At 28.4% G+C, this 57671-nt stretch carries 51 protein-coding genes, 1 other RNA gene and 1 pseudogene (2 of these 53 only partly in view); 30 read left to right on the top strand and 23 right to left on the bottom strand.

Going from position 1 to position 57671, the window contains the following annotated elements; all coding sequences use genetic code 11:
- From A2J15_RS07665 to A2J15_RS04780, 13 genes are all read left to right on the top strand, one after another.
- Positions 1-604: the end of a hypothetical protein gene (locus A2J15_RS07665; RefSeq protein ID WP_193699176.1), read on the top strand. The gene continues 659 nt to the left of window position 1, outside the view; 604 of the gene's 1263 nt are visible here — the last part of the coding sequence; its start codon lies beyond the left edge, outside the window; the stop codon is at positions 602-604.
- Positions 605-735: 131 nt separating this feature from the next.
- Positions 736-2541, top strand: coding sequence for a DUF2972 domain-containing protein (locus tag A2J15_RS04835; RefSeq protein WP_116980497.1), 1806 nt, complete (start codon positions 736-738; stop codon positions 2539-2541).
- An 89-nt stretch (positions 2542-2630) separates the two neighbouring features.
- Positions 2631-3404: a class I SAM-dependent methyltransferase gene (locus A2J15_RS04830; RefSeq protein ID WP_066776875.1), complete on the top strand. Its 774-nt coding sequence runs from the start codon at positions 2631-2633 to the stop codon at positions 3402-3404.
- A 63-nt stretch (positions 3405-3467) separates the two neighbouring features.
- Entirely contained in the window at positions 3468-4229 is a 762-nt protein-coding gene (locus tag A2J15_RS04825; RefSeq protein ID WP_066776878.1) for a class I SAM-dependent methyltransferase, read from the top strand.
- Between the two features lie 28 nt (positions 4230-4257).
- On the top strand, positions 4258-4785 hold the full coding sequence (locus tag A2J15_RS04820; RefSeq protein ID WP_066776881.1) for an adenylyl-sulfate kinase: 528 nt from the start codon (positions 4258-4260) through the stop codon (positions 4783-4785).
- A 2-nt stretch (positions 4786-4787) separates the two neighbouring features.
- Positions 4788-6104 (top strand): phosphoenolpyruvate mutase, encoded by a 1317-nt coding sequence (aepX, locus tag A2J15_RS04815; protein WP_116980496.1) that lies wholly within the window; start codon positions 4788-4790, stop codon positions 6102-6104.
- On the top strand, positions 6104-7300 hold the full coding sequence (aepY, locus tag A2J15_RS04810; RefSeq protein ID WP_066776884.1) for a phosphonopyruvate decarboxylase: 1197 nt from the start codon (positions 6104-6106) through the stop codon (positions 7298-7300). Before aepX ends, aepY begins: the two co-directional genes overlap by 1 nt.
- Entirely contained in the window at positions 7293-8345 is a 1053-nt protein-coding gene (locus tag A2J15_RS04805) for a phosphonoacetaldehyde reductase (protein WP_083074275.1), read from the top strand. Before aepY ends, A2J15_RS04805 begins: the two co-directional genes overlap by 8 nt.
- A 9-nt stretch (positions 8346-8354) precedes the next feature.
- Positions 8355-10427, top strand: coding sequence for a capsular polysaccharide biosynthesis protein (locus tag A2J15_RS04800; RefSeq protein WP_066776890.1), 2073 nt, complete (start codon positions 8355-8357; stop codon positions 10425-10427).
- Positions 10424-11608, top strand: a complete 1185-nt coding sequence (gene kpsS, locus A2J15_RS04795) for a capsule polysaccharide modification protein KpsS (RefSeq protein WP_066776893.1) — start codon at positions 10424-10426, stop codon at positions 11606-11608. Before A2J15_RS04800 ends, kpsS begins: the two co-directional genes overlap by 4 nt.
- A 66-nt stretch (positions 11609-11674) precedes the next feature.
- Positions 11675-12793 carry a DUF829 domain-containing protein gene (locus A2J15_RS04790; RefSeq protein ID WP_066776896.1) on the top strand — a complete coding sequence of 373 codons (1119 nt, stop codon included), beginning with the start codon at positions 11675-11677 and terminating at the stop codon, positions 12791-12793.
- A complete protein-coding gene (locus A2J15_RS04785; RefSeq protein WP_066776899.1) occupies positions 12790-14160 on the top strand; it encodes a cytochrome P450 in 1371 nt (456 codons plus the stop codon). The genes A2J15_RS04790 and A2J15_RS04785 overlap by 4 nt, the downstream gene beginning before the upstream one ends.
- Positions 14157-14558, top strand: a complete 402-nt coding sequence (locus tag A2J15_RS04780) for a hypothetical protein (RefSeq protein ID WP_066776902.1) — start codon at positions 14157-14159, stop codon at positions 14556-14558. Before A2J15_RS04785 ends, A2J15_RS04780 begins: the two co-directional genes overlap by 4 nt.
- Position 14559: 1 nt before the next feature.
- Here A2J15_RS04780 and acpS read toward each other — a convergent pair whose 3' ends face one another.
- Together acpS and fliL are read right to left on the bottom strand one after the other, a co-directional pair.
- A complete protein-coding gene (acpS, locus tag A2J15_RS04775; protein ID WP_066776904.1) occupies positions 14560-14907 on the bottom strand; it encodes a holo-ACP synthase in 348 nt (115 codons plus the stop codon).
- Entirely contained in the window at positions 14907-15440 is a 534-nt protein-coding gene (gene fliL, locus A2J15_RS04770) for a flagellar basal body-associated protein FliL (RefSeq protein ID WP_066776907.1), read from the bottom strand. Before fliL ends, acpS begins: the two co-directional genes overlap by 1 nt.
- 122 nt (positions 15441-15562) lie before the next feature.
- Here fliL and A2J15_RS04765 point away from each other — a divergent pair, with 122 nt between their 5' ends.
- Entirely contained in the window at positions 15563-16936 is a 1374-nt protein-coding gene (locus A2J15_RS04765) for a phosphomannomutase/phosphoglucomutase (protein WP_066776910.1), read from the top strand.
- A gap of 86 nt (positions 16937-17022) precedes the next feature.
- Here the strand turns inward: A2J15_RS04765 and rsfS are convergent, their stop codons facing one another.
- On the bottom strand, positions 17023-17349 hold the full coding sequence (gene rsfS / locus A2J15_RS04760; RefSeq protein WP_066776913.1) for a ribosome silencing factor: 327 nt from the start codon (positions 17347-17349) through the stop codon (positions 17023-17025).
- 29 nt (positions 17350-17378) lie between these two features.
- On the bottom strand, positions 17379-17924 hold the full coding sequence (gene nadD / locus A2J15_RS04755; RefSeq protein ID WP_066776915.1) for a nicotinate (nicotinamide) nucleotide adenylyltransferase: 546 nt from the start codon (positions 17922-17924) through the stop codon (positions 17379-17381).
- A gap of 61 nt (positions 17925-17985) precedes the next feature.
- Between nadD and gap the strand changes: the two genes are divergently transcribed.
- The 5 genes and pseudogenes from gap (at position 17986) to A2J15_RS04730 (ending at position 23183) form a co-directional block, all read left to right on the top strand.
- Complete coding sequence (gene gap, locus A2J15_RS04750) at positions 17986-18984, top strand: type I glyceraldehyde-3-phosphate dehydrogenase (RefSeq protein WP_066776917.1); 999 nt, start codon at positions 17986-17988, stop codon at positions 18982-18984.
- 2 nt (positions 18985-18986) lie between these two features.
- Complete coding sequence (locus A2J15_RS04745) at positions 18987-20189, top strand: phosphoglycerate kinase (RefSeq protein WP_066776919.1); 1203 nt, start codon at positions 18987-18989, stop codon at positions 20187-20189.
- Complete coding sequence (locus A2J15_RS04740; RefSeq protein ID WP_066776921.1) at positions 20186-20857, top strand: triose-phosphate isomerase; 672 nt, start codon at positions 20186-20188, stop codon at positions 20855-20857. Before A2J15_RS04745 ends, A2J15_RS04740 begins: the two co-directional genes overlap by 4 nt.
- 3 nt (positions 20858-20860) lie before the next feature.
- Complete coding sequence (gene fabI / locus A2J15_RS04735) at positions 20861-21685, top strand: enoyl-ACP reductase FabI (RefSeq protein WP_066776924.1); 825 nt, start codon at positions 20861-20863, stop codon at positions 21683-21685.
- Positions 21686-21688: 3 nt separating this feature from the next.
- A pseudogene (locus A2J15_RS04730) lies at positions 21689-23183 on the top strand (hydrogenase small subunit).
- Here A2J15_RS04730 and feoB read toward each other — a convergent pair.
- The 5 genes from feoB to A2J15_RS04705 all read right to left on the bottom strand — a co-directional run bounded on the left by feoB (position 23180) and on the right by A2J15_RS04705 (position 28721).
- Positions 23180-25012: a ferrous iron transport protein B gene (gene feoB, locus A2J15_RS04725; protein WP_066776926.1), complete on the bottom strand. Its 1833-nt coding sequence runs from the start codon at positions 25010-25012 to the stop codon at positions 23180-23182. The pseudogene A2J15_RS04730 and the gene feoB overlap by 4 nt on opposite strands.
- Positions 25009-25233 carry a FeoA family protein gene (locus A2J15_RS04720; RefSeq protein ID WP_066776933.1) on the bottom strand — a complete coding sequence of 75 codons (225 nt, stop codon included), beginning with the start codon at positions 25231-25233 and terminating at the stop codon, positions 25009-25011. The genes feoB and A2J15_RS04720 overlap by 4 nt, the downstream gene beginning before the upstream one ends.
- A 203-nt stretch (positions 25234-25436) precedes the next feature.
- Complete coding sequence (gene purB / locus A2J15_RS04715; RefSeq protein ID WP_066776936.1) at positions 25437-26804, bottom strand: adenylosuccinate lyase; 1368 nt, start codon at positions 26802-26804, stop codon at positions 25437-25439.
- Positions 26805-26831: 27 nt separating this feature from the next.
- Entirely contained in the window at positions 26832-27995 is a 1164-nt protein-coding gene (locus A2J15_RS04710; RefSeq protein ID WP_066776939.1) for a trans-sulfuration enzyme family protein, read from the bottom strand.
- A gap of 363 nt (positions 27996-28358) precedes the next feature.
- The gene (locus tag A2J15_RS04705) at positions 28359-28721 is read right to left on the bottom strand and encodes a Rid family detoxifying hydrolase (protein ID WP_066776950.1); all 363 of its coding nucleotides are present in this window, start codon (positions 28719-28721) and stop codon (positions 28359-28361) included.
- A gap of 162 nt (positions 28722-28883) precedes the next feature.
- Between A2J15_RS04705 and A2J15_RS04700 the strand changes: the two genes are divergently transcribed.
- Complete coding sequence (locus A2J15_RS04700; protein ID WP_066776953.1) at positions 28884-29543, top strand: helix-turn-helix transcriptional regulator; 660 nt, start codon at positions 28884-28886, stop codon at positions 29541-29543.
- Position 29544: 1 nt separating this feature from the next.
- Here the strand turns inward: A2J15_RS04700 and A2J15_RS04695 are convergent, their stop codons facing one another.
- Both A2J15_RS04695 and A2J15_RS04690 read right to left on the bottom strand, forming a co-directional pair.
- Entirely contained in the window at positions 29545-30015 is a 471-nt protein-coding gene (locus A2J15_RS04695; RefSeq protein WP_066776956.1) for a Cj1386 family hemin-binding protein, read from the bottom strand.
- 60 nt (positions 30016-30075) lie between these two features.
- A complete protein-coding gene (locus A2J15_RS04690) occupies positions 30076-31497 on the bottom strand; it encodes a catalase (protein WP_066776959.1) in 1422 nt (473 codons plus the stop codon).
- Positions 31498-31682: 185 nt separating this feature from the next.
- On the opposite strand from A2J15_RS04690, the gene A2J15_RS04685 reads away from it, so the two are divergent.
- Together A2J15_RS04685 and fldA are read left to right on the top strand one after the other, a co-directional pair.
- The gene (locus tag A2J15_RS04685) at positions 31683-31997 is read left to right on the top strand and encodes a DUF2325 domain-containing protein (protein ID WP_066776962.1); all 315 of its coding nucleotides are present in this window, start codon (positions 31683-31685) and stop codon (positions 31995-31997) included.
- A gap of 441 nt (positions 31998-32438) precedes the next feature.
- Positions 32439-32930 (top strand): flavodoxin FldA, encoded by a 492-nt coding sequence (gene fldA, locus A2J15_RS04680; RefSeq protein ID WP_066776971.1) that lies wholly within the window; start codon positions 32439-32441, stop codon positions 32928-32930.
- A 132-nt stretch (positions 32931-33062) separates the two neighbouring features.
- Here the strand turns inward: fldA and A2J15_RS04675 are convergent, their stop codons facing one another.
- Genes A2J15_RS04675 through selA form a run of 3 tightly spaced genes read right to left on the bottom strand, consistent with a single transcriptional unit; the run spans position 33063 to position 36947 of the window.
- A complete protein-coding gene (locus tag A2J15_RS04675; RefSeq protein WP_066776975.1) occupies positions 33063-33773 on the bottom strand; it encodes a bifunctional thiol oxidoreductase in 711 nt (236 codons plus the stop codon).
- Between the two features lie 49 nt (positions 33774-33822).
- A complete protein-coding gene (selB, locus tag A2J15_RS04670) occupies positions 33823-35628 on the bottom strand; it encodes a selenocysteine-specific translation elongation factor (RefSeq protein WP_066776978.1) in 1806 nt (601 codons plus the stop codon).
- Positions 35625-36947: an L-seryl-tRNA(Sec) selenium transferase gene (gene selA / locus A2J15_RS04665; RefSeq protein WP_066776981.1), complete on the bottom strand. Its 1323-nt coding sequence runs from the start codon at positions 36945-36947 to the stop codon at positions 35625-35627. The genes selB and selA overlap by 4 nt, the downstream gene beginning before the upstream one ends.
- A 70-nt stretch (positions 36948-37017) precedes the next feature.
- Between selA and A2J15_RS04660 the strand changes: the two genes are divergently transcribed.
- Positions 37018-38688: a 4Fe-4S dicluster domain-containing protein gene (locus tag A2J15_RS04660; protein ID WP_066776985.1), complete on the top strand. Its 1671-nt coding sequence runs from the start codon at positions 37018-37020 to the stop codon at positions 38686-38688.
- Here A2J15_RS04660 and A2J15_RS04655 read toward each other — a convergent pair.
- Complete coding sequence (locus A2J15_RS04655) at positions 38685-39992, bottom strand: MFS transporter (RefSeq protein ID WP_066776988.1); 1308 nt, start codon at positions 39990-39992, stop codon at positions 38685-38687. The two genes, A2J15_RS04660 and A2J15_RS04655, sit on opposite strands and share 4 nt — an antisense overlap.
- Before the next feature lie 164 nt (positions 39993-40156).
- Between A2J15_RS04655 and rdgB the strand changes: the two genes are divergently transcribed.
- Positions 40157-40768: an RdgB/HAM1 family non-canonical purine NTP pyrophosphatase gene (gene rdgB, locus A2J15_RS04650; protein WP_066776991.1), complete on the top strand. Its 612-nt coding sequence runs from the start codon at positions 40157-40159 to the stop codon at positions 40766-40768.
- 6 nt (positions 40769-40774) lie between these two features.
- Here rdgB and A2J15_RS04645 read toward each other — a convergent pair whose 3' ends face one another.
- Genes A2J15_RS04645 through mqnE form a run of 6 tightly spaced genes read right to left on the bottom strand, consistent with a single transcriptional unit; the run spans position 40775 to position 47392 of the window.
- Positions 40775-43213 (bottom strand): efflux RND transporter permease subunit, encoded by a 2439-nt coding sequence (locus A2J15_RS04645; protein ID WP_066776994.1) that lies wholly within the window; start codon positions 43211-43213, stop codon positions 40775-40777.
- Positions 43213-43782, bottom strand: a complete 570-nt coding sequence (locus tag A2J15_RS04640) for a Tgt2/MlaC family protein (RefSeq protein WP_066776998.1) — start codon at positions 43780-43782, stop codon at positions 43213-43215. Before A2J15_RS04640 ends, A2J15_RS04645 begins: the two co-directional genes overlap by 1 nt.
- A 9-nt stretch (positions 43783-43791) precedes the next feature.
- On the bottom strand, positions 43792-44490 hold the full coding sequence (locus tag A2J15_RS04635) for an MlaA family lipoprotein (protein ID WP_066777001.1): 699 nt from the start codon (positions 44488-44490) through the stop codon (positions 43792-43794).
- 39 nt (positions 44491-44529) lie between these two features.
- Positions 44530-44973 carry a phosphoribosyltransferase gene (locus A2J15_RS04630; RefSeq protein WP_066777004.1) on the bottom strand — a complete coding sequence of 148 codons (444 nt, stop codon included), beginning with the start codon at positions 44971-44973 and terminating at the stop codon, positions 44530-44532.
- A 23-nt stretch (positions 44974-44996) separates the two neighbouring features.
- The gene (locus tag A2J15_RS04625; RefSeq protein ID WP_066777008.1) at positions 44997-46316 is read right to left on the bottom strand and encodes an NCS2 family permease; all 1320 of its coding nucleotides are present in this window, start codon (positions 46314-46316) and stop codon (positions 44997-44999) included.
- Positions 46317-46327: 11 nt separating this feature from the next.
- The gene (gene mqnE, locus A2J15_RS04620) at positions 46328-47392 is read right to left on the bottom strand and encodes an aminofutalosine synthase MqnE (RefSeq protein WP_066777011.1); all 1065 of its coding nucleotides are present in this window, start codon (positions 47390-47392) and stop codon (positions 46328-46330) included.
- 139 nt (positions 47393-47531) lie between these two features.
- Here mqnE and A2J15_RS04615 point away from each other — a divergent pair, with 139 nt between their 5' ends.
- The 3 genes from A2J15_RS04615 to fumC all read left to right on the top strand — a co-directional run bounded on the left by A2J15_RS04615 (position 47532) and on the right by fumC (position 53160).
- A complete protein-coding gene (locus A2J15_RS04615) occupies positions 47532-49880 on the top strand; it encodes an ACT domain-containing protein (RefSeq protein ID WP_066777014.1) in 2349 nt (782 codons plus the stop codon).
- 3 nt (positions 49881-49883) lie between these two features.
- Positions 49884-51680 (top strand): glutamine--fructose-6-phosphate transaminase (isomerizing), encoded by a 1797-nt coding sequence (gene glmS / locus A2J15_RS04610; protein ID WP_066777018.1) that lies wholly within the window; start codon positions 49884-49886, stop codon positions 51678-51680.
- An 88-nt stretch (positions 51681-51768) separates the two neighbouring features.
- Complete coding sequence (gene fumC / locus A2J15_RS04605; protein WP_066777022.1) at positions 51769-53160, top strand: class II fumarate hydratase; 1392 nt, start codon at positions 51769-51771, stop codon at positions 53158-53160.
- Between the two features lie 24 nt (positions 53161-53184).
- Here the strand turns inward: fumC and A2J15_RS04600 are convergent, their stop codons facing one another.
- Both A2J15_RS04600 and ruvB read right to left on the bottom strand, forming a co-directional pair.
- The gene (locus A2J15_RS04600; protein WP_066777028.1) at positions 53185-54228 is read right to left on the bottom strand and encodes an AI-2E family transporter; all 1044 of its coding nucleotides are present in this window, start codon (positions 54226-54228) and stop codon (positions 53185-53187) included.
- A gap of 3 nt (positions 54229-54231) precedes the next feature.
- The gene (gene ruvB, locus A2J15_RS04595; protein ID WP_066777029.1) at positions 54232-55236 is read right to left on the bottom strand and encodes a Holliday junction branch migration DNA helicase RuvB; all 1005 of its coding nucleotides are present in this window, start codon (positions 55234-55236) and stop codon (positions 54232-54234) included.
- A 93-nt stretch (positions 55237-55329) separates the two neighbouring features.
- On the opposite strand from ruvB, the gene A2J15_RS04590 reads away from it, so the two are divergent.
- The 3 genes from A2J15_RS04590 to A2J15_RS04580 all read left to right on the top strand — a co-directional run.
- Positions 55330-55740 (top strand): histidine phosphotransferase, encoded by a 411-nt coding sequence (locus tag A2J15_RS04590; RefSeq protein ID WP_066777030.1) that lies wholly within the window; start codon positions 55330-55332, stop codon positions 55738-55740.
- Positions 55741-56098, top strand: a transfer-messenger RNA (tmRNA) gene (gene ssrA, locus A2J15_RS04585).
- Positions 56099-56471: 373 nt separating this feature from the next.
- A protein-coding gene (locus tag A2J15_RS04580; RefSeq protein ID WP_116980495.1) for a beta strand repeat-containing protein crosses the window boundary here: on the top strand, positions 56472-57671 show its start. It continues 1206 nt past the right edge of the window; the window shows 1200 of its 2406 coding nt (coding positions 1-1200); its start codon is at positions 56472-56474; its stop codon lies beyond the right edge, outside the window.

Here is a 57671-nt window from a genome sequence, read left to right as displayed (position 1 = left end):
TTTTAAAATATGGAGAGAAAAATATATTGATTATAGAGCTAATGAATTGACTTATATTAGAAAAGATGTTCTAATAAAAAAAGATGATGAAATATTAAAATTAAAATTACGTAATGAAGATTTGGAAAATAATTGGACTAAAAAAACAACTTTGGAATTAGCTAATTTAGAACAAGATTTAATTATTAAAAAATTACAAAGTAAAAAACTTGCTAAATCTTTAGGAATAAAAATAAATATGGATTACTCTAGAGTTATTTTCATTCAAACCAATTCAGCTATACAAAGAATTCAAAATCATCTTGCTTATAAATTGGGTCAAGTTATAATAGATAATTCAAAAAGTCTATGGGGTTATATAAGAATGTTTTATGTTTTATCCTATATAAAAGATAAACATAAAAAAGAACAAGTAGGTTATCAAAATTCAATAAAAGATAACCCTAATTTAATTTTACCTCCTTTAGAAACTTATCCTGATTATAATGAAGCTTTAAAATTAAAAAATAGTTTTACTTATAAATTAGGTCAAGCTCTTATACAAGCTAATAAAAATTGGTACAGGGGGGGGGTATATCAAGTTTTTTCTTCAAGATGTGCCTAAATTAAAAAAGGAAGTAAGGCAATCAACAAAATAATTTTTATTTAAAAATTTAAGATTGATTATATAACAATACTATATAATAATAACTTAATTTTTAATATTTAAATAATAAAATTTTCAAGGAAATCTTAATGTATAATCGCAATTCGGCTATACAAAGAATAAAAAATCATCTTGCTTATAAATTAGGTCAAGCGATGATTGATTTTAATACTAATGGGGGGGGGTACATAACATTATGTAAAAAACTTTATCTTATAAAAAAACAACATAAAAAAGAACAAAAAATTTATCAAGAAACTATACAAGTATTTCCTCAACTTCAATATCCTGCTTTAGAAACATGTAATGATTACGAACAAGCTTTAAAATATAAATTTCACTTATCTTATATGCTAGGCGAGGTTTTAATCAAAGCTTATCAAACTTGGTATAAAGGGGGTGGATTTAAGTTAAAAAATGATATTAAAAGAGTTAATAAAGAATTTCAAATTTTTAAAGAAATATTTAAAGAATTTCATCAAATCAATGTTAGTATGCTTCAAGGATTAATAAAAAATAAACAATTACTTCTTAAAGAATTTCAAAGAATAAAAAATATATTAAAAATTCATCAAGATTATAAAGCTATACTTGATAATATTTTTCATAATTTTATTTATTTTATACAAAATTTTGATCTTATAGAAGAATGGTTATTATCAGATGATTTTTATGAAAAATATAAAAAAGAAAATCATCCTTATCCTTCTTTACTTGATCCTAAAAAACTTAATGATAAAAATGAAAAAATTAATTATCACACTATACCAGCTGAGCTTGCATGGGAAATGAATTTACCTTTGCCGGATAATTATGAGTTTGTGTGGTTAGGTGGACATGGAACAGGAACTGAAGCTTTAAAGACATTTTTTTTGTATAATAATGTTGTTATTCCAGACAATTATTTAAATTATGAAACAGGATTGCAAAGATATCAATATGCTTTAAATTTATTATTAAGTGATACTGATTATATTAAGGCTATACGTTTAAAAGATTATTATTTTCATGATTTTGAAAAATTTTGCAAGTTAATTCAAAAAAAATGTAAATTTATTTTTCAAATAAGAGATTATTTTGAAATATTTACTTGTTATATTAACCATAGAAGCAGAAAATCTGATGCAGTGATGAAATTTAATTTAGAAAGTAATTTGGATGAAGTTTTTGATCGTTTTTATTATTTTTCAAGTGGAGAAAATCATCCAATTAGTTTAAATTTAAAAAATTTTCTTTCTTGGAATATACTACATCAAGATATGGGATTTAGAACTTGCATAATGGAATATTCTATGTTGCAAAATTTTGATAATGTTTTAAGCGTATGTTATATTGACATGAAAGATATTGTAGGAGATAATACAAAAATTACTATGGAAAAAATATGTAATTTTTTAAATATAATTTATCATCCTAATTATAATTATAATAATAATATTATAGGCGATTTGAAAATTATATTTCCATTAACTTTAGATATTTCGCAAATTACTTCATCAAATGTGGAATTGTTGATTGTAGAATTTGATTTTATATTTGATAGCAATTTATATGATGATATTACATTAAAAATTATTTGTTCTAAGATGTTTAAAATTTTAATTAAAAAATCTGATTTAGAGTTAATGGATAATTTTGTAATAGAAAAATTACAGTCATATTTTTATTATTTTGATGCAGCGTTAAATGATAAATTAATTCAAGAAAAACAACAAATAAGAATCAAAGAGCAGCAGTATTTAGATATTTATAAGCAGGATGTTTATAGAAGAAAAAAATTGCAAGAAATGATGAATTATGAAATAACTCATATTAAACAACATCGTCCCGATATAGTTGCTTCTTGGAAATACTATCAAGAATTTGAAAAAATGTGTGAGGAGTTAGATGGATAATTATTTCGAATAAATTTTTAAATAAAACTAAAAATTAAGAAACAAAATACTATAATAGACAAATTAAAACTAAATAAAGGATAAGAAAAATGAATCTTGGAGATTTTACAAATTTGGCAAAACATTATCATAATAGACCTGCTTATAATCCTATGCTAATTGAAAAGCTTGTTAGATGTATCAATGATTCTAATAAGCCTACTAAAGATTTAAAAGTTGTTGAAGTGGGTGCTGGTACTGGCAAATTTACAAAGATTCTTGCGGAAGAATTTAAACTCAATATTACAGCTGTAGAACCTAATGATAATATGAGAGAAGAAGGCATAAAATTTACCCAAAATTGTTCTAATTTAACATGGAAAAAAGGTAGTGGTGAAGAAACTGGAATCGAAAGCAATGTTGCTGATTGGGTAATTATGGCAAGTTCATTTCATTGGACAGATTCTAAAAAATCACTTCCTGAATTTAATCGTATATTAACAGGGGGGGGGTATTTCACTGCCATTTGGAATCCTCGCTACATTGTAGAAGGTTCACTTTTTGATGAAATTGAAAAGGAAATTAAGCATATTGTACCAGAGCTTGCTCGTGTAAGTAGCGGTTTGCAAAATGCAAAAAAATGGGAAGAAATCCTTGTTTCAACAGGAGATTTTAAAGATTGCTTTTTTATGGAGTGTGATTATAAAGAATTTTGGGATAAAGAGCGTTATCTTGGAGCTTGGCACTCTGTAAATGATATACAAGCACAAGCTGGCGAAAAAAGATGGAAAGAAATTTTAGAAATGATAAGTGCTAAAATTTCTAATATCCAAACAATTGAAATGCCTTATAAAATAAGAGCTTGGACGGCTAAAAAGGCATAATTTGTAATTCTTTGTATTCGTCATTTGTGTTAATATTTGATGAATATAAGGAATTGATAAATTATGGAAAAATTAGTAGAAAATAAATGGGATTATACTAAACATGCTAAATTTTATAGCTATAGACCAAATTATGCTCCAAAAACTATAGATATGTTAATTAAGTTAATAGGTAAAAAAGATATTAGAGTGGCTGATATTGGTGCAGGGACTGGGAATTTAAGTATTATGCTTTTAGAAAGAGGATGTGAAGTCATATCTGTAGAACCAAACGACGCTATGCGTGAAATTGGTGTAGATAGAACCAAAGGAGAAAATATTACTTGGGTTCGTGCTGTTGCAAATAATTCAACTTTAGAAAGTGGTACTTTTGATTGGGTAACTTTTGGCAGTAGTTTTGATGTAATTGATAGAAATGAATCTTTACAAGAAGCTTATCGTTTATTAAAAAAAGAAGGTTATTTTACTTGCATGTGGAATCATAGAGATTTGAATGATCCTATACAAAAAATAGCTGAAGATACTATTTTGGAATTTGTGCCAAATTATACTAGAGGAACAAGAAGAGAAGATCAAAGACCTGTTATAGAAAATCGTAAAGATCTTTTTGATAATATTGTATACACTGAAGAAGATTTTTATTTTCATCAAAGTATAGAAAATTATATTAATGCATGGAAAAGTGTAAAAAATAAATATTGGGACGTAGCAACAAAAGAAGGTGAAGAACTTTTAAATAATATTATGAATAAAATTAAAGAAAGACTTCCAAAAGAATTTAGCATCAAATATACTACAAGAACTTGGAGTGCTAAAAAAATATAATTTAATTTTTCAAGGAGTATAAAGATTTATGGATAATGGTAAAGTAATATGGATATCTGGATTAGCTGGTGCTGGAAAAACTACCATAAGTCAAGGTTTATATAATAAAATTAAAGCAAAATATCCTTATACGATTTTATTAGATGGAGACGTGATTAGAGAAATCTTACAAGAATATGGATATTCTAGAGAAGCAAGATTAATGTCTGCTAAAAAAATTTCGTCTTTATGCTCCTTTTTAGCTAAAAACAATATGATTGTTATTTGTGCAACTATATCTTTATTTGAAGAAATTTATTTATTAAATAGAAATACTATTAAAAATTATTTTGAAGTTTTTGTTGATTGTCCTATGGAGGAGCTTATTTCAAGGGATCAAAAAGGTTTGTATTCTGGTGCTTTAAAAGGTGAAATTAAAGATGTTGTGGGTATTGATATAAAATATACTAAACCTAATGCTCATTATGTTATAGATAATAGTTCAAAAACTGATTTAGAAAAGAAAATTGATAATTTATATAATGAAGTTGAATTATTTTTCAATAGGAAAGGTTAATAATGAATATTGTATATATAGCTATGTCAGCTGATTTAATACATCCTGGTCATATAAATATTATGAAGTTAGCAAGAGAATATGCTGATAAAATTCAAGGTAAAGTTGTATTAGGCTTATTAACTGATTCTGCTATTGCATCTTATAAACGACTTCCTTATATGAATTATGAGCAACGTAAAATTATTGTTGAAAGTATAGGTTTTATTGACGAGGTTATAGCTCAAAATACTTTAAGTTATAGGGAAAATATTATTAAGTTAAAACCTAAATTTGTTATTCATGGCGATGATTGGAAAGAAGGTCCTCAAAAAAAAGAGAGAGCAAATGTTATTGCTTTATTAAAAGAATTAAAATGTGGTGAACTTATAGAACCAAAATATACTCAAGGTATTAGTTCAACTCAGCTTAATCAAAATGCGAAGTCTTTAGGTATTACAACTAATGCTAGATTGTCTTTATTAAGACGTTTAATTGATGCTAAAAAACCTTTAAGAATTTTAGAAACTCATTCAGCAATTTCTGCGTTAATTGCTGAAAATAGCTTTGTTAATAAAAATGGTATGAAAATAGAATTTGATGGTTTTTGGTCTAGTTCTTTAACTGATTCAACAAGTAGAGGAAAGCCTGATATTGAAGCTGTAGAATTATCAAGTCGTTTAAATACTGTAAATGAGATATTTGAGGTAACATCAAAACCTTTGATTTATGATGCTGATACAGGTGGGAAATTAGAACACTTTGTTTTTACTGTAAGAAGTCTTGAAAGAATAGGTGTTTCTGCTGTAATTATCGAAGATAAAATAGGCCTAAAAAAGAATTCTTTGCTTGGAAATGATGTGATTCAAAATCAAGATAGTATAGAAGATTTTTGTAATAAAATTCAAGCAGGAAAAAAAGCACAAATAACAGATGATTTTATGATTATTGCTAGGATAGAATCTTTGATTTTAGATAAAGGTATAGAAGATGCTTTACAAAGAGCTTTTGCGTATATAAAAGCAGGTGCAGATGGGATAATGATTCATTCTAGACATAAAGATGGAAATGAAATTATAGAATTTCTTAAACAGTTTAGATTAAAAGAACAAGATATCCCTGTTGTTGTTGTACCTACTAGTTTTAATGAGATTAAAGCTAGTGATTTAGCAGCTTATGGAGTTAATATAGTAATATATGCTAATCATATGCTTAGAGCTTCTTTTGTTGCAATGCAAAATGTGGCAAAAGAAATTTTAGAGAATGACAGAAGTAAAGAATCAGAAGATAAATGTATGAAAGTTGATGAAATTTTAAATCTTATTCCAGGAACGATTTAATGCTTGATATGACTTTATTTGGAGAAGCTTTAAAAAAAATGGGATGTTTTCAATTTAGCGGGGTCCCTTGTTCTTATCTTTCTCCTATGATTAATTATGCTATTAATGAAAATTCTTTTATTATGTCTAATAATGAAGGTGATGCTACAGCTATAGCTACAGGAATAAGCTTAGCAAATATGAAACAAAAAGATAAATTTGGCGTTGTATTAATGCAAAATAGCGGATTAAGCAATGCTTTATCTCCTCTTACTTCTTTAAATGATACCTTTGAAATTCCTATTTTAGGTTTTGTTTCTCTTAGAGGAGAAAGAGATATGCAAGGCAAAAATACTGATGAGCCACAACATGAACTTTTAGGAATTATTACAGATCGTTTATTGAAAACTTGTAATATTGCTTATGATTTTTTATCTCAAGATTATGATCAAGCTATTAAACAATTAAATGTAGCACATGATTATTTAAAAAAACAAAAATCTTATTTTTTTATAGTTAAAAACAATACTTTTAAAAAATGTTCTTTAACTGATTCTAAGTCTTTGTTGGAAAATCAAGATCAAGAAATCATTGAGCAAAATCACAATACAGTGAAGTTGCAAGTGCAAAGGATTGAAATTTTAAAATATTTAAGTGATTTTTCTTATAAAAATAATATCGCATTATTTGCTACTACAGGAAAAACAGGTAGAGAATTATATGAAATTCAAGATACGGAAAATCAATTATATATGGTAGGTTCAATGGGGTGTGTTAGTTCTTTAGCTTTAGGAGTATCTTTACAAAATTTTAAAAAAGTCATTGCAATTGATGGAGATTCTGCTTTATTGATGAGGATGGGAGCTTTAAGTACTAATGCTTATTATTCTAAACTTAATAATAAAGGAAATTTTTGTCATGTATTATTAGATAATGAAAGCCATGATAGTACAGGAGGACAATTTAATCTTTCCCCATTTGTAAATTTTTCAAAAATAGCTTATTCTTGTGGCTATGAAAAGATTTTTATTATAAATTCATTTGATGATTTAGCACAAGCGCTTAATTTTTTTCTTGATCGCGAACAAGGTGGAGCTATTTTAATTTATATTAAAATTTTAAAAGGTAGTAAAGAAAATTTAGGAAGACCTAAGGTTACACCTAAGCAAGTTGCATTAAGAATAGCACAATTTTTAATTAGGGATGAACATGAATAATTTTAAGTATTTTAACCCAGTTAAAATTAATTTTAATTTTTCTTATGAAAATGTTTTGGATAGTTTAAAAACAGATTCTATTTTATTACTTACTTCTCAAAGTTTTTATAAAAAGGGATTAACTAAAGTTTTAGAAGAAAAACTTGGAAGTCGTCTAAAAGGTTTGATTTATAATGTTTTACCTAATCCAGAAATTAATTACGCTGAGTTGATTAAAAAAGATTATAAAGGCTATAAAGAAATAGTAGCTTTTGGTGGTGGAAGTGTTTTAGATTTGGCTAAATATTTTAGTGTATCAGGCGATATTATTAGAAATGGTGTAGAATTAAATATATCAGATTCTTCTTCATTTATACCTATTTATGCTATTCCAACTACAGCAGGCACGAGTAGTGAATTAACTAAATGGGCTACTTTGTGGGATACTCCAAATAATATAAAATTTTCACTATCTAATGATAATTTATATTGTAAAGAAGCTTTTTATGATCCGAATTTATTTTTAAATATTCCAAGAGAACTTACTATACATACAGCTTTAGATGCTCTTTCTCATTCTATAGAATCAATTTGGAACAAAAATTCTAATCTTATATCTACTTATCATGCAATTAAAGCTATAGAATTGATCTTAGAATATTTACCAAAATTACAAAATAATTTAAATTCTAAGGAGCTAAGATTAAAAATTATTTTAGCAAGTATCCATGCTGGTTTGGCTTTTTCAAATACCCAAACAGCATTAGCTCATGCTATAAGTTATCCAATTACTATGAAATTAGGTCTTTCTCATGGACTAGCTTGTAGTTTTACTATTCCTATTTTATTAGAATGTATTAATGATATAGATACAAATAATGTTTTATCACCTTATAAAGAACAAATTATTGCTTTGTTTCATGCTTTAAATATTTCTATAGAATTGAAAAATTATGGGATAACTCAAGAATTTATTGAAAATATTTTTAATAATTTAAATTCTAGAGCAAAAAATGGTATGTTTGATTTAGAATTGACTAAAAGAAAGTTGTTATCTTTATGTTAAATTGTAATTATGAAATATTATGCAACATCAAAAAAACTTATTATTAATGTTAAAAATTTTTATCATGTAATTTTTTTTACTCTGTTTAAAAGGGGTAAAAAAAATGATATTTTTTTAGGTTGGGGAAGGAAAAAATCAGGTTTTAAAGCTATAGCTTTAGCTAAAAAATATAATGCTAAATATTTGCTTTTAGAAGATGGTTTTATACGTTCTTTAAATTTGGGGGTGGAAAATTCCCCTAGTTTTAGTTTGCTTTGTGATGATATAGGCATGTATTATGATGCAAATTCTCCTTCAAAACTTGAAAATATTTTAAATACTTATGCATTTAAAGATGAAGAAATCTTGCAAGCTAAAAAAGCTATTAAACTTATAAAAGAATATCAAATTACTAAGTATAATAATAATTTAAAGGTCCCAAGTCATTATTTTCCAAAAAATGATGAAAAACGTATTTTAATTATTACCCAAATAGCTTATGATGCCTCACTTGAATTTGGTCTTGCTCAAAAATTTTCAACTTTAGATATGATACAAGATGCTATTAAAGAAAATCCTGATTCTACTGTTTATATTAAAATACATCCTGATGTTTTAAGTGCTAAAAAACAAAGTGATTTTAATCTTGATGTTTTGCCTAAAGAATGTGTAATTATTAGTGAAAATTTTAATCCTTTTAGTTTGCTTAAATATTTTCATAAAGTTTATACTAAAACTTCTGGAATGGGTTTTGAAGCTTTGCTTATGGGATGTGAATGTGTGTGTTATGGTATGCCTTTTTATGCAGGGTGGGGTTTAACAAAAGATAAACAAAAATGCCAAAGAAGGATTAAAAAAAGAAGTTTTGAAGAAATTTTTTATGCTGCTTATATAATGTATACTCGATATTTTAATCCTTATTTAAACCAAAAAAGCGATATTTTTGATACGATTAAAACTTTAGCAAAATATAAAATCATAGAAAATGATAATTCTAATAGACTTATCATGTTTGGTTTTAGTTTGTGGAAAAAACATTTTATAAAACCTTTTTTTAAAGCTAAAAATAATAAAATTATTTTTCTAAATTCTTTAAAAACTTTAAATAAATTAAAATTAAAAGAAGGGGATAAATTTTTTATTTGGGGTAGAAGATTTGATTTTAATGAGCTTAAAAATCTTCTTTTGAAAAAAGCTCAAAATGAAGGCTTAGAAAATTTTATTCCAAAAATTGCTTTAGTAGAAGATGGTTTTATTCGTTCTGTTTCCTTAGGATCTGATCTTACGCGACCATTTTCGCTCATTGTTGATAATAAAGGACTTTATATAGATCCTAATAGACCAAGTCAACTAGAAGATATTTTGCAAAATGAAATTTTTGATGATAAAATGCTAAATAGGGCAAAAAATATTATAAATCTTATACTTGAAAATAAATTTTCAAAATATAATGTCATGTCTCACAAGGATTTAAAAATTAAGACTCAAAAAGGACAAAAAATCATTTTAATTCCCGCTCAGGTTGAAGATGATGCCTCGATGATTTTAGGTGGTTGCGGTTTATCAACTTTGGATTTGCTTAAAGAAGTGCGTGCTAAAAATCAAAATGCTTATATTGTTTTTAAGCCTCATCCTGATGTATTAAGCGGTAATCGTAAGGGCTTAAAAGATGAAAGGCTTATTTTAAGGTATTGTGATGAAATCATTAAAGATTGTAGTATTGATAGTGCTATAAAAATTGCTGATGAAATTCATACTATAACTTCTACAAGTGGTTTTGATGCGCTTTTAAGATCTAAAAAAGTTTTTACTTATGGTATGCCTTTTTATGCAGGGTGGGGTTTAACAAAAGATAAACAAACATGTCAAAGAAGAAAGAGAAAATTAAATCTTGAGGAACTCGTAGCAGGATCTTTAATCATGTATCCACGTTATATTCATCCTTATACTAAAACTTTATGCGAAATTGAAGTTTGTTTAGATATAATGTTTCATTTACAAAAAGATTATTTTTCAAAAAAATATATAAAATTAATAATTAATTTAAAAACTTTAATGCTTAGAAAAATAAGAAGAATTTATGAATTTTTGGTAAATAAATGAGATTTAGTGACAAAATTAAAAAAGAATTTAGTGATAAAAATGTTTTACTTTTGCAAGGTCCTGTAGGGAATTTCTTTCATAAACTTGCTATAAAAATGCAAAAAAATAAAACTAAAGTTTTTAAATTAAATTTTAATGGTGGAGATTTTTTTTTCTATCCAAGTGGTATACGATGTAAATGTCATGAAGTAGAGCTTGAAAATTTTTATGAAAATTTTTTAAAAACTAAAAAAATTGATGCTATTATTATGTATAATGATTGTCGTATTATCCATGCTAAAGCTATTAAAATAGCTAAACGATTAAATCTTGCAATTTGGATTTTTGAAGAGGGGTATTTAAGACCTTATTGCATTACTTTGGAGCAAAATGGGGTTAATGCTAATTCTTTTTTGCCTAAAGACAAGAATTTTTATCTTTACCAAAATATTTGTACAAAAGACAGTATCAAAGAAATTCCTGGTAGTTTTAAATTTATAGCTTTTGATGCTTTTTTATATTGGTTATTTGCTTTTCTTTTAGCCCCATTTTTTAATAATAAGCTTCATCATAGAACTTTATATCCTTTTGAGTTTTTATTTTGGTTTAGATCTTTATATAGAAAATATCTTTACAAAATTACAGAAAAAAAACTCAATAAAAAAATTTATAATTTAGATAAAAAATATTTTTTAGCAATTTTACAAGTTTATAATGATACCCAAATTAAATATCATTATAAAAAAAGCATAGAATATTTTATAGAAGAAATCATACTTTCTTTTGCAAATCATGCAAGGGCTAAGTCTTATCTTGTTTTTAAGCATCATCCTATGGATAGAGGATATAAAAATTATACAAGATTGATACAAAATTTAAGTCAAAAATATCATGTTGAAGGTAGGGTTTTATATGTGCATGATACGCATTTGCCAACCCTTTTAAAAAAAGCTTTAGGTTGCATTACTATTAATTCCACAGTAGGTTTTAGTGCTATTTTAGAAGGATGTCCAACTAAGGTTTGTGGGAATGCTTTTTATGATTTTGAGGGTTTAACTTATCCTAGGAAATTGCAGTTTTTTTGGAGAGAAGCCCATGCTTATAAACCCAATCCTATTTTAACAATTAATTTTAAAGCTTATCTTTTACAAACTAATCAATTTAATGGTAATTTTTATAAAAATTCTTTTTTGAATAAATAAGAGTAAAAAAGCTTCATTAAGAGAATTTTTAAAGTACAACTGTTATAATTTAAACTAAAAACGTATATGTATAGAGAAGTATTTTATATAGCAGGATATGATCCTAAAAGTTATAGATTTTATTATGATTTGTTTAAAAAAAATTTAAAAGAATACTCTTATCAATTCAATCTTAAAGCAACTATGCATAAAATTGAAAAAAATGAGAATTTTCCTTTCTTTAAAATTTTTTGTGAAAACGTCCAAACTAAATACCATTTTTTAGTATGGAATGATATTGTTAAACAAAACTGGTCGCAAAATTATAAAGATGCTTTGCTAGATTGTTATAGTTTTTTTAGAATTTATACTCTTACAGGTCTTTTTATTAAATTTGCAAAAGAATCAATTTACCAACTTATTACAGGTTATTATCCTTTTTTTTATGTGCTTTTTTCTTTGTTATTTTCTATGATCTTAGCTTTAGGAACTTTTGTTTTTTTGCAAAATCATATACCTATTTTTTTTGCTGTATTAATAGGAATTTTTTTAGGATTTTTGCTTAATCGTTTTTTGTTTAAAATGGGTAAAAAACTTGGTGTATTTTGGATAGCAAGGATTTGTGCTTTTTGTGCTACTTGGAAGGATAAAAAAAAAGGTGCAATGGAAGAAAGAATAAAACTTTTTGCACATACTATAATAGATAAATTAGAGCAAAATAAAAATAAACAAGATTATGAGCTTATTTTAGTAGCCCATAGTGTTGGAACTATAGTTTGTATAGAAGTTTTAGAACATATTTTAAAACAAATAGATCAAACTTTGCTTACTAAACTAAAAATTCTTACTTTAGGAGAATGTATTCCTTTGGTAAGTTATCAAAAAAATGCTAATAAATTTAGAGAAAAGCTTGAATTTATCTCAAGATTTGATTTAAAATGGTATGATTATACATCTATTATTGATGGTGCTTGTTTTCCACAAGTAGATTTTTTTCGTACAAGTAAAGTAAATGCTAGATTTGCTCCAGTATTTTTAAATGCTAAATTTCATACTTTGTATGAAAAACATGAATATAAAAAAATAAAAAGAGATAAAAACAAAGCACATTTTTTATATCTTTATAGTGCTAAAATTAAAGGTGATTACGATTTTTTTTCTTTTATTGTTGCACCTAAATTTTTAGAAGAAAAGGTAAAAATATGAATCAATGCCCATTTTTTCCAAAACCTTATAAAAACAAGGCTTCAACGCTTTTAACTTTTTTATTAAAACGCAGATCTTGGCTTGATGGACTTTATGAACGTAGTTATAAAATGCAAACAGGTTATGTTAAAATGCCCAATTTTGATCTTTATGTTGTTAATAATACTAAAGAAGTGAAAAGAATCATGGTAAATGAAGTAAGACAATTTCCCAAAAGTGCCTTTTTGCATGAGCTTTTAAGTCCACTTTTAGGAGAAAGTATTTTTACTACAAATGGAGATGTTTGGAAAAAACAAAGAGAGCTTTTACGCCCAAGTTTTGAAATGACAGGGATTAATAAAGTATTTAATCTCATGAAAGATGCAGCAGCTGATATGATGCAACGTTTTGATAAATATCCTAATAATGCCATTATAGAAGTAGATGAGGCCATGACTTTTGTGACTGCAGATGTTATTTTTCGTACTATTATGTCTTCAAAACTTGACGAAGAGCAAGGTAAAAAAATTTTAAATGCTTTTGTAACTTTTCAAGAACAAACCGTGCACACTGCCATGCGCCGTATGTTTCATTTTCCAAAGTGGTTTTCTTATATTTTAGGTGATCGTAAACGTGCTAAAGCTGGAGAGCTTATTAGGCAAGTTTTAAAGGATATAGTAAAACCAAGATATGATAAGGCTAATGAAGCAAATCAAGAAGAATTTAAAGATATTTTATCTTCTTTGCTTTTGGTGGTGGATGCACAAACTAATAAACGTTTTTCTTTTGAAGAAATTTTAGATCAAGTGGCCATGCTTTTTTTAGCAGGTCATGAAACAACAGCTAGTTCTTTAACATGGACTTTGTATTTATTAAGTCTTTATCCTAAAGACCAAGAAAAAGCTTATGAAGAGCTTTGTGAAATTTTGCAAAATAAAGATATTGAAATTGTGCATTTAAAACAGTTTAAATATTTAATTAATATTTTTAAAGAATCTTTAAGGCTTTATCCACCTGTAGGATTTTTTGCAAGAGAAGCTAAGCAAGATACGCAAATTCGAGATAAATTTATTAAAAAGGGATCAGGAGTGGTGATTGCTCCTTGGCTTATACACAGGCATGAAAAATTTTGGAGTGATCCTAATGGCTTTAATCCTTCTCGTTTTGAGCATGAATATCAAAAGGACGCATATTTACCTTTTGGAGTAGGTGAAAGGATTTGCATAGGGCAAGGTTTTGCTATGCAAGAAGCCATTTTAATTTTAGCAAATATTTTAAGGGTTTATAAATTAGAGCTTGAAGAAGGTTTTGTGCCTGATGTAGTAGGTAGATTGACTGTACGTTCAGCTAATGGAATGAGAATTAAATTTACTAAAAGAAAAGCATGAAAAGTGTTAATACTAAAGTGTCTAAGAACCCTCGTATAAAAACGAATTTTAAAGAGAAGTTAGCAGGAACTATTTTACTTTGTGCTATAGTGCCTTTAGCAGTTTTAGGATATATTTTTATTGTAATAGTAGGAATTTTTTTCAATACAGCTCGTGCAAGACAAGGCGTAAGAGCTTTAGATCATTTTGTTAATGCAAGTTTGTTTAATGGATATGCTTGGGAAAGTGTTTCTTCTCATGCATGGCGTCAGAGAAATCATAAAAAATGGGCTAAGCTTGTTATAAAAATTACAGATTTTTTTCAAAAAGATCATTGTAAAAGAGCAAATAAGAGAGAACAACCTGTTGTAGATTTTATACTTTCAAGAAATTTAGACAAGCAAACTATAGGAAATTAGTTTATATTATAGCTACTATAGCAATAGCAAATCCATTATCGTGTGAAATGCTAAGTGAACTTTCTTGAATATTAAAATCGTGTATAAGTTTTTGAGAGTATTGAAGTTTAGGAGCATTTCTTTTGTCTTTTGATATTTGTATATCAAAAAAAGTGCATAATTCACAAATTCCAAGTCCTAAAGCTTTACTAGCAGCTTCTTTAGCAGCCCAAAGACCTGCTAAAGTTGCCGGGTTTTTAACTAGTATTTGTTCTTGCGGACTTAAGAATTTATCTAAGAAATTTTTACCATGTCTTGTATGAATTTTTTCTATTCTAGAAATACAAACAATATCACAGCCCACACGCATTAAGAAACTACAAAATCCGTAAAATAAACATTTTTAATGAAACCATCAGTTAAAATTTCATTGATTTTTCCAACGAGTTCATCTTTTAAGCGTTCTTTGCCTTTTTGAGTACTAACTTCCTCAAAGGTTTTAGCTGTAAGCGTGCGGATGATAATATCGCGAATTATAGGTACTTTTTTATCTAGTTCAGGTTTTAAAAGTTCACTATTTTGTTCTAATTCTATGGTGCATTTTACATATCTTGAGCCACTATCACTAAGTAAATTTAAAGTAAAAGGATCAAGCGGATACATAGGACCTATATCAGCAAAATCGCTACCACGTTGAGTGGGAGTTGAAATTTTAGGTTTATCAGCTTTGATTTCTTCTTTTGGAGCTTCTTTAACTTCGCTTTCATCGTGTGAGCTACTAGAAATAAGCCAAGCAATTACACCCATAATGCTAAGAAGTAAGACAAAAAGCAAAATAACAATAATAATTACAAGCGATCCGCCTTTTTGCTTTTTTTCTTCATTTTTTAATTCTTCATCCATAAATTTTTCCTTTATTTTAGTGAAATTAATGTAAAATTGTAGCAAAAATTTCTTTCGTATCCAAATTCAGTTTCATGAAGATATAAAATTGGTAGATTTAAAAAATGGTTTAAAGGAAGATTATGCTTGATGTTATTTTTAGAGAATATGATATACGTGGACTTTATGGCACGCAATTAAATGAAAAAAGTGTTAAAGCCATAGGTTTTTGTTTGGGACAAGTCATGCTTGAAAAAGCTTGTAAAAATGTGAGTGTGGGTTATGATGCAAGATATAGTGCAAATGAGCTTTTTGGATATTTAGTTAGTGGGCTTAATAAAGCAGGAATTAAAGTTTATGATATAGGATTAGTTCCAACTCCATTGGGATATTTTAGTCTTTATGAGGGTTTAAAATTTGATGCTAATATTATGATCACAGGATCTCATAATCCAAAAGATTATAATGGATTTAAAATCACTATAGACAAAGAAAGTTTTTTTGGTGCAAAATTAAAAGCATTTTCAAAAGAAGTTTATAAACATTTAGATGATGAAATCGAGCAAAATGTAAAAGCTGAAAAATATGATATTTTAAGTGTTTATCTTAATTTTATGTGTGAGCAATTTGCCTTTTTAAAAGATTTAAATTGTAAATTTGTGGTTGATTGTGCTAATGGGGCAGCTGGGGTTGTAGTTGAACCTTTAATCAAAGCTTTAAATTTAAAAGCCCATGTGATGTTTGCAAATGCTAATGGACAATTTCCAAATCATGATCCTGATCCAACACAAGAAGAAAATTTAAATGCTATAAAAGAGTTTTTAAATCAAAATCAAGAATATACCTTAGCCTTTGCTTTTGATGGGGATGCTGATAGGATGATACTTTTAAGTAAAACTCATGTATTTTGTGGGGATGAACTTTGTTATTTATTTGCAAAAAATATTCCTAACCCTCGTATTTTAGGTGAAGTAAAATGTTCTAAAAATCTTTTTGATGAAGTGGCTAAATTTGGTACTATTTTTATGGGAAAAACAGGACATTCTAATATTAAAAAAATGATGAAAGAAAAAGATATTGATTTAGCAGCTGAGGTAAGTGGGCATATTTTCTTTAAACACAGATATTTTGGTTATGATGATGGAATTTATGCATTTTTAAGAGTTTTAGAACTTGTTCATAAGGGCTTTGATTTAGAAGGTATGATCAAAGCTTTGCCAAAACTTTATACTACTCCAGAAATTAAAATTCCTGTTAATGAAGAAGAAAAATTTCAACTTGTAGAGGAATTTAAAAAAGAGCTTGAAAAAGGGGCTTTAAAAGGAGTTAAAAGCCTTTGTGAGATTGATGGGGCTAGGATAGATTTTGGGGATGGTTGGGCTTTATTGCGTGCTTCTAATACCAGCCCTTATTTAATAACACGTTTTGAAGCTAATTCTTTAACACGGGCAAAAGAACTCGAAAATGCTGTATTTTCTTTATTTAATGAGATAAAGGCTAGGTTTAAAGCAGAATAATTTTAGCTTAAATATTTTTAATATATAAAATGAGTATCTTTAAAATTATTATTTAAATATGCTCATTTTATTTAAAAATAGACTTTTTAGACTTTATTTTTTTTCAGATTTTCTAATAATTCTTCTATATTGTAAATTCCTCTATATTCTGGTGTTAAAAGGTGGATTAAAATATCACCTAAATCAATAACACTCCATTCTTCACTACTTTCTATGTGTAAAAACTCTTCACCTTTTGCTTTAAGTTTGATTTGGAGTTCATCAATCAAAGATAAAGCATGTTTTTCTCCTAAAGTTGTACCAATAATAACGTATTTTACAAAATATTCTTGTTTGCTCATATCAATAATTTTGATATCTTCGGTCTTTTTTTCATCTAAAATTTGGATGATTGAATGAATTCTTTCTTGCATTCTTTTCCTTCTTGATTTTTAAAATTGTATCAGTTTTTTTGTAATTTTTCATAATAATGTTTAATTTCATCTTTAATATCATCGCAAACTTCACTTGTATCTAGGGTATTGCGTATAAAAGAAGAAGAAATTTTGATATTTGTTTTTAAATCTTGAAATCTTTTTGGAATGATTATATCGTTACGATGGGCAATAACAAATTCGACTAAGGAATTTAATTTATCAAAATTATGCCAAAGGTGGAGTTTTTCTAAATGATCTGCCCCAATTAAAAGATAAAATCGCTTAGGATGATAAATTCTATAAAGATACTCAACGCTTTCTATGCTAGGAATAGGACGTTTTTGTTTGGTTTCAAAATCGCAAATTTCTATTTTTGGTAATTTTCCCCAAAGTTTTTTTACCCACAAAAATCTTTGTTTTTCATCAGCACTAAAATTTTGTTTAAAAGGATTAATAAAAGTAGGCATGATGATGAGTTTATCTATATCTAGTTTTTTTAAAGCTTCTTTAATAATGGCTTCATGTCCTTTGTGTGGCGGGTCAAAACTGCCGCCAAAAAGTGCAATATTCATTAAATTTTTAACCTTTTTTTAGTAGAATATTAACATAAAAAACTTCGCAAAAGGAAACAAAATGGCTATAAAAGTTGCTATAAATGGCTTTGGACGTATAGGAAGATGCGTTGGAAGAATTATTTTACAAAGAGATGATATCGAGCTTGTAGCAATAAATGACACTACAGATATTGAATTAACAAAATACCTTTTTAAATACGATACTGTACATGGAGAATTTAAAGGTGATATAAGTATTAATAGCAATGATTTAGTAGTTAATGGTAAAAAAATTAAGATGTTTAAAACCCGTGATATAAAAGATCTTGATTTTGCAAAATATGGTGCACAAATTGTTTTAGAATGTACAGGGGCTAATTTAACTATGGAAAAATGTCAAGGTTTTTTAGATAAGGGTATACAAAAAGTGATTATGAGTGCACCAGCAAAAGATGATACACCCACTTATGTTTTAGGAGTAAATTCTCATCTTTATCAAGGTGAAAATATTATTTCTAATGCCAGTTGTACAACCAATTGTTTAGGTCCTGTTTGTCGTGTTTTACAAGATAATTTTGGTATAGAAAAAGGATTAATGACAACCATACATGCTTATACTAATGGACAAAGTCTTATTGATGCAAAAATTAAAGATAAGCGTCGTTCGCGTGCAGCAGCTCAAAATATTATCCCAACTTCTACAGGTGCAGCTAAGGCTATGAAACTTGTTATGCCAGAATTAAGCGGTAAGCTTCATGGGCAAAGTATACGTGTACCAGTCATTGATGTTTCAAGTGTAGATTTAACAGCACAATTAAGTTGCAAGGTTAGTAAAGAAGACATTAACGAAGCCTTTAGAAAAAGTGCTCTTTCAAATTTAAAAGGCATTTTAATGGTTGATGATGATGAGAGGGTTTCAAGTGATTTTATTACTTGTTCTTATGGTGCTGTTGTAGCAAGTGATTTAACTCAAGTTATAGCTGATGATTTTATTAAAGTGATTGCTTGGTATGATAATGAATGGGGATATTCAAGTCGTTTAGTTGATATGGCTGTATATATTGCAAATAAGGCTTGATTATGAAAGATATTATTTCTATTAAAGATATTGATTTAGCTAAGAAAAAAGTTTTCATAAGATGTGATTTTAATGTCCCGCAAGATGATTTTTTAAATATCACTGATGATAGACGTATAAGATCAGCTATTCCTACAATTAAATATTGTTTAGATAATGCTTGTAGTGTGATTTTAGCTTCTCATTTAGGGCGTCCTAAAGAATTTAATTCTAAATATTCTTTAGAGCCTATTAGAAAACGTCTTAGTAGACTTTTAGATAAAGAAATCATTATGGCAAAAGATGTTGTTGGTGAAGATGCAAAAACTAAGGCTAAAAATTTAAAAATAGGAGAGATTTTACTGCTTGAAAATTTACGTTTTGAAAAGGGTGAAACTAAAAATGATGAAAATTTAGCTAAAAAATTAGCTTCTATGGCACAAATTTATATCAATGATGCTTTTGGGGTATGTCATAGAGCTCATGCTAGTGTTGAAGCTATTGCAAAATTTTTTGATCAAAAACATAAAGGTGCAGGATTTTTACTTCAAAAAGAAATTACTTTTGCAAGTAATCTTATAAAGCATCCAGCCCGCCCTTTTGTTGCTGTTGTAGGTGGATCAAAAGTAAGTGGTAAACTTCAAGCACTCACTAATTTATTGTCAAAAGTAGATAAATTAATCATAGGTGGAGGTATGGCATTTACTTTTTTAAAAGCTCAAGCTTATGATATAGGTAATTCGCTTTTAGAAGAAGAGCTTTTAGAAGAGGCTAATAAAATTCTTATTAAAGCTAAAAATTTGGGGGTAAAAATTTATCTTCCTGTGGATTTTGTAGCTGCTCCTGCATGTTCACAAGATGCACCTATGAAATTTGTTAGTGCTCAAGAAATTCCAAGTGATTGGATGGGCTTGGATATAGGGCCTGCAAGTGTAAGGCTTTTTAAAGAGGTTATTTCTGATGCGCAAACTATTTGGTGGAATGGACCTATGGGGGTTTTTGAAATTGATAAATTTTCAAAAGGAAGTATTAAAATGAGTCATTATATTAGCGAAGGACATGCAACTTCTGTTGTTGGAGGAGGGGATACGGCTGATGTGGTTGCACGTGCAGGTGATGCAGATGAAATGACTTTTATTTCTACAGGTGGAGGTGCTTCGCTTGAACTTATAGAAGGTAAAGAACTTCCAGGTGTAAAAGCTTTAAGAACTAAGGAAAATGAATGATTTTTGCTGCAAATTTAAAATGCAATCATACTAGAGCAAGTTTTAAAATTTATGCTGATGTTTTAAATAAGGCTATGAGAGTAAAATGTGATGATATAGTTGTTTTTCCTCCTAGTGTAGCCTTTTTAGAAACTCAAACTAATTTTATTCAAGGAGCACAAAATTTTTACCCATGCATTAAAGGATCTTTTACGGGTGAACTTGGAAAAGAACATTTGGATGAATTTGGAATTTCATGTGTGCTAATAGGACATTCAGAAAGAAGGGCTTTAGGTGATGATAATTTGATAAAATTAAAATTTGATTTTGCTAAAAATTATAATTATAAAATATTTTTTTGCATAGGTGAAGATTTAAACACTAAAAATTCAGGTAAAACTTTAGAATTTTTAGAAAGACAAGTTCAAATGATTGATTTAGATTATAATAAACTCATTATTGCTTATGAGCCTATTTATTCTATAGGAACAGGAGTGAGTGCAGATTCTAAAGATATTAAAGAAGTGCTTCAATTTTTAGCTAGTTTAACTAAAGCACCTTTGCTTTATGGAGGAAGTGTCAATGAAAATAATATTAAAGAGATTTTAAGTATAGAGCATTGTAGTGGTGTTTTAATAGGAAGTGCAGCTTTAAAAGTGGATAATTTTATAAAATTAATTAAAGGATAAATCATGATAATGAGAGGTAAAAAAGGTCTTATTGTAGGTGTTGCAAATAATAAATCTATAGCTTATGGCATAGCAAAAGCTTGTCATGATCAAGGAGCCACATTAGCCTTTACTTTTTTAAATGATGCTTTAAAAAAGCGTGTTGAACCTATAGCAAAGGAATTTAATTCTAATTTTATTTATGAGCTTGATGTAAATAATAACGAACATTTAGATGCTATAGCAAATCAAATTAAAAAAGATTTAACTCAAATTGATTTTATAGTACATGCAGTGGCTTTTGCACCAAAAGAAGCTTTAGAAAATTCTTTTTTAGAAACTACAAAAGAAGCTTTTGATATAGCTATGGGAACTTCTGTGTATTCTTTGCTTTCTTTAACGCGTGCGCTTTTGCCTATTTTAAATAATGAAGGATCGATTTTAACCCTTAGTTATCTTGGTGGGGTTAAGTATATTCCTCATTATAATGTTATGGGTGTAGCAAAAGCAGCACTTGAAAGTTCTGTGCGTTATTTAGCTAGGGACTTGGGTGTTAGAGGAATTCGTGTTAATGCTATTTCAGCAGGACCTATTAAAACCTTAGCCGCTAGTGGAATAGGGGATTTTAGGATGATATTAAAATATAATGAAGTTAACGCCCCGCTTAAACGTAATGTTAGTATAGAAGATGTGGGCAATTCAGCCATGTATTTACTTAGCGATTTAGCACGTGGTGTCACAGGTGAAGTACATTATGTTGATTCAGGATATAATATCATGGGTATGGGCAATGTAGAAAAAAATGAAGAAGGGCAAACTGTACTTTGTTGGGATAATCAACAAGGATGAAAAATGGTAAAGCTTAGCAATGAAGATTTAAAAATTATACTTGAAAATCGTATAAAAAAACTTGAAAATTCTTCCTTAAAAGATGAAAAATTTATTAATGAAGAAAGTGTAAAGATGATTGCTAAGCATTTGTCTTTAGGTAATGAAATTCCTATTTTAGCCCAAAAATTTTTTGAAATTGCACCTAAAATGAAAATTGTTTGGCTTCATCTTTGTGAATGTACGGGGTGTAGTGAAAGTTTATTGCGATCAGCACTGCCTAGTTTTGATGAATTGATTTTTGATTTTTTTTCTTTACAATACCATGAAACTTTAATGTTAGCTAGTGGTACTCAAGCTGAAGAACTTTTAGAGTCTTGTTTAGAAGATAATTTTGTTTTAATTGTTGAGGGTGGTGTTGCTCCTATAGACAGCTTTTTTTTAACTTTAGGGGCACAAGCTAAAAGTGGTTATGAAATTTTAGAAAAATTAGCTTTTAAAGCTAAAGCTATTTTTGCTTTAGGCACTTGTTCAAGTTATGGAGGCATTCAATCTGCTTATCCTAATCCTAGTAAAACTTGTGGGATAAGTGAGGTTTTAAATCAAAAAGTAGTAAAGATTCCTGGTTGTCCTCCAAGTGATGTTAATATAGTCGCAACTTTGGCTTTTTTTGCTTTATTTGAACTTTTACCTGAACTTGATGAACAAAATCGTCCCCTTTGGGCTTATGGCAAGTGTTTGCATGATATGTGTGAAAGAAAGGCTAAATTTGAAAGCGGGATTTTTGCACAACATTTTGGAGATGAAGCGGCAAAAAATGGAGCTTGTTTGTTTAAAATAGGTTGCAAAGGACCTTATACTTATAATAATTGTCCTAAGGTAAAATTTAATTCTAAGACTTCATGGCCGGTTTCTGCAGGGCATGGTTGCATTGCTTGTAGCGAGAAAAATTTTTGGGATGAATTTGGAAATTATGAAAGACCTATGGCAAATGTTTTTTCTTATGCTAAGCTTTGTAAAGAGGAATTTAAAGAAGAAATTTTCTTAGAAGAGCAAATCAATATTTTAAAACAAGTTGATTTTGAATTTGAAAGTAATATTAAGCTTATTTTAAAAAATATAGCTAAAAATAAATTAGGTGCTTTATTAGTAGAAAATTATAAAAAATGTTTTGAAAAAAAACTTTCTTTTTATAGAAAATAATTTTGATGATAATTCCATGCTTTCAAAGGATATTTGGAAATATTTTGAGATTAATTTTATTTTAGCTAAAGGAAAGCATTTAAAAACTAAGGATGATTTTTTAAGTCCAGCAAAAAATTATGCTTTTAAACATGCAAGTCCTTATGATTTTAAATTAAGTTTTAATACTCAAGCAAAACTTGATGTGAGTAAATCTTTTAGAATGACTTTAATTTATCTTTGTGGAGGTCTTGATTTTGAAGGTATTGCTTATAGTATTTTAAAGGCTTTTAAAACAAATTTAGCTAAAGTTGAAGAATGGGATAAAGTGGGTTAATGCATTATAAATTGAGTAATATTTAGACCTATAAAGGCTATAATATAAGCACTAACGCAAGTAAAAAGAAAAAGAAAGAGGGTGTATTTGATTTTTCCGCTTTCTTTTGAGAAGACTATTGTTGCAGCAAAGCAAGGATTATAAATCATTACAAATAAAACAAAAGCTATGGCACTAGGCATAGGGATATTTTTAGCTAGTATAGCTTTTAAGTCATTATTAGTTTCATCCACATCTTTTCCTAATGAATAAAGCACGCCCATAGTAGAAATCATAACTTCTTTAGCCGCTAAGCCGCTAACTAAAGCAACGCTTAATTTCCAATCAAACTCAAGAGGCTTAAAAATGATTTCCATGCTCTTGCCAAATTGTCCTAAATAACTTTGTTCTATAATTTTGTTTTCTGCTTTAAAATCATTTAAATTAGATTCATTTTTTGGAAAATTGCTTCCAAACCATATGAGTAAAGAAGCTAAAAGTATGAAAGTTCCTGCTTTTTTAAGATACATTTTAGCTTTATTATAAACTGCAAGCCATACTAAATGCCAATTTGGCATACGATATTTTGGTAATTCCATAACAAAGGGTTCATCAAATCCACGAAATACTACTATTCTTAAAAATTTTGCAGCACAAAGTCCTAAAATAGCTCCTAAAATATAAATTCCAAAAAGATAATTACCTGCTTCTTCGTTTGGAAAAAAAGCACCGATAAAAAGTACATATACAGGAAGTCTTGCACTACAACTCATAAAATTAATCACAAAAAGGGTTAAAAGTTTATCTCTTTTGTTTTTAAGTATTCTTGTGGCCATAAAAGCAGGTACAGAGCAGCCAAAACCAGTGATTAATGGAATAAAACTTTTGCCATGCAAGCCAAATTTATGTAAAATTCCATCAAGTAAAAAAGCTACTCTTGACATATAACCTGTAGTTTCTAAAAGAGCAATGCCTAAAAATAAAATAATAATATTAGGTAAAAATAATACTACAGCTCCTACTCCTGCTATAATACCATCGCCTAAAGCAGAAGCAAGTAGGGTATTTTCGATATTGTTTTTGACCAATTCGCTTAGAGTGTTAAAACCTAATTCTATGTAATCCATAGGAATGCGACCTAAAGTAAAGGTGGTTTGAAATAAAAGCCACATGAAAAATAAAAATATAGGCAAACCAAAAATTTTGTGGATAAGCAAGGCATCAATTTTTTTAGTAAGATTTCTTTCTTCTTTTTTATAAGTGATGATTTTTTTTGAAAGTTTATTGATGAAATTGAGTAAATCTTCTTTGTCTAAATTTTCTTGCTTGAAAGTTTGGGTTTTTTGTGTGTATTTATTTTCGAACAAAATGATGGCTTTATCGAGTAAAAGTTTTAGATTTTCCTTTGTTTTAGCCGAGATTTCGATAATATCAACTTTAAATTCTTGACTTAAACACTCAAGATTAAGTTCTATACCTTCTTTTTTTGCCTCATCGCACATATTTAAAGTTAAAAGTATTTTTTTATTAAGACTTAAAAGTTCTGCACTTAAAATAAGATTGCGTTCTAAATTTGTAGAATCTAAAATATTGATAATAATATCATAATTGTCATGATTTAAGAAGTTTCGTGTGATTTTTTCTTCCTCACTATACCCATCTAAAGAATAGGTTCCTGGTAGGTCAATGATTTCAAATTCATAGTTTTTATAAAAAGTTTTTGCACTTGCTTTTTCTATAGTAACCCCACTAAAATTACCCACTTTCATATGGGTTTTACAAAGGGCATTAATGAGTAAGCTTTTGCCTACATTAGGTTGTCCAACAAGGGCTATTTTGATTTTTTTCATATTATTTTTACTTCTATGGTTTTGGCTTCTTCAGATCTTAAAATAACACAGCTTGTATCAAGTTCTACCATTATAGTGGCGTTTTTTAAAGAGGAATGAATTTTACTTAAAATTTTATTTTTGCTAAAGCCAAAGCTTAAAAGTCTGTTTTTTAATTCTTTATTAGCATGCAAATTTACAATAATAGCTTTTTGTGTATCTTTTAACTCATCTAAAGTCAAGTATGATTCCTAAATTAAATAAAATAGATATTATAATATAAAAGTATAAAAACTTTCTTATTTGATAAAGAAGCTAGGTATTTTTAAAGTAAAATCATATAGAATTAATTGATATGGGTGAAATCTTTATTAGTTTTAAAAAATTAAGATTATAGATTATTCAAAGAAATAATAAGTTTTTCTTTGAATAATTGTTTTAAATATTATTTTAAAATAGCATTGTTTTTGATCTTTATTAAAAATTCATCAACAAGTTTAGGTGCATATCCTACATAAGTGCTAGCATCAAGTAAAGCATCAATATCCTTTTCTTTTAACACCCTAGATACTCTTTTATCACTTAGTAAAATTTCTTTGAAAGTTCTTTGTTTTTCTATTCCTAACATGGCATTTTTATAAACAATTTCATGAGCATAGGCTTTGCCATAATGTTTGCTTAAAGCAAACATAACGCGTTCTGCTAAAATAAAGCCTTTAAGTGTATTTAAATTTTTAAGCATTTTATCTTTTTTAACTTCTAATTTACTTAAGGTAAATTTGATATTATCTAAAACTACAGAAAGCATTAAAAACATTTCAGGTAAAAGCTTCCATTCCATATGCCAAACTTGTCCATCTCTTTCATGTTCATGTCTTTCAATATCACTGAGTATGGCTAAATTAGCTTTAAAGACATTGCTTACTGTAACAGCATTTTCACTGATTGCTGGATTTCTTTTATGTGGCATGGTGCTAGATCCTACTTGTCCTTTGCCAAAGGGTTCTGCTAATTCATCGATTTCATTATGAGAAAGTATGAGAATTTCATGTGCAATTTTATTAAAAGTTGCATTGATATTGCCTAAAACAAAACCAAGTTCTATAAAACGATCTCTTGCAGATTGCCATGAGATATTAGGGACTTGAAGTCCTAAATTTTCTAAAGTAAGTTTTTCTACTTCATTGCATTGATCGCTTAAGCTAGCTTTGGTTCCAACAGCACCTACTATACTTCCTACATAAAGTCTTTTTTCAAGTTCTAATATTCTTTCAAAATGGCGATCAAGTTCACTAAGCCAAATAGCAACTTTATGTCCAAAGGTTATAGGTAAGGCTTGTAAAGAAAGAGTCCTTCCCATCATAGCAGTATTTTTATGTGTTTTAGCAAGCTTAGCTAAAGTTTTTGCAATAGTTTTTAATTCGTTTTTTATAATTTGCATAGCTTCTTTAAATTGTAAAACAGATCCTGTATCAACTATATCTTGAGTTGTTACACCAAAATGCACATATTGACCTAAATTATCATCGCAAATTTTTTCTAAGTTTTTAATTGTTGGAACTAAAGAATGCCTTGTTTTTTTGCATTCATCTAGGATAAAATCCATGTCCATAAGTTCATAATGCGCTTTTTTTGTGATTTCTTTAGCTGCTTTTTGAGGAATGATTTTAAGTGTGGCTTGTGCTTTTGCTAAAGCTGCTTCAACATCTAGCCATTTTTGTATACGGTTTTTTTCACAAAAAACCGCACGCATACTTTCTGTACTCCAAGAATTTGCTAATAATTGTTGATCAAATACACTAATTCCTTCCATTTTATTCCCTCCCACTTTTATATTTGTTTATTTTTTAATTGTATCAAAAGCTTGTATTAAATCAGTAATCAAATCTTGAAAATCTTCAAGTCCTATATGAAATCTTACAAAAGGACCTCTTTGACTCCAATTTGTAGCTGTTCTTGGTGGGGTGGTTACTGTAGCTAAGCTTTCATAACCACCCCAGCTATCACCTATAGCAAAGTATTTTAAGTTATCTACAAATTTAATAGCATCATCTTTAGTATAATTATCATTAAATTCAATGGTAATCATCCCATTAGCGCCCTTGTGATCACGCATAAAAATTTCATGATTAGGATGGGTTTTTAGTTTTGGATAAAAAATAGTTTTAATTTCTTTTCTTGTTTGTAGAAAATTGACAATTTCATCAGCACTTTTTTCATGAGCTTTTATTCTTATATCTAGTGTTCTCATGCCTCGAAGTACTAAATAAACATCATCAGGACTTGTTGTAAAACCTAAGGCTTCTGGAAGTTTATTGAAATTTTTCCATTCTTTTTCATTGATAATGATTATACCCATAGTTACATCTGAATGTCCGCTAAGATATTTTGTAGCAGCAATAACTGAAATATCAGCTCCAAGATCTAAAGGATTTAAAAGATAGCCGCTAGAATAAGTATTATCGATTGCTACGGGTATATTATGAGAATGAGCGATTTTGCAAAGTTTTGGCAAATCTATAATCTCATAAAGTATAGAACCTGGACTTTCACATAAGATAAGTTTTGTATTGGGTTTGATTTTTTCTTCTACATCACTTGCATCAGCTTTTAAAAAGTCAATTTCAATTCCTATTTTTTCTAAAAATAATTCGCAAATAGTTCTAACAGGCCCATAAATTGCATCAGTGATTAGAAAATGAGCATTTTTGCTTGCATAATTTAAAAGTACCATTGCAAGTGCAGCTAGCCCTGTTGGAAAAAGTTGAGCTCTATAGCCATTTTCAAGAGAACAAATAAGTTTTTCAAGTTCAAAATTCGTTGCAGTTCCTCTAGCTCCATAACTTAAAACACGTTCATTTTCTCTTAATTTTTTATATTTTTCATAAGTAGCATGATCTTTAAAAAGTATAGTTGATGCACGCATAATTGTGGGATTAACTGATTTTGCTTCAACGCTTTTCTCACCCCTACCGCAATGGATAAGTTTAGTTTTTGAATTCATTTTTTCCCTTTTTTGATATTAGACTTAAACTCATTATTATTACAAAGCTATAATCAAGTAGTTTTGTAATAATAAGTTAATTTACCGGTTTTCCAGCACACATTTTTCTAAAACCTGTTATGATTTTAAGCAAGTGTATTAATGATAGTTTTCATAATTAATGTTTGATGATAATTTAAGCAAGTAAAAAACAAATCAAAAACATCTTGTTTTTAAAAAAATTTATCAAAATATAAACATTGGATATATTAAAACTTTTCATAATAGCAAATGCATTAATTCTAGCTTTTTATAAATTTCTCATACAATATTTATAAAAAATTAATCAATGAAACATCATTCATAAAAAACTGTTTATGATGATTAATTTTTTTGTGCGATAAGCTCTATTTCTATTTTAGCTCCTTTTGGTAGATCTTTTACAGCAAAAGCACTTCTTGCTGGATAAGGATCTTTAAAAAATGTTGCATAAACTTCATTAAATGCTAAAAAGTCATTGATATCAGATAAAAAACAAGTGGTTTTAATAACCTTATCATAGCTAATACCATTTTCTTCTAAAATGGCACCAATATTTTCAAGGGCTTGTTGGGTTTGTCCTTTAATGTCTAAACTTTCAATTTCGCCTGAGTTAGGATTAATAGGAAGTTGTCCTGATATAAATAAAAGTCCATTTGCTTCTTTATACACTGAATATGGACCTATAGCTTTTGGATAATTTGACATGAGTTCTCCTTTTTATAAATTTACATAGAATATATTTTATTATTATAATAATAATTTGTCAATACTTTATTATTATAATAATAAAATTTTATTTTTAAGAAATGTTTTAAACTATAAATAGTAGAATTGAATATATATTTGAGATTTTATTGAAGGCATTATATGGATGAAGCACAAAAACAACAATTTATAAAGCTAACACATTTTTTAGGAGAAGTTTTGGGAGCACAATATGAAATAGTTTTTCATGTAGTTGCAAAAGATGGAGTGTATTTAGCAGCAATAGCTAATAGTCATATTAGTGGGAGAGATTTAAATTCCCCTTTGACTGCTTTTGCAAGCGAACTTATACAAAATAAAAAATATTTAGAAGAAGATTTTTTATGTGATTATAAAGCCCTTGTTGGAAAGTCAAAATTAATTAGAGGTTCTACATTTTTTATTAAAAATCATGATAAATTAGTAGGTATTTTATGTATTAATCATGATACTAGTATCATGAGAGATTTGATATGCAAGATGATAGATCTAGAAAAAATAGATGATATGAGTGAAATTTTAGGGAATATCACTTATTCTCATAATGATTCTCATAGTATAGAAACATTAAGTCATTCTATAGAAGATATTTTAATACAAAGCGTGGATCCAAGTTATTTAAATTCTGATTATCAATTAAGTATAGCACAAAAAGAAGAAATTGCTGAAAAATTATATGAAAAAGGTATTTTTAATATCAAAGGAGCTGTACCTATAGTAGCGAAATTTTTGAAAATTTCAGAACCTAGTGTATATAGGTATCTGAAAAAATTTAAAAAATAATTTAAGATTTTTTTATAAATTGGAGTATTTTTAAACTTATCTTTTTGAAAAAGTTATTTTTAGATTTTTTAAGTAAAAATTCAGCAATATCTTTACGTCCAAACATAATGGCAAAGCCATAAGGTGTCATTCCTAAGCCATTATTTTCATCAATGTTTGCCCCATGCTTAACTAAAAGTTCGCACATGGGTAAATAACCTTTAAAGCAAACTCCAGCTAAAGGAGTTTGACCGCGATCATTTTTTTCATCCACTTTAGCTCCTTTTTCTAAGAGCATTTGAGCTGTTTCATAAGAATTATTATAGGCTGCAAGCATAAGTAAGCTATCACCTTTATGAGTTTTTAAATTTACACTTAAACCTGCTTCTATCATAATTTTAAGGTTTTCACATTCATTGTTTCTTGCAAAATTAAAAGCCATCTTGCAAAGTTGTTCAAATCTTTTTTCTTCTTCTATACTAAGACTTACCATTATATTTCCTTAATAATAATCTTTAGTTTGCCACTTTTTAAGTGGCAAGTAAAAATCATTTTAGCCTAAAGCTTTTTTTACTCCAGCTGCATAGCTAGGTGAAATTTTTTCAAAATGATCTAAAGCTCTTTGAATGATTTTAGCATCCACACCTTCCATTGAAGCAGCGATATTTTCAAAAAGTTGATTTTTTTGGTCATCGCTCATAAGATCAAATAAAGCTCTTGGTTGAGTGTAAAAATCATTGTCAAGTGGAGCGTGTCTTTTTGCTGTACCTTCTAAAGCTAAATCAGGTTCAAGATAGCTATTGTCTTCTTTTGGACTTTCTTCGCAACTATTTGGCTCATAATAAGCTGCACCATTTCTATAAGTATCAGAATTCATAGCACCAGCTACATTATAAGTATTTACTTCGCTTCTTGCACGATTTACTGGTAAAAGATGGTAGTTGGTTCCTATTCTATATCTGTGTGCATCAGGATAAGAGAAAATTCTAGCTTGTAACATTTTATCAGGACTGAAGCTTATACCAGGAACGATATTGCTAGGGCTAAAAGCTGCTTGTTCTACTTCATTGAAGTAATTTTCTGGATTTTTATTTAAAACCATTTCTCCTATATCCATTAAAGGAACTATAGAATGAGGCCAAACTTTAGTTAAGTCAAAAGGATTAAATCCTAGTTTATCTGTATCTTTTTCAGCAAGAATTTGTACTTGTACTTTCCATTTTGGGAAATCTTTGTTTTCTATTGCAGTATAAAGATCTCTTTGGTGACTTTCTCTGTCTTTAGCAATAATTTCAGCTGCTTCTTTATTAGTAAGATTTTTGATTCCTTGTTGGGTTTTAAAATGGAATTTTACCCAAAATCTTTCATTTTTATCATTGATGAAGCTATAAGTATGGCTTCCAAAACCATGCATATGACGATAGCTTGCAGGAATTCCTCTATCACTCATTAAAATAGTTACTTGGTGTAAGCTTTCAGGGCATAAAGTCCAAAAATCCCATGCAGCATTATTGCTTCTTAAGTGATTTCTTGGATCTCTTTTTTGAGTATGGATAAAATCAGGGAATTTATATGCATCACGAATGAAAAAAGTTGGAGTATTATTTCCTACTAGATCCCAATTGCCTTCTTTGGTATAAAATTTGATAGCAAAGCCACGAACATCGCGTTCAGCATCAGCTGCTCCTGCTTCACCTGCAACTGTTGAAAAACGTAATAAAAGTGGAGTAGTTTCTCCTTTTTGGAATACTTTTGCTTTTGTATAAGCAGATAAATCAGCAGTAATTTTTAATTCACCATAAGCTGCACTTCCTTTAGCATGTACAGTACGCTCTGGTATTCTTTCTCTATTTTGATGAGCAAGTTTTTCAAGTAAGAGATAATCTTGCATAAGTAAAGGGCCTTTTGCACCTGCACTTAAAGAATTTTGATTGTCGGCTATAATATTTCCGAAGTCATTAGTTAATTTTTTCATTATATATTTTCTCCTATTAATTAATAATTTTTATTAGGTAAAAAATTATACCTACAAATAAATTAAAAATAACTGAATAAGAAGAGATTTTAATTGATAATAAATTTTAAAATAAATTTAGTTTTTTTATATTATAATAATAATTATCAAAATATATTTGTAAAATTTTAGTGAAGGAGAATTTTATGTCAGTTTTAGTTATTGGTGCGGATGAAATAAGTCCTATTAAAGCCGTTTTGTATGATTTAGGTGTTAAAAAAATACAACATTGGGATGCGCGTAATGAAAATAGAGTTAATCGTAAACCAATCCCTTATGATATAGAATGTATAGTTATGTTAACGAGTTTTTTAAATCACAATACTATGAAAAAAATTAAAAATGAAGCTAAAAAGCGTAAAATTCCATTAGTTTGTGCTAAAAGAAGTGTGAGTTGTGTGTATTGTGAGTATTGTAAGATTTTTAATCTTAAGAAAGAATTTTCTTGTAATAAAGTTTAAATTTTTATACCAGTTAAAAAATAGAAAATTTTGCTTGATTTTTTAATATACCAAAAATTCTAGTAATTTTTTGGTATATTGTTAAAAAACATATTTATCATCTTTTGTTGATCTATAAATTTTTTAAAAATTGATTTATTATGTTTTTAAATAATTTTAATAAATCTTAAAATTTAAATAATAAAAATAATTTATATTTTTTTAATTCTATAAAGACTTATAAATCTTGCATATTTGCTTAAAAATCATGATTATAATTTGTTTAAGAAATTAAATTCGATAAATTGTAATTTTGTATCAATTTTTTTATGATTTTTATCCATAAAATGTAGATTTTTATATATTTGATTTGAAATAAAACATTTTTTGTATGATTTAAACAAAAACTATGTTAAAATTACTCTTGTATAAAATATCAAAAACTTATAAAGGAGAAAAATAATGTCAGCAGCGGTTATATATGGTAGTGCCATGGGAAATACAGAAGCAGCAGCAAATACTATTGCTTCAAAACTTGGAATTGAAGATGTATTAAATATTGCAGATATTGATGCAGCAAAAATCAATTCTTATGATAAATTAATTTGTGGAACTTCAACTTGGGGAAGTGGAGATTTACAAGATGATTGGGATGGTTTTGATTTCTCAGGTCTTAGTCTTAATGGAAAAACTGTAGCTGTTTTTGGTATGGGTGATAGTGAAAGTTATTCTGATACTTTTTGTGGAGGTATGGGTAAATTAGCTCAAAATTTAAAAAATGCAGGTGCTAATTTAGTAGGAAGTGTTTCAACTCAAGGGTATACTTTTGAATCAAGTGATGCAGTTGTAGATGATAAATTTGTAGGACTTGCACTTGATAATGACAATCAAGAAGATCAAACTGAAGCAAGAATTGATGCTTGGATAGAAGAAATTAAATCTTATTTTGCTTAATTGTTTAAAACCCAAAAAGTTTTTTTGGGTTTTTATGATATTAAAACCTCATTAGCTCTAAATTTCATTTTTATATTAAGTTTTAACAAAGAGTTTAATTTTTAGTACCTATAAAGAGTGCTAGATAAAAGTTTATTTAATGACCGTTGGAGTGGCATTTAGTCCTAATGAACGATATTTTTCGTATAAAGAAACCACTTCTTTTAATTCAGCATCACTTACTTTTGGATAATTTTTAATATCTGGATCATAATATTTATTTAAAATAACAATTTTTTCTTTATCGCTTTTTGCTTTTTTTGTTTCTTTATAAATTAAAGCTGATTTTTCAAAAGCCGATTTGCCATGTATAGGGGTTAAAATATAATTAACTTGATAATTTTTAAGATCATCCTCAATGCGAGCTAAATGATCTCTACAATAAGGACATTCAGGATCTGTAAACACATAAATAGCTGGCTTTTTTTTATCACCTAAAGCAACAATCATACTTTCTTTTTGAGCTACCGCCTTAGCATTTTTGGTAAAATTTTCTCTAGCTTCTTGAAATTTTTTCATTTCATAATCTTGGGCATAAGAAATACCATTTTTTAAATCAATAAGATCAGGGGTTATGATATTATCTTTTGTAAAAAGAATATTTTCTTGTTTTTGACCATTGAGTTCAACACTTACAATCACACTTTCAAAACCTGTATCGCCAACTTTTTGACGATTTCCTACACTAATAACAGCACTTGGAAATTGTGATTTGATATTTTTTGAGTAAAAATCACTAATTTCTGTATTGCTAGCGGCAAATAAAGACGCACAAGAGATTAAAATTAGACTTAATTTTTTCATATTTTTCAATCCTTAAAAATAAAATATTATTGAATTTTATAATGATTTTCTAAATATTTGTTAAAATTCTTTTTTCTCCTTCTTTACTAACTTGAGGAAAATGATCTAAGTATTCTAAATATGCAATAGCATATTTTCTTGAAAGATTAAAGTGTTCTTTCATGTTTTGTACATCAAGGCTTTGATTTTTTAATAAATGAAGACAAGTTTGCATGAGTGTTTCAAGAGCTTGTTTTTCTATAAAAAGATTATGTGCTAGTCTGATTACCAAACCTTTTTGGGTAAGTTTTTTAAGTATATTATCTCCACTTTTTCTATCAAGTTCTAAAAATTCATAAAGATTATAAGGAGCTTGGGGTTTTATACCTTGTTTTTTTAAAATTTCATAGATCTCTTGATTATTTTTTTCTTGAAGTTTTTCAAAATTAATACCTTTTTTAAAATAAACTCCATTTTGAAAATCAAGTAAATTAGACATTTGTTCTAAGGCTAGTTCACAAAAACTTTCACTTGCCCAATTTATTCTTAAGGCTAAAGAATGGGCTGAAAGCATAGCATAAGGATTTTTATTTAGTATAAAATGGATAAATTTTTTAATTTCATTAAGACTTTGTAAGGCATAAACATTAAGATTTTTTTTATCAACAAAAACTTCATCTAATTCTTGAGCTAATTCCAAGGCTTTTTGATGAGAAAGTTTAAATCTTTGATAGCTTGAAAGCAAACCAAATCCATGTTTGTGCGTATCTTTTAAAAAGGAAAAAGCACTTTTGAAATCTTGATTTTTTAAAAAGATTAAAAATTGATTTTTTTGTTCTTTTTTTAAAGGTTCGCTTAAAGGATTTAAAACCCTACCTCCACCTATAACGCGGTTATTTTGTAATAAAATAAAAGATTCATTAAAACTTAAAAAAACATTTTTATTAAAGCTAAAATGTGCAAAAAATTCATCCTTATCTAATGTTTTTAAAATTTTGACCTTGCATTCAATCAATCTTGATCCCACACAAAAAATCATCATACTATTGTCTAGTTTTTTGGCGTTCACTAAGGCATCGCATTCTTTAAAGGCTTTAAAATAACCTTTTTTACTGAGTAAATAACCCTTTTTTAATTCTTTATAATCGCAATTTAAACTCAAAGCTACACGATTATAAGCTTTTATTTTTTCTACATTGGTATCATGATTTTGTATGTTTTTAATGATGAGTTCTTTTTGAGTGTCAAGGCAAATGATTTTTTCATGAAGAGCAATACTTCCTTCGTTTAGGCTTCCTGTAACAACAGTTCCTATACCTTTTAAAGAAAAAACCCTATCTATATAATAGCGAAAAATGTATTCTTCATCACTGTATTTGTTTTTCATATGATATAAATAATTTTTTAATTCTTCTATACCATGATGGTTTTTTATGCTTGTATGAAATACTTTTATAATGGGATAATTGAATGAATTTATATCATGTAAAATCTGTTTAGTTTTTTGAGGTATGTCTTCACAAAGATCGCATTTGCTTAAAACTAAAATAATATTTGTGATATTTAAAATTTTTAAGATTTCTAAATGTTCTAAGCTTTGTTCTTTTAAACCTTCATTAATATCTACAACAAATAAACAAGCACTAAACCCAAAAGCACCACTAACCATAGTTTTTATCAGATCTTTATGTCCTGGTACATCAATAAAAGAAATATTTTTATCTTTAATTTTAAGATTTGAAAAGCTTAAATGAATAGTAATTTGTCTTTCTTGTTCTTCTTTTAAGCTATCGCCTTCAAAACCATTTAAAGCTTTAATGAGTGAAGTTTTTCCATGATCAATATGTCCTGCTGTTCCTATGATGAGTGAATTCATGAAAGATCCATTTGATTTATCGTATCAATAAGTTTTTTTATATCATCTTCTTTTATGCTTCTAAAATCAAGTAAAAATTCATTATTTTCTATACGCCCTATGATATTTTTGTTTCTAAATTGAGCTTGTAATCTTAAGGCATCTCCTTGAAATGATAAAGCATAGGTATCTAAGCTTTTATCAGGCATACAACCTCCTCCTACTAAGCTTTTGCTATTTTTTAAAACGGTTTTGTATTTTAGCCTTTCTTGTGTTTTTAAAGCTTTATTTTTAATGTTTGATAAATCATCATTTAAAAGTTTAAGGGTTGTGATTTTTTCATAATTTTTTTCAAGATAAGCTTTAAGACTTTCATTAAGAAAAGATAGGGTAAATTTATCCACTCTTAGCATTCTTAAAAGATGGTTTTGCTTAAGTTTTTCTATGAGTTCTTTTTTTCCAAGTATGATTCCAGCTTGCACACTTCCAAAAATTTTATCTGCGCTAAAACTTAAAATATCACATTCTTGCACTATTTTTTTTATCTTAGGCTCATTTTTTGTTAATGTTTTATTTAAATTTTCACACCAACCAGATCCTAGGTCATAATAAGTTAAAATATTTTTTTCCTGAGCTAAAAGATATAAATCTTTGATATTAACTTCGCTATGAAAACCCATAAGGGCAAAGTTAGATTTATGTGTTTTTAAAATTAAAGCTGTGTTTTCATTGATAGCTTGTTCATAGTCTTTTAAATGCGTTTTATTGCTAGTGCCTACTTCGCAAAGTTTAACCCCTGCAGCCTTGATAACTTCTGGTATGCGAAAACTCCCGCCAATTTCTACAAGTTCTCCTCTTGAGCTTATAACTTCTTTGTTAAAACAAAGTGAATGAAGCACTAAAAAAACTGCTGCAGCATTATTATTAACTATTAAGGCGTCTTCGCATTCAAAAAGCATTTTAAGTTTTTCAAGCACTAAGGCATAGCGTGATCCTCTTTTTCCTGTTTGTAAATCAAATTCCACATTAGAATAATTACAAAGTGTTTCTTCACAGGCTTGATAAATTCTTTTATCAATCACACTTCTACCAAGATTAGTATGGATAACAACCCCGCTTGCATTGATTACACTTTGTAAATCTTTGCGGTAAAAAGCATGAATTTCTTTTTTTATTTGTATAAGAAGATTTTCTTTAGAATTTTCATGCTGCGTGAGATTGTTTTTATATTCATGAACAACTTTTTTGCAAAAAAATGCTTTGATATAAAAAGGATAAGATTTTAAAGTTTCATCATGAATAAGAGTATTAATTTGAGGAAAATTCCTTAATTTGTTCATCTTAAGCCTTAAGAAAATATTTGGCTATTTTAACATAGAATTTATAAAATGATCTTTTAAAAGGATGATAATGCAAGATTTTGTCTATATAAAAAATGATGTTTTAATCCCTTTACCTGATACTATCGATATTTTAGATCAAGTAAGTGATAAAGAAGTTTTAATTTCAAATGATAAAAACCAAAAAGCACAAATTTATGCTCCAGAAATTAATTTTTATCTTAAAAATTCCCAAGATGAGGTCTTACAAAAAAGTGAAAATGTTTTAAAACTTTATAAAATAAGAGCTCTTGCTTATGATTTAGGTCTTGATTTAGAACAAAGTAAAGAAGTGCAAAATCGCCTTGTTTTAGTTGATGTAAATGATGAATGGGTGGAATTTTTAAAAATGCATGATTTTAAGGTTCTTGCCTTGAAAAATGAAGAAATTTTAGCTGTTTTTGGTAGTGTGGGTGAGCTTTGTGCTATAGTTAAAACTCAAGATCAAGAATTAGAGCTTGATTTTGATTTTTTATTGTTTCAAACCCAGGATTTAAATACTTTACGTGAAGATTTTACAAGACAAAGTGGGTGTTATAATCTTACTCATTTTAAAAGTCATGAACAAGTATTAGAATTTTTAAAAACTAAAAGCCCTCAATATGATTATAAAACTTATATTACTTATGATGCTAGTGTGTGCCAGTATCATCAAAGGCGTAGCGAGCATTGTGCAAAATGTGTTCAAATTTGTCCTACAGTAGCCATTTTAAAAGATGATGAGAATAAACATTTAGAATTTTCTCAAATAGATTGTTTAGGTTGTGGTGGATGTATTAGTGTTTGCCCTAGTGGATCACTTGATTATGCTCCTATGCCCAAAGAGAGTTTTTTTGAACTTTGTAAATTTTATAAAGATAAGAAAGTTTTAATTATTCCTAAAAAGATGGCTTTAGAAAATTTAGAGCTTGTTTTACCAAAAGATATTTTGCCTTTTATGATAGAAGGAGAAAAATGGCTTTCTTCTATGCATTTTTTAACCCTTTTGCAAAGTAGCGGGGCAAATTTAATCTTTTATACAGATTTTGTCTCACCTGGAAGTAAGGAAGCTATAAATTTGTTAAATACTTTTTTTAGGAGAAAATTTCAAAAAAAAGCTATTTTTATAGCTCATAACCAAGAAGAATTGCAAAAGTTTTTAAAAGAACAAGAATTCATTAAAGATTTGCAATTTGATTTTCATAATAATACTTTAACTACAAGAGAAAATTTTTCAAAAAGAATGCAATACATGATAGCCAATGAAGACTTTGGTAAGGTGGAGAGTGGTGAGTGGTTAAGATATGGTAAAATAGAAATTAATCCTAATACTTGTACGCTTTGTCTTTCTTGTGTAGGATCTTGCAATGTGGGGGCTTTGATTGCTGATGCTAAGGAAAATGCTTTAAAATTTAATGCTTCGCTTTGTACAACCTGTGGATATTGTGAGTTAAGCTGTGCTGAAAAAGACACTTTAAAGCTTGTGCGTTGTGGTATGGAGTTTAATCCTTCATATTTTCAATATCAAGTAATGGCTAAAGATGAACTTTTTGCTTGTATAGAATGCGCTAAGGAATTTGCAACTAAAAAAGTAGTAGAAAAAATTGCCAATTTAATGAAGCCTAAATTTGGCAATGATGAGTATAAGATAAAAACCCTTTATTGTTGTCCAGATTGTAAAGCAAAAGTGATGATTAAAGCCATGAGTTTAGGAAAAAATTAGACATTTTGTTTTAATTTTTCTTCCAATACTTTTGCAGTTATAAGCTTACTATCAAATTTAATTACAAGGTTTTTAGAATTTTTATAAATATCTACAATGCCTAGATTTTGACTAAAACTTGTAAAATTTAAAGGTGTTTCTAAAGGTAAATATAGATTTTTAAATTCAGAAGGATTTTTTAAGAAAAGTAAAATGACAAACCATAATACACACAAAATGGCTAAAATAATGGCTAAAATATTTAAAGCATCTAAGTGTAAAAAAATTCCCCCAACCATGCCGCCTATAAAACTTCCAGCGTATCCAACGGCATTAAAAATTCCTAAAGCCGCACCTTTTTCATGAACTTTGCAAAATTTAGAAGCACAACTTTGCATAATAGGTTCGTGTAAATTAAAACCTATAAAAAAGATCATAATAGCTATAATAAAAAATATTATAGAATGATAAAATGTAAAACAAATATAAGAAAGTGTGAAAAAGATAATACCCCAAAGTAAAATGGACTTTGCTAAACCTTTTTTTTCACCTAAATTTCCAGCAAAACCCATAGCAATAAAACCTACAATCATAGCAATACTATAAATAATCCAAAGTTTATTTGCATTAAAATTTAAATGTTGTACCAAAATGATAGGAATACTTAAAAATGTTATACTCATAAGCATTTTTTGCATAAAATTAGTCAAATTCATCATGCTTAAATTTTTTTGTTTAATAAGATGAAAAAAAGGTGTTTTTTTATTTTCATGCGAGATTTTATTTTCTTTAGGCACTACAGTGTAAAGTAAAATAATACACAAAAGTGATAAGGCTGCACTAAGATCAAAAAGACTAGATAGACCCCATTTTGCACTCATTAAAGGAGAAATCACCATAGAAGCTGCAAAACTAAGTCCTATAAAAGCTCCCATTATTGCCATAGCTTTAGCGCGATTTTCTTCTGTGATAAAATCACTTATCATAGCAGTTGCTACAGCCCCAATGGCTCCTGAACCTTGTAACATCCTTCCTAATAACATAGTATAAATATTGTCTGCAAAAGAACAAATTAAAGAACCTATGATAAAAATAATAAGTCCTATAAGCATGGTTTTTTTACGTCCGATTTTATCGCTTAAAATTCCAAAAGGAACTTGTAAAATCATTTGCATTAAAGCATAAATACCTACTAAAAATCCTACCAAAAAATCATTTGCACCTTCGAGCTTTAAAGCATAAAGACTTAAAACGGGCAAAACTATAAAAAGCCCAAAAAATCTTGTCCCAACTATAAAAGACAAGGGTAAAACTTGATTTAACATTATCAATTTCCTATTAAATTTGAAATTAAAAATTAGGATAATTTTACTATGAAATGCATTAAGTGTTGATTAACGCAATCGTGTCTTTTTCTAATTAAAAGCTAGCTGCAAGGATAAATGATATAAAATTATATTTATTTTGATATTATTTGGGAGTTTTTTGGATGAAAATTGTCCTAGCTACGAGTAATAAACATAAGGTTTTAGAATTAAAAGCTATTTTAAAAGATTTTGATCTTTATGCTTTTGATGAAGTTTTACAAACTTTTGAGATTGAAGAAAATGGTAAAAGTTTTAAAGAAAATGCTTTAATTAAAGCAAGAGCAGTGTTTGATGCCTTAAATAAGGAACAAAAAAAGAATTTTTTTGTTTTAAGTGATGATAGTGGTATTTGTGTTGATGTATTAGAAGGAAAACCAGGTATTTATTCAGCTCGTTTTAGTTCCCAAGGAGATGATAAAAATAATCGTAATAAACTCATAAGTGAAATGGCAAAAAAAGGTTTTAAGCAAAGTAAAGCCCACTATGTAGCAGCTCTTGCTTTAGTGGGTTTAGAAGGTGAGTTTAGTGTACATGGGAGTATGCATGGATGTGTGATTGACACACCAAAGGGTAAAAATGGTTTTGGCTATGATCCTCTTTTTATCCCAAAAGGATATGATAAAACTTTAGCTCAATTAAATGCACAGGAAAAAAATCATATTTCTCATCGTTTTAAAGCTTTAGAACTCATGAAAATCATTTTAAAAATGTTAAATAAAAGAAAATCATTTTAACAAGGTTTAACCCTTGGCTTTTTGAGAATAAAAACTGATTAAAAAGCTTGGAAGTAAAAATAAACTTCCACTTAAAAGTAAAATCATCACAAAAACGGTTAAAATTCCAAAATAAATTGTAGGGATGAAATTGCTACTCATCATGACACTAAAACCCAAAACTATGCTTATAGTAGTATAATAAAGTGCTGATCCTATGCTAAGATGTGAGTTTATAATGGCTTGTTTTATATTGTTTTTTTTGATTTCTTCTTTAAAACGGTAGATATAATGTATAGCATCATCTATACCTATACCTATACTTATAGCAGCTATAGTAATACTCATCATATCAAGAGGGATGTTAAAAAATCCCATAAGAGCAAAAACTAAGCTTAAAGGGATAACATTAACCAAAATAGCAATAAGAGAAAATTTTAAATCTTTAAAAACAATGATAAAAAGTATAAAAATAGCCAAAATCACAAAAGCAAGAGTATCAAATTGTGATGAAAAAAGGCTTTGAAGCATATTATTATAAAGCACCATAATGCCTGTAACTTGTATTATAACCCCATCATCTTTTAAAAGTTCATGGAGTTGTTTTTTAAGTTTTATAAGAAATTCATTGCGTTTTAAATAAGGATTTGAATCAACAATACGCATATTAAATCTTAATTGATTGTGTTTTATATTCACAAAAGGTGAAAGCAAATCTTGTTTGAATTGAGAAGGTAGATTTTCATTTAAAAAAGCAAGGGTAAAATCATCTAAATCTTTGCCATTATTGATCTTTTTTCCTAAGCTTAAAAGACTATTTAAACTTAAAACTGAACCTACAAATTCTTGCTTTTCTAAGAAATTGTGAACTTTTTGAGCTATGCGTATTTTCTCAGAATCAAACCAATACGTATCTTCTTTGGCTAAATTATCAAATTCATTTTCAAAACTATCTAAAGTATCATTAGTATTTTGATTATTTGTATTTTTTTTAAATTCAACAATCACTTCTAAAGGCAAGGTCCCGCCTAAATTTTTATCAATAACTAAAAGTCCTTTTTTAATATCACTACTGTCTTTAAAATAGTTCACAAAAGAATTTTCTACTCTAAGTTTTGATATGCCAAATAAAGCTAAAATAATCACAAAAATACAAATTCCATAAATTATATAACGTTTTTTGCTATCAAGGCTGGTTTTAGCACAAAAGATTAAAAAATTTAAACGTATTTCTTTTTTATGGCTGATTTTTGGTTTTGTAAGAACTAAAATACTAGCTAAAAACAAATAACTTAAAATGAGTGCTAAAACTATGCCTATGCTCATCATCATACCAAGTTTAATAATAGGCTCTATATGGGAAAATATTAAAGATAAAAATCCTATCATGGTGGTGATAATAGCATAAAGACTAGGTTTTGCTTTTGCAAGTAAGGTTTGAAGTACTAAATTTTGAATACTAGCCTTAGTATAACGTGTACTTATTTGTATAAAATGCGTGATTAAATGTACAACTATGCTTAAAGTAATGATTAAAAGTAAAGCAACATAGTTTGATGAAATGACTGTGATTTGAAATTTTAAAAGAGTAAAGAGTCCGCTTGCAGCACTTAAACTTATAAAACAAATAAAAAGAGCTAAAAAAACAAAAAAGTATGAGCGAAAAAAATAATAAAGCGCAAGTCCTAGTAAAAATACAAGCAAGACTCCATAAATTAAAAGATCAGATTTGATGTAATTTATCATATCATCAGCTATCATGCTAACCCCGCCAAGATAGAGTGCATCGCCTTGTATTTGATAGTCTTTGATGATATTTTTAATCGTATCTAAACTATGTTTTGTAATGACTTTTTGTTTGTTTTGATGTTCTTTTATGGCTAAACGTATTTGATTTTTTTCTGTTTCATCTTGAGTAAGGTCACGTTTTTCTATAAGTTTATTATAAACTTCATCAGTTTGTAAATAAATAATAAGCCCAGTGATTTTAGCATCTTTTGAAATGATATTGTTTTTATAAAAAGGACTGTTTATAATTTCATTTTGGGCTTTAGTAAGATTGATATCTTTGCTTGTAATATTTGGGATATTATCTAAAAGTTTTTTTAAATCCGTGTTTTGAGAACTTTGAAGCAAGGGAGCATTGATGATGCTAAAAACCCTTTCAACCAAAGGAGCTTGTTCTAGCGCTTGATGCAGTTTTGTTAATTTGGCTAGATTTTGTTTTGAAAAAGGTTTTTCATCATAGGGTTTAAAGGCTAGCAATAAAAAATTATCGTTTTTATAGTTTTTTGAAATTTCTCTAAAGGTTTTTAAATCAGGATCATTTTCTAAAAGTAAACTCTCAGCACTTGCATCTATATCAAGTTTAAAGGCAAAAAAACTTAAAAATATACAAAGAAATAAAGTCCCAAAAAAAGTACTTTTTGGATGCAATATGAATAATTTTAGAAATTTTGCAAACATTATTCTAAGGTAATATTTTCTAATTTTTTAAGTAAAGAATCAAAACCTTGATGCGCTAAAATATCTTTAAATTGTGATCTATAAGTTTGTACTATACTAACACCTAAAACATCTATATCATAAATAAGCCAGTTATTATTATCATTATAAAATTTAAAGACTATGTTTTTTTCTTCTCCATCTACTATCATAGAAGCATTTAAAAAATAACGGTTTTCATTTTTTAATTCACCTTTTTTAACTTTTAAAATTTGATCTTTATAAAGACTTAATTTATCAGTGAAACTTTTTTTAAGGCTTGATTCAAAAGCTAGAGAAAATTGTTCTTGTTCTTGAGAACTTAGTTGGAAATAATTTTTTGAAAGGCTAAGCTTTGCCATTAATTTATAATCAATTATATCGTTAAAAAGTGCAAAAATTTTATCCGCAGCTTCTTTTTTATTTTCTTTACTATTTTGCAAAAATTTTAAACTTTCATCGATATTTTTTTGCATGGTATTAGAAATTGCGTCCAAAGGTAAGGCAAAAGTATTTAAACATAAAGCCAAAATTAAAAAAATCTTTTTCATTCTTGCTCCTTATTTACTTAGTTCATTGCGTCTTTGTTCATATGCATCACGTAAAAATGGATATAGATTTGGAGTATTGTGATAAATTTCATCAATTTCATTGAGTCTAAAACTAAGCTCATTTCCAAAAGCATAAGCACTTGTAGCTACGCTTAACCAAGTAGGATTAAGATAAGCACTAGGATTAGCATACCAAATGCTAGGTAAAATAAGAGTATCTCTTAAATTACTTGGTCCAAGTATAGGTAAAACAAGATGAAAACCACCCCCTATAGCCCAATGTCCTAAAACTGTTCCTAAATCAGCAGGGTGTTTTTTAAGCCCCATTTTGCTTCCAAGATCTATCAATCCTCCAAAACCCATGAGAGTATTAGCGCTAAATCTTTTCAATTCTTCTTGAGCTTCTTTAAATTTAAATTGCAAAAGATTACCTATGAAACGCAAAGGGGAAAATAAATTATCAAAAAAATTCCTTACTCCTATGCGTATGAATTTGGGAACTATAGCATTATAACCTTTAAGTATAGGGTTAAAACCATAATCATACAAAGCCACATTAAATTTTGTCATAGCTTTATTATATTCTAAAAGCGGATCATAAACTTGGTAGTTTTTATATTCTTGTTCAAAATCATTTAAATCTTGTTCTTTGGCAAAAGAAAAGACCACAAAGAAAAATAAAACAAAAGATATAAAACTGAATTTCAAATAAAAACTCCTAACAATTTGAATATATTATAACATATTCTAATCAATATTTATATCCCAATAAAAATTTACCCATTCTTTAGCTTCTTTGATTTTAAATTCAGGTATTAAAAGAGCACTATTTTTATAAAAAATACTTGCAATTTTTAATTGTATATGAGGAAATTTTTCAAGCAGTACTTTTTTAATTTCACTTAAACTTTCTCCACTATCTACAATATCATCTATAAGTAAAACTTTTTTATACTTGCTAAGATCGGGTATATTAAAAATTTCAATAGTATCAAGTTTTGTAGTATCATTATAATGAATAGAATTAAGAGTGAAAAGTTGACGTGTTTGTAAAGCAACAGCTAAAGAATGTCCTAAACTCATACCGCCTCTTGCTATAGCTAAAAGCGCACCAGGATTGAAATCTTTTTTAATCTCTTTAGCTAAGACTTTAACATCTTCTTTAAATTCATCGTAAGAGTAGAAAATCATTGTTTTTCCTTGTTTTTCCTTGTTTATTGTAAGGCAATAAGTAAAAAATTTCCTAAGGAAATTAAACTTAAAACTATAATGCCAATATTAATTTTATCCCATTCGCGTTTAAAAATTCTTACTAGCAAATAAGAAATAAAGCCAAAAGCAAAACCTGTAGTGATAGAATAAGTAAGAGGCATCATGGTAATAGTAAAAAAGCTAGCTACTGCTATAGCACTATCTTGAAAATTGATATTTTTTACTTCCATAAACATTAAAATACCTACCATAGTAAGTACAGGATAAATCGCATTTGCAGGTATGGCTTTAAAAAGCGGTAGTAAAAATAGGGTAAAAATAAAACAAATGCTAACAACTAAAGCACTAAGTCCTGTTCTACCTCCACTTTCAACTCCTGTAGAGCTTTCAACAAAAGCTGTTACTGTAGAAGTGCCTACTATAGATCCTAAGGCTGAACTTGTTGCATCTGCTATTAAGGTTTTACCTAGTTTTTTTTCTCCATTTTCAGGATTATCAAAAATTTTACCCCTTTCACCTATACCTGTAATCGTTCCTATGCTATCAAAAAGTTGGGTAATGAAAAAGGTTAAAATAATAGGTATCATGCTAATATTTAAAGCACTTTTAATATCTAGTTTTAAAAAAATAGATCCTAAGCCATCTTCTGAGCTAAAATTAGGTAAAGAAAGAATTTGTGTAGGAAAGCTTGCATGATCTAAATGAAAAATCCAAGCTATAATAGAACTGATTAATACTCCTAAAATAAAAACTCCGCGCAATCTTATAGCCCAAAAAAAGATGATTAAAGCTAGGGTGAAAATTCCAAAAAGTACAGAAGTGCTTTTAAAATTTCCTATGCTTACTAAAGTGTCTTTATTGTGTATAATAATACCCATTTGACTAAGACCTAAAAAAGCGATAAAACAACCTATACCAGCACAAATTGCAAGGCGTAAATCTTTAGGTATACTAGCAATAATCCAAAGGCGAAATCGAGTAAAAGAAAGAATAAAAAAAATCATACTAGAAATAAAAACCGCCCCTAAGGCACTTTGCCAAGCTATATTTTGTCCTAAGCAAACTGTAAAAGTAAAATAAGCATTAAGTCCCATTCCTACACTCATAGCTATAGGGGTATTAGCAAAAAAAGCATTAAAAGCACTTGCAATAATGCTAATTAAAGCTGTTGCAGTGATTAAAGCTTCTATAGGCATACCAGTATTTCCTACTATGCTAGAATTAACAGGAATGATATAAACCATAGCTAAAAAGGTGGTAAGTCCTGCTATAATTTCAGTTTTAAAATTTGTTTTATTTTCTTGAAGTTTGAAAATATGCATATTTACCTCATTTAATAGATTTTAAGTTCATTATAAAGACTGTCGCGTTCTACAGGAATGAGATTTGAGGTTTTAATCATATCAATAAAAGTTTTTAAATTTGTGCCTTGAGAAGATTTTGCTCCTCCTGCACTTTGTATACTTTCTTTTTCTATAGTACCATCTAAATCATTTGCCCCAAATTCTTGAGCTACCATGGCTAAATTTAAAGTCATTGTAGCCCAGTAAGCTTTGATATTTTTGATATTATCTAAAATTAAACGTGCAATGGCAATAGTTTTTAAAATTTCTTCACTATCCATGGTTTTATCACTTTTTATAAAGCTATTGTTTTTTTGCCAAACTAAAGGGATAAAAGCGTTAAAACCCCCAGTTTGATCTTGCAAAGCACGCAATCTTAACATATGATCAATTCTATGAGTTCTTTCTTCTATATGGCCAAAAAGCATGGTAGCATTGCTTTGTCTTCCTTTTTCATGCCACAATTTATGGATTTTAATCCAGTTTTGACTACTAACTTTACCATGGCAAATTTTCTTGCGTATGGTTTCATCAAAAATTTCAGCTCCTCCTCCAGGCATGGAATCAACTCCATATTCAATCATTTTTTCTATTACTTCTTCATAACTCATTTTAAAATGTCTATGTAAAAAGTCAATTTCAGCAGCAGTCATAGCCTTTACATGCATATAAGGATATTTATCTTTTATCATTTTAAAAATTTCTAAATACCACTGCCAGCTAGTATTTTTATTATGTGCTGAAACAATATGTACTTCTTTTGTTCCACGTTTTACGGTTTGATCAACAATTTGCATAATTTCTTCATGACTCATAATATAAGGGTTAGGATTTTTACGGTGGGCTGAAAAAGCACAAAATTTACAAGTATCTGCACAAATATTAGTAGGATTGATGTGACGATTGATATTAAAATATACTTTTTTCCCATGAAGTTTTGTGCGTTTTTTATGAGCGTACTTGCCTAGGGTAAAAAGATCTAAATCCCAAAGAGCATTAGCTTCTTCTTCGTTTAATCTTTCTTCATTTTCAAGTTTGTTAAGTAAAATTTCCATATGTTTCGCTTTTCATTGTTTTTAAATAAAGCATTATAATTTTTGCTTACTGAAAAAGAGTTTATAGAAAAAGCCAAAATAAAAGATATTTTTGTTAAGATTATCAATAAAGAATAATATAATAAGCAAGGATTAGGTTTTGTTAAGCAAGGAATTAGAACTTTTTAAAAAAAATCTTCATTCTTATACTCAAAGTTGTAGGAAATTTTTTCTTAAACAAGGGGCTTTTAGTTTATATCATTCTAAAAATATGGATTATTTTATAAAAAAAGCCTATGAAATCATTCTTAAAGAATATTTTGAAAATTTTTTACCCCAACATGATAATATTCCCTTTTGTGTTTTAGCAAGCAAAGCTTATGCAAGTAATAGTCTTTGTTTTAATGAAAGCATTTCTTTAATCTTTGTTTATAAAGACATTAAAGCTTATCATTTAAAACCTATTATTAAAGCTTTTATTGAAATTTTAAATGATGCTTCTTTGCAGATTGATTTTATTACTTTAGAATTAAATGGGCTTTATAATGCTAGTAATGCGCTTAAAACTTCTATCATACAAACCCGTTTTATATGTGGGTCTAAACCTTTATTTAGAGAGGTTAAGACTAAATTTGATAGTATCCTTAAAGAACATAAAAATAAATTTGCAAAGCTTTTATTTGAAAATTTTAAGGAATTTGATATTCCTTTTATAAAGCAAGAATTTAATATTAAAAAAGATTTTGGAGGATTAAACCATTTAAGGTCTTTAGAAAGTTTGCTTGTTCTTTTTAAAAATTCTCCAAAAAATTATGCTTTAAATTTTATGGATGAAAAAAATTTAAGTCATTTGCGTTTGGCTAGTGATTTTTTACTTTCTTTAAAATCAGCCATGAATTTGCAAAATGCTAAAGATGAGGATGAGTTTTTGCTTGTTAATGTGAGTGATTTAAGCGAGTTAATGTATAAAAAAGCTAAAAAGCATTTTAAAGCAAAAGAGCTTTTAGTACAAAAAGCTTTACAAAGTATGCATACTATAGGTTTTTATACTCATTTTTTAGTAAAACAAATGCAAGATCAACTTTCTTCTGTTTGTAAACAAAAATATCGATTTAAAAGCCTTTTTGAGTTTTTACAATACCTATTAAAGCTTCAAGATCAAGTTATACAATTTGATCTTGATATGATTTTTTTATTAAAAAATTTAAAATATACCAAGCAAGATATAGAAAATTCTTTGATACTTTTTGGAAAAATTTTTTATAAAAAACACAGTTTTTGTCTTTTAAAACTCTTGCTTGATAGTGGTATTTTAAAAGATTTGTGTAAACCTTTTTGGACAGTGCGTTTTTTAAGCGATGAAGAGGGAAATTATACCTTTGATGAACAAGTTTTCTTAATGTTAAAAGAATTTGAAAAATATCAAGATGATTTAGAAGTGCTTAAAAAATTAAGCATTGAGAAAAAAATGATTTTAAAATTAGTCATACTTTTAAGCGCTATAGAAAATGAAAATGAAATTTCTTTAGCAAGTATATATAGGGCTTATTGTTATAAATTTGATTTAAAAAATGAAATTTTAGAATTTGGGCTTAAAATTTTTAAAAATAATAATGCCTTAAAAGATCTAGTAGAAAAAGAAGATATTTATAATCCTATCATTATAAGTGCTTTGGTTTCAAAATTAGAAAATTTAGAAAATTTAGAACTTTTATACACTTTAACGCGTCTAAAAGCACAAGCTTTGCATTTTAATACTTTTTATTTTAGATCTCTTGATAAGCTTTTAGAAAATGCAAAACAAGGTTTTGAAGATGAAAATTTACTTGAAGAAAGCACAAGAAGGGTTAAAAAAGAATTAACTTTAAAAAGAACAAAGGTTTTTTTAGATCAAGATGCCATATTGCAAGATAAAATCATGCATATAAAATCTAATCTTTTTATCATAAAAAATACTTTTGAAGATATTGTTGCTATTGCAAAATTAGCTAAAGATAATGAATTAAAATTTTGGTTTAACAATGAGATAAATCTTAGTTTGCAAATCGTAGCTCCACTTTCTTTTAATCTTGCTATTGTTTTAAGATCTTTGGCTAATTTAAATCTTATTTTTATGCATTTTTTTGAACTTTTTGATAATAAAATTTATTTAAGATTTGAGTATGATAATATCATTAGCGATGAACAAAAACTTAAGCTTTGTGAGCTTTTAAATTCAAATCTTTCGAGTTTAACTTTAAAAAAAATCAAAAAGCCTATCATTAAAAAAGACGAGTTAAAATTAGATTTAACTTATGCTAAAAATTATGTTAAATTAGGTCTTAATACCAAAGATCAGCAAGGTTTAATGGCGTATTTAATGGATACTTTTAATGAATTTAAACTTGTTTTATGCACAGCTAAAATTCAAACTATAAGGCAAAGAACGCGTAATATTTTTATTTTTCAAAAGGATGAAAATTTAATGCAAAATGAGCAAAAATTAATCAATTTCTTAATAAGTGAGTAAAAAATGTGTGGAATTGTAGGTTATATAGGAAATAATGAAAAAAAACAAATCATTTTAAATGGACTTAAAGAATTAGAATATCGCGGTTATGATAGTGCGGGTTTAGCTGTGATGAAAGAAGGGGAATTAAGTTTTTTTAAAGCTGTAGGAAAACTTGAAAATTTGGCTAATAAATGCGTGAATTTTACAAGCGAGGGTTATGGTTTTGCTATAGGACATACAAGATGGGCAACTCATGGAAAACCAACAGAGATTAATGCCCATCCGCATTTAGGACAGTATTCTTGCGTGATTCACAATGGTATCATAGAAAATTATAAAGAAATTAAAGATAAACTTGAAAAACAAGGTATAACTTTTTTAAGTCAAACCGATACAGAAGTACTTGTAAGACTTTTTGAATTTTACGCACAAGAAATGCAAGCCTTTAAGGCTTGGCAAAAAACCATTAAAGAATTACGTGGAGCTTTTGCAACCCTTTTGGTCACAAAAAAAGATCCCAATTGTGTCTTTTTTGCAAAAAATGCTGCACCTTTGATTATCGGCAAAAATGCCAATAAAGAATGGTTTTTTTCTTCAGGAAATGCTCCTTTAATAGGGAATTGCGATGAGGTAATGTATCTTGAAGATTTAAGTTTAGGTTATATCAATCAAGATGAACTTGTTATTTATGAAAATGATGTTTTAAAACCCCTTTGTTTTTCTAAGCTTTTAGGAGATAAAGCTTATGCGAAAAAAGATGGCTTTCGTTTTTTCATGGAAAAAGAAATTTATGAACAAAGCCGTGTGATGAGTGAAGTGTTAATGGGTCGCATTCAAGGTGAAGAAGTGGTTTTTGATGAACTCCAAAAAGAAGACTTAAACCAAGTAGAAGAAATCACTTTATGTGCTTGTGGGACAAGTTATCATGCAGCAATGGCAAGTGCTTATTTGTTTGAAAGGATAGCAAAAGTTAGAGCTAGGGTAGAAATTGCTAGTGAATTCCGTTATAGGCAAGCCCTAATTAAACCCCATGCTTTATTTATTGTTATTTCTCAAAGTGGAGAAACAGCTGATACCTTAGAAGCTTTAAAAATTGCAAAAGAACAAGGAGCTAAAACCTTTGCTATTTGCAATGTAGATAATTCTAATATAGTCCGTTTGGCGCATTTAAGTCTTTTAACGCGTGCAGGCATTGAAAAAGGTGTAGCATCAACTAAGGCTTTTGCAACTCAGGTTTTAACCTTGTGGATGCTTGCTATTTTTATGGCACAAAAAAGAAATTTTAATGTTTCTAGTGAAATTAAAGCCCTTTTACACACTCCAAAATGCGTCATGGTAAACCAAGCTTTGCATGAAAAAATCCACCGTTTATCTAAACGTTATTTAGACGGTCATGGTTTTTTCTTCATAGGCAGAGATGTGTTTTATCCTTTAGCCTTAGAAGGGGCTTTGAAATTAAAAGAATTATCCTATTTGCATGCTGAAGGTTATCCAGCAGGGGAGATGAAGCATGGTCCTATAGCCTTAGCAGACTCTAAACTTTATACCATAGCCTTAATGCCAAAACACATGCTTTATGAAAAAACTAAGTCTAATGTTGAAGAACTTATTGCTAGAGATTCTACCGTGTTAAGTATCTCTCCTTTAGAATTTGATTTAAGCGATGATTTGATTTTAACAACAAAACAAGATCATTATATGTGTGAATTTTTTGAAATGATGCTAATTACCCAGCTTTTGGCCATGGAAATTTCTATACGCTTAGGAAATGATGTAGATATGCCAAGGAATTTAGCCAAAAGTGTAACAGTAGAATAATTAAAATACATAAATATTAAATTATAAGCTAGTTTTATGCTAGTTTTTGTTTAAATGAATCATACAATTTTTCTACAAAGGAAATACTATGGAATATAGAATCGAGCATGATACTATGGGTGAGATTAAGGTCCCAAACGACAAGTATTGGGGGGCACAAACTGAAAGAAGTTTTGAAAATTTTAAAATCGGTTGTGAAAAGATGCCAAAGGTTTTAATTTATGCTTTTGCAAATCTTAAAAAATCTCTAGCCTTAGTAAACAACAAGTTTGGTAAACTTGACGATATTAAAAAAGATGCTATTGTTCGTGCCTGTGATGAGATTATCGCAGGAAAATTTGATGATAATTTTCCCCTTGCAGTTTGGCAAACAGGATCAGGAACGCAAAGCAATATGAATATCAATGAAGTCATTGCAAATCGTGCAAGTGAAATCATAGAAGGTGATTTTCGTAAACAAAAATGTGTCCATCCTAATGATCATGTGAATATGAGTCAAAGTTCTAATGATACTTTCCCAACAGCCATGAGTATTGTTGCAGTAGAGCAAGTTGAAAAAAAACTTATCCCAGCCCTTGATGAGCTTATTGCTACTTTTGAAAAAAAAGTACAAGAATTTAAAGATATTATCAAAATAGGGCGCACTCATTTACAAGATGCTACTCCTCTTACCCTAGGACAAGAATTTAGCGGCTATGTTTCTATGCTTTTACACTCAAAAGAGCAAATTCTTTCTTCTTTACCTACTTTAAGAGAATTAGCCATAGGAGGTACAGCAGTAGGTACAGGACTTAATGCCCATGCGCAATTAAGCCAAAAAGTCAGTGAAGAATTAAGCAAACTCATAGGTACAAAATTCATCTCAAGTCCTAATAAATTTCATGCTTTAACAAGCCATGATGCTATCAATTTTACTCATGGAGCCATGAAGGGTTTAGCAGCAAATTTGATGAAAATCGCAAATGATATAAGATGGTTATCCTCAGGTCCTAGATGCGGGCTTGGAGAGCTTAATATCCCTGAAAATGAACCAGGAAGTTCCATCATGCCAGGTAAGGTAAATCCTACTCAGTGTGAAGCTATTACTATGGTTGCAGTACAAGTTATGGGTAATGATGCTACTATAGGTTTTGCAGCAAGTCAAGGAAATTTTGAGCTTAATGTATTTAAACCTGTGATTATTTACAATTTCTTACAAAGTCTTGATTTATTAGCCGATGCTATGCACTCATTTAATATACATTGTGCAAAAGGCATAGAACCAAACCATGAAAAAATAGCTTATAATCTTCACAATTCTTTGATGCTAGTAACAGCTTTAAATCCTCACATAGGCTATGAAAATGCTGCTAAAGTTGCTAAAAATGCTCACAAAAAAGGCATCTCTTTAAAACAAAGTGCTATGGAACTGGGTTTAGTGAGTGAGCAAGACTTTGACAAATTTGTTGATCCTAGTAAAATGATAGGTCCAAATAACTAATATAAATTTGCCTTTTTGGCAAGTTTATATTAAATTTTTCTCTTTTAATATACTATACATTCTTAAAGTAGACATAAAAAAAGTTAAAATTGCAGGTCCTAAAATAATACCCCAAAACCCAAAGGTTGAAATCCCTGCTATCATGGCTAAGAAAATTAAAAGTTCATTGATTTTTGTAGGAGTTTTAACTAGTTTTTTATTGATCCACTTAATAATCAAAGGTTTGATTAAAGTATCTGCGATAAAAGAAATAACAAGCACACAGTAAATAAAAATCACAAGAGCTGAATGTAAACCATTATAAGCAAATTCATAAAGACTAAGAGGTATATAAACTAAAGCCCCTCCTATAGCAGGTATGAGAGAGCTTAGTGCAAAAATCACACCCATTAAAACCCCATCATAATCATAAAGCATAGTAATCAAACCAAAAAGTGCACCTTGAAAAATAGCAACAATCACCATAGAATAAAGCACCACAGCCATAACATTGCCCACTTCGCTTAAAACATCATCAAGTTCTTTTTTATCAATAGGAATAATAGACTTAAGATAAATTACTAGTTCTGTCCCGTATAAATTAGCAAAAAAGTAAAATATACAAATTAAAACCATATCTATAAGAAATTTAGCCCCTGATTTAGTAAAGCTTGAAACATAACTTAAAATTTGTTGAGAAATGCTATTTAAGTCTATAGAGCTTAGAGCTTCTTGAATTTTAGGCTTTAAAAAGCTTAAACTTTCAGGCAAAGAAAAATGATAGCTTTTTATATAATCAAGAGTTTGAGTGATTAAATGAATATCAAAATTTTTTAAAGCTTTAGCAAGTTCTATCATAGTATAAACAAAGGGTGCAAAAAAAAGCAAAACCATGCAAGAAGTAGTAAGTACACAAGCAAGGAATTTACGACCTTTGGTGAGATTTAAAAATTTAGTATGGATATTTGCAGTAGCTACTGCCATTAAACTAGCGATAATAATAACAAGCAAAAAACCTTTAAAAAGATATAGCAAAAGCAATAAAACTACTAAAATAAAACTTATAAGAAAAAATTTACCATTTTGCAAAATCTACCCCTCAAATAAATTTTTTTCGTACTTAAGTTTTAAAGCTTTAAAACTTTTAGCATTTGCTATACGCCCTTTTGCTGTACGTTCTATATAGCCATTTGCAAGCAAATAAGGTTCAATCACATCTTCTATAGTGTTTTCATCCTCGCTTAAGGCTGCTGCTATGCTTGCAAGCCCCATGGGTTTTTTAGCTGAGCTTAAAAGTTCAAGATATCTTAAGTCCATTGCATCAAAGCCTAGTTCATTAACCCCTAAAGAATTTAAAGCCTCATGCGCTCTTTTTAATGTAATCACATCTTCGTCCCTAACATCAGCAAAATCACGCACTCTTTTTAGCAATCTTAAAGCTATTCTAGGAGTAGAACGTGATCTTTTAGCTATTTCAAAAGCAGCTTGTTCTTCGCAAGTTTTATGGAGTTTTAAAGCTGCTTTTTGAAGTATGATAGCAAGTTCATCATCTTTATAAAATTCAAGGCGAAATTGCATGCCAAAGCGATCACGCAAAGGATTGCTTAGCATGCCAGCACGCGTTGTAGCTCCAATAAGTGTGAATTTAGGTAAGTCTATTTTTATAGTTTGTGCTGCAGGACCACTTCCTATGATAATATCAAGCCGGTAGTCTTCCATAGCCGGATAAAGCACTTCTTCAATGGCAGGACTTAAACGATGAATTTCATCAATAAAAAGTATATCCCCTTCATTAAGATTAGTTAAAATAGCTGCTAAATCTCCACTTTTTTCTATCATAGGCGCTGCTGTAGTTTTGATACTTGCACCCATTTCATAAGCAATAATATTTGCCAAAGTAGTTTTTCCAAGTCCTGCTGGTCCACTAAAAAGTATGTGATCTAAACATTCTTGACGCTTCTTAGCTGCTTGTATAAAAACATATAAATTTTTTTTGATCTTTTCTTGTCCTATATAAGCTTCAAAATTTGAAGGACGCAGCGAGGTTTCATAGTTTTCATCAAAGGAATATTTTTCTATTTCTACTATTCTATCCATATCTTTACTTATTATTTTAGAAAAATTAAAATAAGATTTTAGCTAAAATTTGCTAGAATTTAAATTAAACTCTAAAGAATTATGGTTTAAAAAATGGGAATTTTAACAAAATTAGAATTAGATTATGAAAGCGATGATATAGAAAAATTTTTACAATTTTTCAGAACCATGTGCGATAGATTTGAACCCTTGATCATTAAACTAGGAAGTGATGCTTTGCGTTATAAAGAAGCTATAAAAGAATTAGGGGTTTTAATCCACAATACCGCTTGGGCATCAAGACGTCTAAATCTTGAAGAACTTACTGATTTTTGCGTCTTTTGTGAAGAGATGATGATACAAGCTGATCGTTTTAAAGGTCCTGCTAGTGAGGAGTTTACAGACTGGATGCTTTTAGTAAGTGATCAATTTGAAAAATATTGTCGTTCTTATGAAAACGATGATGCGGTTTTAGCTCTTTTTAATCCTTTAATTGTTAATGTTCCAAATATTATTTCTAAATAAGGGAGTGACTTGGCTTCGACAAGAATAATCCTGTTTGGATGGCATGTCGCTTTGGGCAAAGCGTAAAAAGCCTAAATAAAATTAAACGCAAACAACGTTAAATTTGCTCCTGCTTACGCTAAAGCTGCGTAAGTTCAGTTGAGCCTGAAATCAAGCCATACTATCTAACTTGTTTTTCGGTCATTTTGATAGTGTAGTCTTAACTTTTGACAAATTTTAAGATGAAATAAATTCTTAGCCTTACTTTTAAGTTTTGGAAGATGAGCGAAGTAGGGTGAAAAAGTCATCTTTGCTAAGCATGTAGAGGTCTTTATGGGCTTATTTTTGGACAGGGGTTCGATTCCCCTCACTTCCACCAAGATTTTTAAACTTTTAAAACAATGAATTTTGTGTTTTATTTTATATAATTTTTACCTTAGTTTAAGATATTAAAACTATATCTAATTCTATAAATTTTGCTATCAAAACTTCTTTTTAACCTTCCTTTAAAACAAAATTACTTATTATTGCTTATTTACTTTATGTATTTTATCTTACTTTTAAGATGAAACATTTTATATAAATTGATTCATTTAAGTTTGTGTTTGAATAATTTATTAAACACTAAAAATCAATATCTAGTTTTTATAATATTTTAGTTTTTACAATTTTTGTATTTTTTTAAAATAAAGGATAATATTTTATGAAAAAATTATATTTAAAGTCTAGTGTATACAACACGGGGGGGGGTAATGGCTTCTTCCAAAAAACTTATTTTATCTTTAGCTACTATTTCTTGTTTAAGCTCTTTAGCCTTAGCTCAAATTAGTGGACCACCTTACGCTATACCTTATACTCAAGGAAATAATTACTACTATACTCTTTTAGGATATTATCCAGGAACTCAAATTGAAGTAAATGGTAATGGAAGTACCAATAGCATCTTTTTAGGTAGATATGCTTATGTTAAAAATGGTGATGGATCAAAAACAATTTATGCTTATGTGGATAATTCTGATAAAATCAATATACCTTATATAATTAATAAAGGAATCATAGCTGGTTCTTTAAACATAGAAAACAAAAATCAAACTCAAAAAGATGCATCCATAAATGTTAACACCATAGACAATCAAGGCTTTCTTAAAAATGCCTACATAGGAATTTGGGGAGATAAACAAGCAAACATAACAATAAACTCTTTTTCAAACTCAGGCATTGTCTATAACTCACAAGATCAAGCAATATATCTTGAAAAAAATGTACAAATCACTGATTTTACCAATACCGGGCTCATCGCAGGAACAACAAATAAACTCATATTTGGCAGTCAAAATGTAAGCAGTATCCAAATAGGAAAAGATCAAGAATCATTACAGCGTTCCTCTACCACCACTACCATAAAAAACTTTAAAAACCAAGGTCTAATAGGAAATAGCAACCAAGACGCCAATGCCATTGGCTTTAATAGTGCAAACCTCACTACCTTCATCAACACCCAATTAATCCTAAGTCAAGGAAAAGCCATACATCTTGAAAGTACCCACATTACAAACTTTATCAATAGAGGCTTTATAGGAGCTTATGGACCTTATACTTTTGGCAATACCTCAAATTCATCAGGTATTACCATTTTACGCAGCACCATTGATAATTTTATCAATACAGGTATTATCTCAGGAGTAATAGGTGTAAATCTATCAGGAGATATTTCAACCTTTATCAATACAGGTTTTATAAGATCAACCGATAGCACTAGTGAACAACGTGCAGCCATAAATTTATTTAACACAGATAGTAAAGCACCAAATATTGATTATCTTATCAACGCAGGTACTCTTGACTCACAATCTCAAGGCATACTCATAACAGCAGGAAGCACTATAAACAATCTTTTTAATACAGGAACCATAAAAGCACAAAAAGATGGTATCACTTTTATTTCAGAAAAC

Origin of the sequence: Campylobacter hepaticus, from assembly GCF_001687475.2 — a bacterium.
Taxonomy (GTDB): domain Bacteria; phylum Campylobacterota; class Campylobacteria; order Campylobacterales; family Campylobacteraceae; genus Campylobacter_D; species Campylobacter_D hepaticus.
Note: the sequence above shows the minus strand (reverse complement) of the source record. Positions and strands in the feature narration are given on the sequence as shown.

Excerpts from the sequence above, each read along its gene's own strand:
- A2J15_RS04835 (WP_116980497.1), top strand. The coding sequence starts at position 736 with ATGTATAATCGCAATTCGGCTATACAAAGAATAAAAAATCATCTTGCT.
- A2J15_RS04830 (WP_066776875.1), top strand. The coding sequence starts at position 2,631 with ATGAATCTTGGAGATTTTACAAATTTGGCAAAACATTATCATAATAGA.
- A2J15_RS04825 (WP_066776878.1), top strand. The coding sequence starts at position 3,468 with ATGGAAAAATTAGTAGAAAATAAATGGGATTATACTAAACATGCTAAA.
- A2J15_RS04820 (WP_066776881.1), top strand. The coding sequence starts at position 4,258 with ATGGATAATGGTAAAGTAATATGGATATCTGGATTAGCTGGTGCTGGA.
- aepX (WP_116980496.1), top strand. The coding sequence starts at position 4,788 with ATGAATATTGTATATATAGCTATGTCAGCTGATTTAATACATCCTGGT.
- aepY (WP_066776884.1), top strand. The coding sequence starts at position 6,104 with ATGCTTGATATGACTTTATTTGGAGAAGCTTTAAAAAAAATGGGATGT.
- A2J15_RS04805 (WP_083074275.1), top strand. The coding sequence starts at position 7,293 with ATGAATAATTTTAAGTATTTTAACCCAGTTAAAATTAATTTTAATTTT.
- A2J15_RS04800 (WP_066776890.1), top strand. The coding sequence starts at position 8,355 with ATGAAATATTATGCAACATCAAAAAAACTTATTATTAATGTTAAAAAT.
- kpsS (WP_066776893.1), top strand. The coding sequence starts at position 10,424 with ATGAGATTTAGTGACAAAATTAAAAAAGAATTTAGTGATAAAAATGTT.
- A2J15_RS04790 (WP_066776896.1), top strand. The coding sequence starts at position 11,675 with ATGTATAGAGAAGTATTTTATATAGCAGGATATGATCCTAAAAGTTAT.
- A2J15_RS04785 (WP_066776899.1), top strand. The coding sequence starts at position 12,790 with ATGAATCAATGCCCATTTTTTCCAAAACCTTATAAAAACAAGGCTTCA.
- A2J15_RS04780 (WP_066776902.1), top strand. The coding sequence starts at position 14,157 with ATGAAAAGTGTTAATACTAAAGTGTCTAAGAACCCTCGTATAAAAACG.
- acpS (WP_066776904.1), bottom strand. The coding sequence starts at position 14,907 with ATGCGTGTGGGCTGTGATATTGTTTGTATTTCTAGAATAGAAAAAATT.
- fliL (WP_066776907.1), bottom strand. The coding sequence starts at position 15,440 with ATGGATGAAGAATTAAAAAATGAAGAAAAAAAGCAAAAAGGCGGATCG.
- A2J15_RS04765 (WP_066776910.1), top strand. The coding sequence starts at position 15,563 with ATGCTTGATGTTATTTTTAGAGAATATGATATACGTGGACTTTATGGC.
- rsfS (WP_066776913.1), bottom strand. The coding sequence starts at position 17,349 with ATGCAAGAAAGAATTCATTCAATCATCCAAATTTTAGATGAAAAAAAG.
- nadD (WP_066776915.1), bottom strand. The coding sequence starts at position 17,924 with ATGAATATTGCACTTTTTGGCGGCAGTTTTGACCCGCCACACAAAGGA.
- gap (WP_066776917.1), top strand. The coding sequence starts at position 17,986 with ATGGCTATAAAAGTTGCTATAAATGGCTTTGGACGTATAGGAAGATGC.
- A2J15_RS04745 (WP_066776919.1), top strand. The coding sequence starts at position 18,987 with ATGAAAGATATTATTTCTATTAAAGATATTGATTTAGCTAAGAAAAAA.
- A2J15_RS04740 (WP_066776921.1), top strand. The coding sequence starts at position 20,186 with ATGATTTTTGCTGCAAATTTAAAATGCAATCATACTAGAGCAAGTTTT.
- fabI (WP_066776924.1), top strand. The coding sequence starts at position 20,861 with ATGATAATGAGAGGTAAAAAAGGTCTTATTGTAGGTGTTGCAAATAAT.
- feoB (WP_066776926.1), bottom strand. The coding sequence starts at position 25,012 with ATGAAAAAAATCAAAATAGCCCTTGTTGGACAACCTAATGTAGGCAAA.
- purB (WP_066776936.1), bottom strand. The coding sequence starts at position 26,804 with ATGGAAGGAATTAGTGTATTTGATCAACAATTATTAGCAAATTCTTGG.
- A2J15_RS04710 (WP_066776939.1), bottom strand. The coding sequence starts at position 27,995 with ATGAATTCAAAAACTAAACTTATCCATTGCGGTAGGGGTGAGAAAAGC.
- A2J15_RS04705 (WP_066776950.1), bottom strand. The coding sequence starts at position 28,721 with ATGTCAAATTATCCAAAAGCTATAGGTCCATATTCAGTGTATAAAGAA.
- A2J15_RS04700 (WP_066776953.1), top strand. The coding sequence starts at position 28,884 with ATGGATGAAGCACAAAAACAACAATTTATAAAGCTAACACATTTTTTA.
- A2J15_RS04695 (WP_066776956.1), bottom strand. The coding sequence starts at position 30,015 with ATGGTAAGTCTTAGTATAGAAGAAGAAAAAAGATTTGAACAACTTTGC.
- A2J15_RS04690 (WP_066776959.1), bottom strand. The coding sequence starts at position 31,497 with ATGAAAAAATTAACTAATGACTTCGGAAATATTATAGCCGACAATCAA.
- A2J15_RS04685 (WP_066776962.1), top strand. The coding sequence starts at position 31,683 with ATGTCAGTTTTAGTTATTGGTGCGGATGAAATAAGTCCTATTAAAGCC.
- fldA (WP_066776971.1), top strand. The coding sequence starts at position 32,439 with ATGTCAGCAGCGGTTATATATGGTAGTGCCATGGGAAATACAGAAGCA.
- A2J15_RS04675 (WP_066776975.1), bottom strand. The coding sequence starts at position 33,773 with ATGAAAAAATTAAGTCTAATTTTAATCTCTTGTGCGTCTTTATTTGCC.
- selB (WP_066776978.1), bottom strand. The coding sequence starts at position 35,628 with ATGAATTCACTCATCATAGGAACAGCAGGACATATTGATCATGGAAAA.
- selA (WP_066776981.1), bottom strand. The coding sequence starts at position 36,947 with ATGAACAAATTAAGGAATTTTCCTCAAATTAATACTCTTATTCATGAT.
- A2J15_RS04660 (WP_066776985.1), top strand. The coding sequence starts at position 37,018 with ATGCAAGATTTTGTCTATATAAAAAATGATGTTTTAATCCCTTTACCT.
- A2J15_RS04655 (WP_066776988.1), bottom strand. The coding sequence starts at position 39,992 with ATGTTAAATCAAGTTTTACCCTTGTCTTTTATAGTTGGGACAAGATTT.
- rdgB (WP_066776991.1), top strand. The coding sequence starts at position 40,157 with ATGAAAATTGTCCTAGCTACGAGTAATAAACATAAGGTTTTAGAATTA.
- A2J15_RS04645 (WP_066776994.1), bottom strand. The coding sequence starts at position 43,213 with ATGTTTGCAAAATTTCTAAAATTATTCATATTGCATCCAAAAAGTACT.
- A2J15_RS04640 (WP_066776998.1), bottom strand. The coding sequence starts at position 43,782 with ATGAAAAAGATTTTTTTAATTTTGGCTTTATGTTTAAATACTTTTGCC.
- A2J15_RS04630 (WP_066777004.1), bottom strand. The coding sequence starts at position 44,973 with ATGATTTTCTACTCTTACGATGAATTTAAAGAAGATGTTAAAGTCTTA.
- A2J15_RS04625 (WP_066777008.1), bottom strand. The coding sequence starts at position 46,316 with ATGCATATTTTCAAACTTCAAGAAAATAAAACAAATTTTAAAACTGAA.
- mqnE (WP_066777011.1), bottom strand. The coding sequence starts at position 47,392 with ATGGAAATTTTACTTAACAAACTTGAAAATGAAGAAAGATTAAACGAA.
- glmS (WP_066777018.1), top strand. The coding sequence starts at position 49,884 with ATGTGTGGAATTGTAGGTTATATAGGAAATAATGAAAAAAAACAAATC.
- fumC (WP_066777022.1), top strand. The coding sequence starts at position 51,769 with ATGGAATATAGAATCGAGCATGATACTATGGGTGAGATTAAGGTCCCA.
- ruvB (WP_066777029.1), bottom strand. The coding sequence starts at position 55,236 with ATGGATAGAATAGTAGAAATAGAAAAATATTCCTTTGATGAAAACTAT.
- A2J15_RS04590 (WP_066777030.1), top strand. The coding sequence starts at position 55,330 with ATGGGAATTTTAACAAAATTAGAATTAGATTATGAAAGCGATGATATA.